This window comes from Cytobacillus luteolus (genome assembly GCF_017873715.1).
GTDB classification, from domain to species: Bacteria; Bacillota; Bacilli; order Bacillales; family Bacillaceae_L; genus Bacillus_BV; species Bacillus_BV luteola.
The window spans coordinates 1-57,671 of the sequence record NZ_JAGGKM010000003.1 but is presented as its reverse complement, the minus strand read 5'-3'; the positions used below and the strand labels follow the sequence as shown (position 1 = coordinate 57,671).

Sequence of the window (57,671 nt, the reverse complement as noted above, 5' to 3'; positions counted from 1 at the left end):
ACCTAACCATCTTGTTCCGAGAGGATTGTGCTTAGAACCACCAATAATGTCTTTTTTTCTGTAATACGGATCCTTAGCTTTAACAGTAATTGTGTATTCACCTTCAGGAGTCAAATCAGCAGTAACACCAGTTGCAATGGGATACACTTCCTGAATTGCACCGTAATTAACATACGCTAACTCATTTGTGTTTTTGTTGATAATAATGTAGGGGTCTCCAATAAGAGGATTTTGTCCTAATGGCCAAATAGGGGACAAGGTAACAGCTATGACCAGAGATAAAAACAGTTTCATATTAGATAATCCACCCTTTTTTAAGCATATACCCGTAGTTTCCACTAAAAAATCCAGAAATACTCTTTTTTGTACAAAAAAAGAAATGACACTAATAGCCATTCCTGTTTGTTATAGTACTTTTTCTAAAAATTCTTTAGCTCTTTGGCTTTTTGGGGCAGTAAAAAATTCAGCTGGCGGTGAGTCCTCAACTAGCATCCCGTCATCAAGGAATAATACTCGATCAGCTACCTCACGGGCGAACCCCATTTCATGTGTTACAATTGCCATTGTCATGCCAGTATTTGCAAGAGACTTCATTACTTCTAATACCTCTTTAACCATTTCAGGATCTAAAGCAGATGTTGGTTCATCGAATAACATAACCTCTGGTGCCATGGCCAATGCTCTAGCAATTGCAACACGTTGCTTTTGACCTCCCGATAATTTTGCCGGGTATTCCGAAGCTTTTTCAAGTAGGCCTACCTGTGATAAAAGGTGTTTAGCCACTGTTTCTGCCTCATTTTTAGATTGATTTTTTACAGTCATTGGAGCATACATTATATTTTCAATAACTGTTTTATGAGGAAATAAGTGAAAATGTTGAAAAACCATCCCTACATTTTCCCGGACATTCATTATATCTACTTTTGGATTTGTAATTTCATGATTACCAATCCAAACCTGCCCCTTTGTCGGTGTTTCAAGCAAATTTAAGCAACGTAGAAACGTTGATTTCCCAGAACCAGAGGGACCAACAATAGCAATTACCTCTCCCTTTGAGACTGTTGTAGAAATTCCCTTAAGAACCTCTAATTTACCAAATGATTTATAAAGCTGGTTTACCGTAATATGTTTTTCTATGTTGGTCTTATTCACTTCTTCGTAACCTCCGTTCCAGAGCCTTCCCAAATAATGTTAAAATCATGACTAAAATATAATAAATCAATCCTGCGAACAAAAGTGGTTCAAACGCAGTATACGTATTTGCACTTACCACCTGTGCTCTTCGCATAATATCTAATAGTCCAATGGTTGAAACAATCGCCGATTCTTTTGTTAGCGTAATAAATTCATTCATCAAAGCCGGTAATATATTTTTCATCGCCTGTGGCATGATAATATCCTTCATCATCGGCTTATACGGAATTGCTAGTGCTGCAGCTGCTTCTTGTTGACCTTTATCTACAGCTTGAATACCCGCTCTAATAATTTCAGATATATACGCCCCTGAATTTAACCCGAATGCTAGTATCCCTGCTAAAAACATCGGAATATCATAACCAGTTAATTGAGGAATAGCAAAATAAATCAACATAAGCTGGAGTATTAATGGAGTTCCTCGAAATACAGATGTATAGGCTTCTGCAAACCATTTTAAAACACTAAGATTACTAATTTTAAATAATGATAGAATTGCTCCAATAAAAAAACCAAGTAATGCTGATACAAATACAAATAATAACGTGACACCTATTCCCTCTAGTATAAAAGGAATAGAAGGCACGATTCGGAGAAAATCCAAATCCATGCCTACACCTCTTTTCTATCTTCTATTATTCTGTTTCCAACCATTTTTTTTCTAATTTCTCAAGCTCACCGTTTTCTTGCATCTCTTTAATTACCTTATTGAAGGACTCTGTGATTTCACTGCCTTTTGGAAAAGCAATTGCCATTCCTGGAGTGCTTTCATTAGGGTCATTAAAGCCTGCTAAATCTAACTCTTTAATATAACCTTCAGCAACTGTTTTATCTAAATACACAGCATCTACACGCTTAGATTTTAGTTCTTGAATTAAGTCTGGAACCTTATTTAGGGTTTTTACTTCCAGTTCCATTTGTTCAGCAATTTTATTTGCTCCCTCTTCTTGGATCGTTCCTAATTGAACGCCAATCTTTTTCCCATCTAGATCTTCGATAGAGTTAATACCTGAATCTTTCAAACTAACAAACATCTCTCCAGAACGGTGGTACTCAATTGAAAAATCTACACTTTCCTTACGTTTTTCAGTTGCAGACATACCAGAAGCAACAAAATCAATACGTTTTGTTTGAAGTGCTCCAATTAAACCATCAAAACTCATATCCTTAATCTCTATTTCATAGCCAAGTTCGTTTGCAATATGCTTAGCTAAATCAATATCAAAACCAACAATTTCACCATTTGTATCTAGTGTTTCAAACGGTGGAAAATCAGCAGATGTTCCCATAACTAACACTTTCTTGCCTTCTCCATCTCCTGACGTGCTAGCACCAGAACCACACGCTGCCAATAAACCTACAATCAAACTAGTAATTAATAATAGTATTGCATTCTTCTTTTTCATCTTTTTATTCCTCCCCATTACATCTTTTAATAAATTAATTAATAATTATTCACTGTAATGAATTTTAACACATATTAATAATTATGCAATATAATAAATAAATATTATTTATTCTGATTATTTAAAGTGCTATAAATGGGTGATTATATGAATTTAAACCAATTTATAAACAACACATTATACACAACAATGAATAGTTATGCTTAATAACTCAAAAAAAAGAAGCCAGTTACTTGGCTTCTTAAACTTCTTCACAATATTTTTCAAATGCATCTTGTAGCTTATTAATAACAGCCATTGGCTCGTGACCTTCAATTTCATGACGTTCAATCATTGTAAGAATCTTGCCGTCTTTTAGTAATGCAAATGATGGAGATGAAGGTGGATACCCTTCAAAATAAGTTCTTGCTTTTTCAGTAGCAGCTTTGTCTTGACCAGCAAAAACTGTCACTAATTGATCAGGTCGTTTGTCATAATGAACCGAATGTGCTGCAGCAGGACGAGCGATTCCTCCTGCACAACCGCATACAGAGTTTACCATAACAAGTGTTGTTCCTTTACGGTTAAATACTTCTTCCACTTCTTCTGGAGTTTTTAGTTCGTCATAACCTGCAGCAACGATTTCTTTACGTGCTTGTACGACGATATCATTCATAAAAAGATTAAAATCCATACTCATCTATACAATCTCTCCTTATTTAAGTATCCTTTACTACACTATCATAACAATAATCTTTCGTATGTGACAAATTTTACTTCCTACATAAAGGTTACTTTGTTTTTCTTTCATAAAAATTTAATATCTCTCTAACACCTTTAGTTACCGTTTGTTTACCTGACAACACATCTTGTTCAAGGATAGGAAGCTTCGCCTTAATAGTGGGGTCTGAGAAGAAGCTAGATATTAAATGGTCCTTTATCATTGCATCGATCCATTCTCTAGATTGGTTTTGTCTTCTCTTTTCAAAAGTTCCACTATTTTTTGTTTCAGCTTCAAACTGTAGAATAGTTTTCCACAAACTATCCATGCCTTCACCATATAATGCTGAAGCAGTGTAGGCTTTTGTAAGCCACCCAACAGTAGCTGGCCTTAAGTAATGGAGAATTCGATTATACTCTGCTTGTGTGGCGATAGCCTTTTGTTTATTGTCTCCATCTGCTTTATTAATAAGCAGTGCATCAGCTAGCTCCATTACACCTTTTTTCATCCCTTGTAGCTCGTCTCCTGCACCTGTTAAAACCAATAAGAGAAAAAAGTCTACCATACTTCGAACAACCACTTCACTTTGTCCAACACCTATTGTCTCCACCAAAATCACATCATAGCCTGCTGCTTCACAAAGGAGGATAGTTTCTCTTGTCTTTCGATTCACACCACCTAAGGTGCCACCAGAGGGAGAAGGACGTACAAATGCCCTTCGATCTCTAGAAAGCTCTTCCATTCGAGTTTTATCGCCCAAGATACTACCACCTGTTACACTACTACTAGGATCCACCGCCAAAACTGCTACCCGATGACCCTTTTCACACAAGTATTTCCCAAAAGCCTCGATAAAAGTACTTTTACCTGCACCCGGAACACCTGTAATACCAATACGGATTGATTTCCCTACATGAGGAAGAAGCTCATTTATTACATCTTGGGCTTTTTCTAAATGTTTTGTAGCATTGCTTTCGACAAGTGTAATCGCTTGGGCCAAAATCGTCCTATCATTTTTTAATACACCTGAAACATATTCGTCGACGGTACGATCATGTTTTTTTACAAACTTCCGGGAATGAGAAGGCACACCGTCATTGCTGTCCCCTTCTATGCCCTTCATTACATTTGTCGTAAACGAAATATCATCCTGTTTGTCCTTCGGCACCCATTCAGGTCGATTACGATCATTTTTCATGTAATTCCACTTCCTCATAACCGAGGCGCTTGATTATTTCTTCGATAACCTTCTGAGCGGCAACTGGAATGACTGTTCCTGGTCCAAAAATGGCAGCAGCACCTTGCTCACGCAAATAGTGATAATCTTGAGCTGGTATGACTCCTCCTACTACTACAAGGATATCTTCTCTTCCTAGTCTTTTCAGCTCTTCGATTAATTGTGGTAACAATGTTTTATGCCCTGCAGCTAAGGAACTCATCCCCACAACATGAACATCATTTTCCACTGCTTGTAGAGCAGTTTCTTCAGGTGTCTGGAACAATGGTCCAATATCTACATCAAAGCCTAAATCAGCAAACGCTGTAGCAATTACCTTCGCTCCACGATCATGTCCATCCTGTCCCATTTTTGCAATCATGATTCTCGGACGACGCCCTTCTAACTCCAAAAATTCGTCAGCCATTGCTTTCACTTTTAGGATTTCGTCTTCATTTGAGAATTCTGCACTATACACACCAGAAATAGAACGAATAACAGCCTTATGGCGTTTGGCCACTTTCTCAATCGCATCAGAAATTTCACCTAAACTTGCCCTAGCACGAGCAGCATTAACAGCAAGCTCTAGTAGATTACCCTTTCCTGTCTCTGTTGCTTCTGTTAAGGCATTAAGTGTTTCTTGGACTTTTTCTTCGTCTCTTTCTGCTCGTAATTTTTCAAGGTTCTCAATTTGTTTTAAACGAACAGCTGTATTATCTATGTCTAAAATATCAAGTGGGTCTTCTTTCTCTAGTCGATACTTATTTACACCAATAATTGACTCTTTTCCTGAGTCTATTTTTGCTTGACGACGTGCGGATGCTTCTTCAATTCTCATTTTAGGTAAACCTGTTTCAATAGCCTTCGCCATTCCTCCAAGTCCTTCAATTTCTTCAATATGTGTCCATGCACGTTCAACCAGTTCATTTGTTAATGTCTCGACATAATATGAACCACCCCAAGGGTCAATAACATTTGTAATGCCAGTCTCATCTTGTAAATATAACTGAGTATTTCGGGCAATTCGAGCAGAGAAATCTGTTGGTAACGCAATCGCTTCATCTAGCGCATTTGTATGTAAGGACTGCGTATGTCCCAACGCTGCTGCTAATGCCTCAATACACGTTCGAGTAACGTTATTATATGGGTCCTGCTCTGTTAAACTCCATCCAGATGTTTGTGAATGTGTTCGAAGTGCTAACGATTTAGGATTCTTTGGATTAAATAGCTTCATCATTTTTGCCCAAATCAACCTGGCTGCTCTCATCTTCGCTACTTCCATAAAATAATTCATTCCTATTGCCCAAAAGAAGGATAGGCGTGGTGCAAATGAATCAATATCTATGCCTGCAGCAATACCGGTTCTTACATATTCAAGACCATCCGCTAACGTATATGCAAGCTCTAAATCTGCAGGTGCTCCTGCTTCTTGCATATGATATCCTGAAATACTTATGCTATTAAACTTCGGCATGTTTTTTGAAGTGTATTCAAAAATATCAGCGATAATTTTCATAGATGTTTCTGGTGGATAAATATACGTGTTTCGAACCATGTACTCTTTTAAAATATCATTTTGAATAGTACCAGTGAGTTTTTCTTGGCTAACTCCTTGTTCCTCAGCAGTAACTATATAAAATGCCATGATTGGAAGTACAGCACCGTTCATTGTCATTGAAACCGACATTTGATCAAGTGGTATTTCATCAAATAGCACCTTCATATCTAGAATTGAATCTATAGCAACACCTGCTTTACCTACATCACCTATTACTCGAGGATGGTCAGAATCATACCCACGGTGGGTTGCTAAATCAAAGGCTACAGACAACCCTTTTTGCCCCATTGCTAAATTACGGCGGTAAAACGCATTACTTTCTTCAGCAGTTGAGAATCCAGCATACTGCCTTACAGTCCAAGGTCTATTAACATACATAGTTGGGTATGGTCCTCTTAAAAAAGGAGGTAAACCTGGCTGCATGTAATCAAGATGTTCAAAATCCTTTGTATCTTCATTTGTGTATAACGGCTTTAAAGCAATTTGCTCATTTGTTTCAAACGAAAGGTCTTCGAAGGTATAATTAATTTCTTCCTCCACTTTCTTCTTCCATTCTGCCTCACTTACTTTTTGATCCTGTTTATACCATTTTACTGAAGAGAAATCGGGTCTTTTACTCATCTACCGCTACCCCCATTTCTAGCTGTAATTTTTTCAACACTTCATAACAATTTGATTTCATATGAATAAACCCGGAAATGCCTGCATGTAAAAAGGATGTCTCTGTTTCTTTATCTTGCATCCCTGCAACATAGATTTTCGCATTCGGATGAATTGATTTAATTTGATTTGACAATGGCTCGGCAAACTCTTTGTAAAGTTCATCTGTTCCACATATAACAACTGTGGATAAGTCCATCGATTCATATCCTTTAACTGCAGCTTCTACAGATGTAAAACCTTCATTTTTATGGACCTCAAAGCCTCCCGCTTCAAAAAATCCAGTAATAAAATCAGCTCTAGGCTTATGCATGGCTAGGGTACCTAAGTTTAGAAGGCCAATCTTAGGGAAGCTTCCTGTTGCCTCTTTATGTCTTCTAGCCGCATTTCGCAGCTCTTCAAAAGACTCTGCTAGTCTATGAGAGTGAATAGGTTTAACTTGTATATTGTTAGTAGACTCAAACTGTCCAACTAACTCTTTCAATGCAACTCCTTGAGTTACTAAATCCATGGTAGTACTAAGGAGTACCTCTTCATCCTTTACACGATCAATGTAATCTTTTGCTACACCATCTAGTTCCGTTTTAGGAATAATCTTACTCTTTGGTCCTTCTAAATCAATACTTTTCAATTCTTTTTCAGAAAGGTTGGCATAGAAATTTGTCCCTACAATTTTTTCTTTGCGGAGTTTTACATTTTCTACTCTTTTACCTGCTACCTTTTCGATGCTGTCTTGAATAAATCCAGATTGTAGCGCGTTAAGGATTCCACCTTGTTCCTCTACTTGTTGGAACAATGCCCAAGTATTTTCAGCTAAGTCATTTGTTAATGACTCAACATACCAAGACCCACCAGCCGGGTCAACCACTTTATTTAAGTGTGCTTCTTCTTGAAGAATTAGCTGAGTATTACGCGCAATTCTTCGTGAAAAGTTATCTGCCTTTTTAGTAGGTTCATCAAAAGTAGAAACATGCAAACTATTTACTCCACCAATTACTGCAGCAAATGCCTCAGTTGTTGATCGAAGCATATTAACATAAGGATCATAGACTGTTTTCGTATAAGCAGAAGTTCGTGCGTGAATGTGCATTTGCCCCGCAACTTTGTCTCCACCATAGACCTCAATAATTCTTGTCCATAACATTCTTGCAGCTCTTAGCTTCGAGATTTCCATAAACATATTAGATCCCACAGAATAGGAGAAAGTCATCGAATTAGCAATGTCATTAATAGAAAGTCCTCGATCCAACCCTTCTTGGATATACTCAACTGCTGTTGCAATCGTGTATGCAAGCTCTTGAACCGCATTGGCACCACCATTATGATATGGGTTTCCATTTACAAGTACCGTTCGAAGCTGTGGAGTATGAACTTTCGACCACTTTACAGTGCTAGACATTAAGTCATATAGTTTTTCTAGAGGTATTGTAAGTTTTCCATCCTTCACTAGGGTTCCAATAGGGTCCATTCCGATTGTTCCGCTTAGATCTTTGAGAGGAACCTGAGTTTCATTACTGTATGTAGCTATCAATGAAAGAAATGGGAAAGATAGAATACCTGCATCTACAAAAAGAGGTAACTTCTCTAGCTCAATGCCATCAAGTAATACCCTTACATCATCAAGTGTATTAATCGGAGATTCTAGATTATCAAGGACCAAGTTAAGCATAGTTAGTCCACGTTCTATCTCATGTTTTATGATACGATTTGCTTCCTCAAAACTTGATACATTAAGTTCTTGACTAACTTCCCAAGATTTCACAGAATATCCTGTGGGATTGATTCCACGTTTATAGGACGTAAACCCAGGAAACTCATTTATGTGGTCAAGATTTTTTGTATCTTCTTTTGTGTATAAAGGCTTTAAAGCGATACCTTCATATGTATTCGTTAAAAGCTTTTCTAAAGGTTTTCCTTTTAAGGATTTTTCGGCCTCTTCTTTCCAAACTTTACTGTCTGCAGCTGGAAACTTCTGATTTTTCAAAGATTCAATGCTTTCCAAATGACTGCCTCCTTTAAACGTAATCGCTTACAAAATAGTTGGTTATACTTTAATAATACTAGTATATCATTTTTAAACTAGCATTTGATGATGGGTTGTTTAAAAATTCCGTATTTAACTCCATTAGCATTTTATCCCATAATTGTATACTATAGATGTGTAGCCTAACTGTTTGTATAAGGAATGTTGATATGAATAAAATCTTTAATCTATTTGGTGGAAGAACAATTAAAACAGGTGTTGCTGTATTTATAACTGCATGGATTTGTTTGCAATTAAATCTTCCTGCTATCTTTGCAGTCATTACGGCTATCGTTACGATTGAGCCAACCGCTTCAGACTCAATGAAAAAAGGAATTGTTAGATTGCCTGCAGCTGCAATTGGTGCAGCTTTTTCAATGTCACTCACGCATTATTTGGGACACGGAGCAATTGTATATGCACTATCTGCTGTGTTAACAATTGCAGCCTGCTATAAATTGAAATTGTTTGATGGAATCCTTGTTGCGACCCTAACAGCAGTAATGATGATTCCGACTACTGGGGACCATCATTTAATGGCTTTTGTTTCCAGACTCGGTACAACCACCATAGGACTAGTTGTCTCAACAGTTGTGAATTTATTTATTTTACCACCTAATTATTCGAAGTCGATAACTACAAACTTATCGGGATTACTCCAAAAATGCTCAGTTATTTTGAATGGTCCTATAAAAGAAAATGTTATAGGAGAGAAAAACTATAACCGGGATACCGTTAAGCAGTTAGAGCACGTGTCGCGAAAATTAGAAACGACGACTAAGCTTACCGAATATATAAGAGAAGAATGGAAATACCATCGTCATACAAAAAAACAAATTCGAGAATATCATTATGAGCTAAAAAAACTATATGTTCTTCAACAAATGGTTTATCACTTGAAAAACCTTTCTTATACTAAGTTTGCAGATTTAAGGTGGAATAAAACTGAAAAGCAAACGGTTATAGAACTGATTGAATCTGTTTCAACTATTTTAAGTGATCCCGGGCATAGTATATCGGATGATCACCTTATTCTTGTCGACCAGGTTAACCAGCAATTCTTGGAGTGGAAGAACAGGCAAAATAAAGAAACAACTAAAAAGTATCACCATCATTTTTCAGCAGAAACCATTGTTGTGTATGAAATTCTATCAATACATGACTTAATAGAAGAACTTGAAGGTATCTGTAAACAAGAGAGCAAAAGAGGAATTGTACAATGCTAGATAGATTCTTTTTTGTAAGGATTTTTACTGTGTATATACTTGAAGAGTGAATTGGAGCGGAAGGCACTTGACTCCTGCTCAGAAGTAGAGGAAAGGTCGAGACCCCACAGGCGCATGCGCCGAGGAGGCTCGACTTCCTCCCCGATGGGAATTCGCCCTTGAAAAAGCCGGCAGTTTGGCTTTTTCATAATTCCCCGCGGAAAGCAAGTGCCTGCAGCGCAAAGGAACGGTCTAAATTCAAAAGTAAAAATCAAAAAGATCCATTAGGCTACTAACCTAATAGATCTTTTTTTTAGTATACAGATGTATTTTCTTTTGATGTTTTTTCAATGATTTCTTTCACACGTGCTAAGAACTGACCACAAATTAGCCCATCTAACACACGGTGATCTAATGACATACAAAGGTTAACCATGTCACGTACCGCGATCATTCCGTTGTTCATTACTACAGGGCGTTTCACAATCGATTCAACCTGAAGAATGGCTGCTTGTGGGTAATTAATAATCCCCATCGATTGAACCGAGCCAAATGAGCCTGTGTTATTAACAGTAAATGTACCACCCTGCATTTCATCAGATTTTAACTTACCAGTACGAACCTTTGTAGCTAAATCTGTAATTTCTCGGGCAATACCTTTGATTGTTTTTTCATCAGCATGCTTGATAACTGGTACAAATAATGCATCATCAGTCGCAACTGCAATTGAGATATTAATATCTTTTTTCTGAATGATTTTATCTCCAGCCCACATCGAGTTGATTTGTGGGAATTCTTTAAGAGCTTGTGCTACAGCTTTTACGAAGAACGCAAAGAATGTAATGTTAAAGCCTTCTTTTTGCTTGAATTCATTTTTAATTGTATTACGATAGTCAACTAGGTTTGTTGCATCTACGTCAATCATTGTCCAAGCATGTGGAGCTTCATGCTTACTACGAAGCATGTTCGTTGCAATTGCTTTACGAATTCCTGTTACTGGAATTTCAATATCACCAGCATGGACTGGAATAGCAGGTGCCGGTGCAGCTTGCTTCGGTGCAGCCTGACTAACTGCTGTTGTTTCTTCTACTTGTACTGGTGAAGGAGCAGCTTTTGCTACTGGTTCTTCCTTCGTACTTTCTGTAGGAATATTACCTGACTCAATAATCTGTAGTAAATCTTTACGAGTAATTCGTCCACCAGCACCCGTTCCGTTTACCGCTTCCAAATTAATATTGTGTTCCTGAGAAAGTCTTAATACTGCTGGAGAGTAGCGACGTTTATTAGGTTTATCTGTATCATCTGTTTGGACAACAGGTGTTTCTGATGTGTCCGCTTTTGCAGTATCTTCTTTAGAAACTGGTGCAGCATCTCCACCTTCAACCTCGATCATTAAAATCACTTCACCAACTGCTAGTGTTTCGCCTTCTTCAGCAATTAATTCTTTAATTGTTCCTGTAAATGATGAAGGAACCTCTGCATTAACTTTATCGGTCATGACCTCAGCTAGAGGGTCATATTTATTTACTTTATCACCAACAGATACTAACCACTTACTAATTGTTCCTTCAGTTACACTCTCACCTAACTGAGGCATTGTAATTTTTTCAACTGCCACGGTTTTTACCTCCTCGTTCTATGTAGGCACTTACTACTCGAAAAGCACCTTTTAAAAAACGTTTAGAGACTGACGACTGTTTGGTCAGTCTCTATATTATTAAAATTCTGCAAGTTCACGCATTGCTTTTTCTACTTTATCAGGGTTTACCATGAAGTATTTTTCCATCGTCGGAGCATATGGCATTGCCGGAACGTCTGGACCAGCTAAGCGCTTAATTGGTGCATCTAATTCGAATAGGCAGTTTTCCGCTATGATAGCCGAAACTTCGCCCATAATGCTACCTTCTTTATTATCCTCAGTTACTAGAAGTACTTTTCCTGTCTTAGAAGCTGCTTCAATGATAGCTTCTTTGTCTAAAGGATAAATAGTACGCAGGTCAAGAATATGTGCTGAGATTCCATCTTTCGCTAATCTTTCAGCAGCTTGTAATGCGAAATGAACACATAAACCATATGTAATTACAGTAATATCTTCACCTTCACGTTTTACATCAGCTTTTCCAATTGGTAATACATAGTCATCTGTAGGTACTTCACCTTTAATTAAGCGGTACGCTCGTTTATGTTCAAAAAATAGTACTGGATCTTCGTCACGAATCGCTGCTTTTAGTAAGCCTTTTACATCATAAGGTGTCGAAGGCATTACGATTTTTAACCCTGGTTGATTTGCAAATACTGCTTCAACTGATTGTGAGTGATATAATGCACCGTGTACACCACCGCCATAAGGAGCACGAATTGTAATTGGACAGCTCCAATCATTGTTAGAACGGTATCTAATTCTAGCTGCCTCTGAGATAATTTGGTTAACTGCCGGCATGATAAAATCAGCAAATTGCATTTCTGCAATTGGTCTCATACCGTACATCGCTGCTCCAATTCCAACACCAGCAATTGCTGATTCTGCTAATGGAGTGTCTAATACGCGGTCTTCACCAAATTGTTCATAAAGTCCTTGTGTCGCTTTAAATACTCCACCTTTTCTTCCAACGTCTTCACCTAATACGAAAACCTTAGGATCTCTTTCCATTTCTTCACGCATTGCCATTGTAACTGCATCAATATATGAAATAACAGGCATCAAATTTTCCCCCTTACTTTACTCAGCATACACATGCTTAAGAGCAGATTCTGGTTCCGCATATGGAGCATTCTCAGCATAATCAGTTGCTTCGTTTACAAGCTTCATAATACGGTCGTTCATTGTAGTTTCAATTTCTTCTGTTAGAACGCCAACTTCTTTTAGATATGCTGCGAAAAGAATGATTGGGTCCTTTTTCTTTGCTTCCGCTACTTCTTCTTGTTCACGATAGCTACGATCGTCATCATCACTGGAGTGAGGTGTTAATCGATAAGAAATTGTCTCAACAAGAGTTGGACCTTCACCACGTCGGCCACGTTCTGCAGCTTCTTTAACTACCTTGTATACTTCTAATGGGTCATTTCCATCAACCGTATAACCTGGCATTCCATATCCAATTGCACGATCTGATACGTTTTCACATGCTAATTGTTTTTCAATAGGAACCGAAATTGCGTATTTATTATTTTCACACATGAAGATTACCGGCAGCTTATGAACCCCAGCAAAGTTTGCACCTTCATGGAAGTCACCTTGGTTAGAAGAACCTTCACCAAATGTAACGAATGTTACTAGATCCTTGTTTTCCATTTTCCCTGCTAAGGCAATACCTACAGCATGTGGAACTTGAGTTGTAACCGGTGAAGAACCAGTAACAATTCTGTTTTTCTTTTGACCAAAGTGTCCAGGCATTTGACGTCCACCAGAGTTTGGATCTTCTGCTTTAGCAAAACCAGACAGCATTAGTTCTGTAGCAGTCATTCCAAAAGTTAATACAACTCCCATATCACGGTAGTACGGAAGAACATAATCTTTTTCACGGTCTAATGCAAAAGCTGCTCCAACTTGAGCTGCCTCTTGACCCTGACACGAGATAACAAATGGAATTTTACCCGCACGGTTTAATAGCCACATACGCTCATCAATTCTACGTGATAGTAGCATAGTTTCATACATTTCAAGAACTTTTTCATCAGTTAAACCTAATGCTTGATGACGATTTTCTGTCATAATTAATAACCTCCTATATAAAAGCTTAAATTCTTTCCATTATGAATGGATTGCCTTGCCATAAACAGCTAATGCTGCTTCACCAATTGCCTCAGATAATGTTGGGTGAGGGTGAATGGTATGTGAAATCTCCCAAGGAGTTGCATCAAGTACTCTTGCTAGTCCTGCCTCTGAAATCATATCTGTAACATGTGGACCAATCATATGTACACCTAATAGGTCATCAGTGTCTTCATCAACCACAAGTTTTACAAATCCATCACTTTCACCGTAAACAAGTGCTTTCCCAATCGCTCTAAATGAAAACTTACCTGTTTTTACATTAAAGCCTTTTTCTTTTGCTTCATCTTCTGTATATCCAACACTTGCAACCTCTGGGCTACTATATACACACTTAGAAATAAGGGTATAATCGATAGGCATTGGGTTTTCGTTAGCAATATGCTCAACTGCTACAATTCCTTCATGAGATGCAACGTGAGCTAATTGCAAGCCACCGATTACATCTCCTATAGCATAAATATGGGATTCTTTTGTTTGATAAACTTCATTTGTTACGATATTTCCTCTATCAAGTTGAATCTCCGTATTTTCTAGTCCTATACCTTCAACATTTGCTTGACGCCCTACTGAAACAAGTAGTTTTTCAGCAGTAAATGTCTTTTGTTCACCCTTGTGCTCAGCTTTGATTGTTACTCCTTCTCCCTTTTCAAGTGTTTCAGGAAGTACTTTCGCACCAGTAACAATTTTTACACCTTTTTTCTTCATTAGACGCTGTAGCTCTTTTGATACTTCTTTATCTTCAGTTGGTAAAATTCGATCTGCATATTCTAACACTGTTACTTCTAAGCCAAAATCTACAAGCATCGAAGCCCATTCAATTCCAATTACTCCGCCACCAACGATTATGATTGATTTAGGTAATTCTTTCATTGCTAGTGCTTCGTCAGATGTCATTACATACTCACTGTCAGCTTCTAGACCAGGTAATGTACGCGGTCTTGATCCAGTTGCAATAATGACATTTTTAGGAATTAACATTTCGTTTTCTTCGCCATTGTTCATTTCAACTGAAATTGTTCCGGGCATCGGTGAGAAAATAGAAGGCCCTAAAATACGCCCTAATCCTTCATACACACTGATTTTCCCTTGCTTCATTAAATGCTGAACACCTTTATAAAGCTGATCAGTGATTTTCTCTTTTCTAGCTTGAACCTTTGAAAAATCTAGAGTTACATCACTTGTTAATACGCCAAATTCTTCGCTCTTTTTCGTAGTTGCATATACCTCTGCACTTCTAAGTAATGCTTTACTTGGTATACATCCAGCGTGAAGGCATGTACCTCCAAGCTTTCCTTTTTCAACAACTGCTACCTTCAATCCAAGCTGTGAGGCACGAATTGCAGCAACATATCCGCCAGTGCCTCCACCTAGAATAACTAAATCATATTCCGTTGCCATGTTCCTTACATCTCCCGTCTATTTTTACTGTGTCACTTTTGTTTGCTTTACTTCCCCTGGATAATCCTTTGCATCCTCTTCACCTCTAAGGACACGTAATGCCCCTTCAGTTAGTGCCTGAAGTTCATTTTCACCTGGTTCCACAATGACATCAGCAATCCAATTTACTTGATCAGCAATCTCCTTAACAAATTCCTTACCATAAGCAAGGCCACCAGTAAGAATAATTGCATCAACCTTTCCAGCTAATACAGCACTTGCTGCACCAATTTCTTTAGCAACCTGGTAAGCCATTGCATTATACACATTCTTGGCTTTTTCATCACCAGCTTTAATCATTTGTTCAACCTTTACTGCATCATTTGTGCCAAGATAACCTACAAGACCACCTTGACCTACAAGTTTTTTCATGATTTCTTCTCTGTAGTAATGGCCTGAGTAACATAAAGCAACCAAATCACCTGCTGGTACAGTTCCAGCACGCTCCGGGCTAAACGGCCCATCACCATGTAATCCGTTATTTACTTCAATTACTCTTCCTTGCTTATGAACACCAACGGTAATACCGCCACCCATATGAGTTACAATCAAATTTAGTTCTGTATACTTTTTACCAAGTTCCTTTGACACTCTTCTAGCAACTGCTTTTTGATTCAATGCGTGAAAAATACTTTTTCTTTCAATCAGAGAAAATCCGGAGATACGAGCAATCGGGGCTAGTTCATCTACTACTACCGGGTCTACAATAAATGAAGGGATATTTAAATTTGAAGCAATCTCATACGCTAGAATTCCACCTAAATTTGATGCGTGTTGGCCGGAGTATCCTATTTTAAGATCATGAAGCATTTCATTATTAACCTTATACGTGCCACCTTCGATAGGACGTAAAAGCCCACCTCTTCCACAAACTGCATTTAGTTTAGAGATGTTGATGCCTTCGTTATCTAGGGCTTCTAGTATTGTATTTTTTCTAAATTCATATTGATCAATAATATTTGCATATGAATTAATAACTTCACTATCATGACGAATCGTCTTCTCAAATACTGAGCGCTCATTATCAAACACGCCAATTTTCGTTGATGTTGATCCTGGGTTGATTACGAGAATTCGATATTCTTTTTCCTGCAACGTTGAAACCTCCAAAATGTTAAGTAATAGGTTATTACTTTAACACCACTAATTTGTAATAGTGGTAAAGAGAAGACAGTCTCTTTACCACTACCTTAATTATCTACGGCTAATAATACTGTGCCCGTTTTGTAAGAATTGGCTACGAGAATTTCTCATTCTCTCAATACGTTCTTCAGCCAGTCTGTCTGCTGCTAGGTAAGTTGGTATACCATCACGCTTAGCAATATCAATTACCTTTTCAATATTGTTATAAATCGTTTCTACTTTTTTCATTGCACGGTCACGATTGTAACCATATAATTCGTCTGCTACGTTGATAACACCACCAGCGTTAATAACATAATCAGGAGCATAAACGATTCCCATTTCATGAATAATATCTCCATGACGCGTTTCTTTTAATTGGTTATTTGCTGCACCAGCGATTACTTTTGCTTTAATTAATGGAATTGTTTCATCATTAATAGTTGCACCTAATGCACATGGAGCATAGATGTCACAGTCTACACTGTAGATTTCATTTGGATCAACTGCTTTTGCACCAAATTCCTCAACAGCACGTTGAACAGCTTCTTTGTTAATGTCAGTAACGATTAACTGAGCACCTTCTTCATGTAGATGTTTACATAGGTTATACGCAACGTTCCCTACACCTTGTATTGCAATAACTTTACCTTCAAGTGAATCAGAACCAAACGCTTCTTTCGCTGCTGCTTTCATACCACGGTAAACACCGTAAGCAGTAACAGGTGAAGGATTTCCTGAAGAGCCGAATGCTGGCGAAATACCAGTTACATAATCAGTTTCTTCATGAATTAAGTCCATATCTGCAACAGTGGTACCTACGTCCTCAGCAGTGATATAACGACCATTTAGCCCTTGAATATAACGACCAAATGCACGGAATAATTCTTCATTTTTATCTTTACGTGGATCTCCAATGATAACTGTTTTTCCACCACCAAGATTTAAACCAGCTGCTGCATTTTTGTATGTCATACCTTTCGCAAGGCGAAGTGCATCCTCAATTGCTGCTGCTTCTGACTCATATGTCCACATACGTGTTCCACCTAATGCTGGACCTAGTGTTGTATCATGGATAGCTATGATAGCTTTTAATCCAGATTGCTTATCTTGACAAAATACTAATTGCTCGTAATCATAAGTCTCCATATACTTGAAAATTTCCATTGTAAAATCCCCCTAAGATAAAAATTATATAGTTTTAAGCAGAACAAACTGCTAGAGCTAATGAATATAGTTTACTTTCAGCAGAATCGGCTCTTGAAGTTAATACAATTGGAGCTTTTGCTCCTGCGATTACTGCGCCAACCTTTGCATTTGCAAAATAGATCAATGATTTATATAGTGCATTCCCAACATCAATGGTTGGAACTAATAAAATATCTGCATTTCCAGCTACTTCAGATTGTATTCCTTTATGCTTTGCTGCCAATACAGAGACTGCATTATCAAGTGCGAGTGGACCATCAATATCACAATTTTTGATTTGTCCTCTTTTATTCATCTGTGTTAATGCTGCAGCATCTATGGTAGCCTGCATCGTAGGATTTACAACCTCAACCGCTGCAATCGGAGCTACTTTCGGTCTTTCAATCCCGATTGAACGAGCAATTTTCACCGCATTATCAACAATCTGGACTTTTTGGTTTAAATCTGGCTCGATATTCATTGCAGCATCAGTAACAATAATGAATCGATCGTAGCCTGCAACTTCAAATACAGCTGTATGAGATAAAACACTACCAGTCCGTAATCCATATTCTTTATTTAGAACTGCTTTTAAAATAGTAGCAGTTGAAATATGACCTTTCATTAAAACATCTGCATCTTTTGTATGAACAGCTCTTACAGCAAGTTCGGCAGATTTCGTATCGGAAATGGAATGTACAATTCTTATTTTGTCTGAATTTAAATATTCAGGATTCCTTTCCTTAATAAGTTTGGTGATTTTTTCTATATCACCGTAAAGCAAAAAGCTAGCTAGATTTCTGTTCACTGCTTCAGTTACTGCCTCTATGACTTCTGAATCCTCTGCCGCTGCAACCGCAACTGTCTTTCCAGTAAATTGGGTTGCTTTTTCAAACAATATGTCTAATTCCATTTAGTGTTTCAACCCTTTCTAGATATAATAGTGCGGCATCCAATAATACATAATGCAAGAAGTGTGCCAACTCAAAACTATTGAAAACGCTTTATTTTTATTTACATAGTTTTGCAGTTTTTTGCAATCGTGCAATTTATTGCATGCTATTATTTGCAATGTTGTATTTTTCAAGCTTATAGTATAGGCTCCTTAGCGATATACCGAGTACTTTTGCCGCTTTCGTTTTATTGCCATCATATCTATGTAAAATTTCAGTAATGACTCGCCCTTCATACTCTTCAACCAATGTTGATAATTTTTGTTCTTTTATTGAGACCTCAATCATTTCATTTTCTTCTGCTACTTCTTCGTTTTGAAGTGGCTGAATGTGCTTTGCTTGAATAAAAGTCTCGTGAAAGGCCATAAAAATAATAGCTCGTCCTAAAACATTTTCAAGTTCTCGAACATTTCCAGGCCAATTATAGGACTTCAAATGCTCAACTGCATCCTCTGTTAGACCTTCCACATTTCTTCCATAATCTTGATTAATTTTATGGATTAGATGCATAGATAAGGCTGGAATTTCTTCCTTTCTCATTCTTAGAGGAGGAATGTGGATTGGCATACGATTTAATCTATAGTATAAGTCTTCACGAAAAGTACCCTTTCCAATTCCCTTTTCTAGATTGACATTGGTAGCAGCAATTACGCGAACATTAATTGAGATTGTTTTAGTACCACCAACCCTTGTAATCTCATGTTCTTGCAATACACGAAGCAATTTGGCTTGCGTATTGGCTGATAATTCGCCAATCTCATCTAGAAAAATGCTACCATTATGTGCCTCTTCAAAGAGCCCCCTCTTTCCTCCGCGTTTAGCTCCCGAGAATGCCCCTTCCTCATATCCAAACAATTCACTTTCTAACAATGATTCAGATAAAGCAGCACAATTTACACGTACAAACTTGTTGTACTTCCGGTCACTTGCATTATGAATAGCATGAGCAAATAACTCCTTTCCTGTACCTGATTCTCCTCTAAGAAGAACAGTAGCAGGCGTTTTTGCTCCTAACTTTGCTTGCTCTATTGCAAATTGCATTTCTTCAGATGCACCAACGATATCATCGAATGAGTACTTCGCTTCAAGTGTTCTAATAATTTGCCGAGCCCTATTCAATTCATTGGTAAGCGATTTAATCTCTGACATATCATGGATTACACCGACACTTCCCTTAAGCTTGCTATCCACTATAATCGGGGCTACATTTACAATTACATCTTTTTTACTCGGGCCGACCTTCATTCTTACCCCACGTACTGGCCTTCTGGTCTGAAGTACTTGCATATGCATACTTTCACCCTCAGAAATATCGGTATTTGCAGGCTTACCAATCACTTCATCTTGTTCTAATCCAGTAATTCTAGTATAGGCTGGGTTAATTAAAATTCCTCGTCCTTCCTCATCGACAACTGTTATTGCCTCGTCCGAAGACTGAATTATAGCTTCAAGCATGGTTTGAATTTCTTTAAGGTTTGTTATTTCTTCAGCTAAATTAACAACCTCTGTAATATCCTTGAACACTGCAAAAGCACCCATTAGAAGTCCATTTTCATTAACCATCGGAATTCTAGTTGATATTACTTTACGTCCATTCTCAAGAACCATTTCTTGATTAAGTTCCGTTTCCCTTGTATGTAACACTCGTGGTAGTTTACTTGCGGAAATGACATCATAAATATGTTTCCCAAGTGCGTCCACTTTATTTAATTCAGTCATTCTTTCTGCACTACGGTTAAACAATATGATATAGCCTTTTTCATCGATTACGATCATTCCATCATGAGTGGAATTAAAGATAAGATCATGCTTATAGGTTTCCTCTTTAAAATTCGTAATTAAGGCTTCTTTTTCTTCCATTAACCTTGCTGTAATATGAGCAACCGAACCAGGTATAATCACTGTTCGTTTACTTCGTTTTTCTCTAATTTCATTAAATACCTTTTCGTCACCTGTCGTGTCTACAACGATATCAATGTTGCCCGAGATATAATCACGCCAATTCTGACCTGTTAAGACACCAAGCTGTTTTGCAAGGGCAATACCCGGTGCATCTTGGTTAATATCAACCATTGCTACAACTTCCATCATTTCCGTTTCATGAAGGATCGTTAATAAAGCACTGCCACCTTTACCGGCACCTACAATCAAAACTTTTTGCATGAAAACACCTCACTTAACTATCGGAAAATATAGAAATTTGCAAAATATTACATACACTCAAGTATGACTCATGCAAAAAATTGCAACAACCTTATCATACCGTTTTTCTCTTATCTTGACAAATAGTTTTATTCGATTATGATTTGTAAAGGAAGTCATTTTTGAAAGGTTGTTTATTATGCAACGAATACTTGCTTTAATCATTGTTCTAATACCTGGAGCCCTTGCAGCATTAGGCATAAAATATATGCGAGATGTGTTTTTTGGAATTTTAAATCCTCCAATACCTTTTTTATGGTTACAATTTTTAATTGGTTTGCTGCTGTTTTTGATCGGCTTAGGATTTGTGGCAGGATTTATTTTCTATCGAGATCGAAAGCGAAACAAAGTACAAACTCGTTTTCAAAAAAAATAAGCAAAGTGCGCTGTGCACTTTGCTTATTACTTTTTATAGTGTCTTGGAAGGGTTCAAGGGGTTATTCGCTAGAATCCACTCGCTTTCCGCGGGCAGTCCGGGAGCCTCCTCGGCGCTCTGCGCCTGTGGGGTCTCCCGTTGACACGCTACTCCCGCAGGAGTCTCGTGGATTCTAGCGAATAACCTTAACACTGAATATAGTTTATCTAAGCACAGATATAGCTTTCTTAGGATCATCTGTTATAATTCCCTCGCATCCAAAGCTTGCAAACTTTTTCATCAATTCGATTTTATTAATAGTGAAAGGCCTTACGGCAATACCTAGGTCATGAGATAATTTCACTGTTTCCTCTTTTACAACAGGATGGTAAGGATGGATAGCTCCTGCTCCTAATGTAGCTGCGTATTCCCAAGGTTTATAAATCCCCTCCATATAAATAAGTGCTGTTTCAATTTCAGGAGCAAGCTGATGAAACTTAACCATACTGTAATGATTGAAAGATGAAATGATTACACGGTTAGATAAATTATATTTATAAATTAGTTCCAACACCTTTTCCTCAATGCCTTCATACTCCACTAATCCATTTTTTAATTCTACATTAAGAATCATATTATTATCAGTTGCCCAACTAAAAACCTCTTCTAATGAGGGAATTCTACAAACACCTAGTTTTTTAGAGAATTTATAGCTTGCATCAAATTTCTGTAATTGCTTATACGTATATTCTTTGACCCACCCTTTCCCATTTGTTGTCCTGTTTACTGTTTCATCATGAATGACAACAACGACACCGTCTTTACTTAATTGCACATCCAACTCAATCCCCTCTGCTCCGACTCTCAAAGCTTCCTTGAAGGCTTCCATCGTATTTTCAGGATGTGTAGAAGAAGCACCTCTATGGGCAAAAATCTTTGTCATAAGAATAACCTCCGTTTTTTTGATATACTTACTACATAGTAAATGTAGGAGGCTACCAAAATGCGACCATTACAAATATCCGCAGAAACAGCTCAGAGATTAGCAAAGGCATTAAATGTTCCACTTGAACAAATCATGCACATGCCACAGCATATTCTTATTCAGAAAATGATGGAGCTTGATAAAAAGGATGAGGCTTCAAAAAATAATGAATAAAAGAAAAAGCCCAATTAATCTTTTTTTGATTAATTGGGCTTTATTTTATTTAAAAATATAATTTCAATTAAAGTCTATTCGTCCTTACCCTCTCAAGAAGCCTTATGCTCTAAACGAAGCTTATCGGCTACCATTGCGATGAATTCGGAATTTGTAGGCTTTGCCTTTGTCATGCTCACTGTATAACCAAATAAAGAAGAAATCGAATCGATATTACCACGACTCCATGCTACTTCAATTGCATGACGAATTGCACGTTCAACACGGCTAGCTGTGGTATTGTATTTCTTCGCAATGTCAGGGTATAGAACTTTAGTAATAGAACCTAATAGTTCAATGTCATTATAAACCATTGAGATCGCTTCACGTAAATATAGGTAACCTTTAATATGAGCTGGTACTCCTATTTCATGAATAATGCTTGTTATGTTCGCATCCAAGTTTCTTGGCTTAGATTCAGCTGTAGACTGAATAGATGAAGTTCTGTAAGTTGAACCTGAACGTCTAACAATTGGTGCTGCATTTCCACTCACTTGTCGAATATGACTAGCAAGATTCTCCATATCAAACGGTTTTAGGATGAAATAAGATGCACCTAAATCAACCGCTTTTTTGGTAACATCCTCTTGACCAAAAGCAGTTAGCATAATGACATTTGGTTGTTTATCCTTTTTAATGTCACGTAATTTCTCTAATACCGCTAATCCGTCCAAATGAGGCATAATTATATCTAGAACCAGAACGTCTGGATCATTATCTTTTAGGATGTTTAAACATTCTTGACCATTATATGCTACACCAAGAATTTCCATATCATCTTGGCTAGAAATGTACTCCTCTAATAAACTTACAAGCTCGCGGTTGTCATCAACCACACACACCTTAATTTTTTTCACAATTCTTCCTCCTCGATTTCCTAAGTCCGAAATATTTTGTGTTATATATTTATTCTAAAGGAAGAATTCGACAATGCAATATAAAATCCTCTATTTTTTTAAAAAATTAGTAAAAAATCTAGAAAATCTATTTTTTTCTCCTATTTCCTCTGTTTTTCGACTAAATACGCCATTTGACAATTGAATCATTGTGATTTTGTCGAATTATCTTTACTTACCTATATTTTTAACATAATTCCAAAGAAAAAGCGAGCAAATTTAGCTCGCTTTTTGTCCATCTTTTTCATAAATATTGATCCCAGCCTCATTTAGCATCCATTCAATATGCACACCATAACCTGATGTTGGGTCATTAACAAAAACATGGGTTACTGCCCCGATGACTTTTCCATCCTGAATGATTGGACTTCCGCTCATTCCTTGAACAATCCCACCAGTTTTCGAAAGAAGTTTTTCATCTGTGATTTTGATAACCATCCCTTTAGTCGCAGGGAATTTTTGAGGTACTGTACTCATTATTTCAATGTCAAATTCTTCAACCTTATCGTTATCAACCACTGTCAAAATTTTTGCAGGGCCTTCTTTAATCTGATGTGATAAAGCGATTGGCATTGGTTTGTCCATAACTCCATTTTTAATTTCCTTTGAAAGAACACCAAAGATTCCAAATGGACTATTACGTGTAATTGTACCGATTACATCTTTTCCACCCGAAAAGCGCGCTAGTTTCTCTCCAGGATCTCCGTTACTACCTTTTTGAATAGATGTAACTGTGGAACGAACAATTTGTCCGTCTTGGACAACAATTGGTTTTTTGGTGTCCATATCAGAAATCACATGTCCTAATGCTCCGTATTTTTTTGATTCTGGGTGATAAAATGTCATTGTCCCTATTCCAGCCGCTGAGTCTCTAATATATAAACCGATACGATAGGCATGGTCATTCTTATCTTTAAGAGGTACTAATTTGGTTTCGAATTTTTCATTTTCTCTAGAAATGACTAAATTTAGGGGATTTCCTGTTTTACCTGCATCTTGTACAAACGGTGTAACATCACTCATTTTTTCAATTTTTGTACCGTTTATTTCTGTAATAATGTCTCCTACTTGAATACCTGCAATTTCTCCAGGAGATTTCTTACCATCTTGCGTTTCAATCTGGTGATGTCCAACCACAAGGACACCAACAGTATTCAGTTTTACTCCGATTGATTGACCACCTGGTATAACCTTAAAATCGGATAATACATTAACATCAACTTTTTTAATGGGAAGACCTGCTAATTCTAAAAGCATTTGTCCTCTTCCACTATCATGCGTATTTAGCGTAAGTGAGTCTGATTCCTTGTTTAGTGTCATCGAATCGCTATCGCTATTTAATGTGGCTGATACTGGTACTGAAAGATCGAATTTGCTATTCTGCCCTTCAAAAACCGTTAATTCTTTTGGTATTGCTATATATTCCTTTAAGGGCGTGCAAAATCCTAAAGCGACTAGTGAAACAAGGAGAAATGTACCTATAAGTTTTCTCATTCTGTCTCTATTCAATCCACTTCACTCTCCTCGCTCCTAAATCCCACACCAAAATTTCTTTGGCTACATTCTTTAATTTGACCCTAGAACGGAACAATTATAACCGAAATGAGGTTAAAAAAAGCTACCCTTTTTGGATAGCATTTCAATTTTGTTTTATTTTCGTTGCAAAACCAAGGAGTTCCTTGGCATGTTCCTTTGTCAAATCTGTAATTTCTACTCCTGAAATCATACGACCAATTTCTTTTATTTTTTCTTCCTCATTTAATGGTGTAACTGAGGTTTTTGTTCTCCCATCTTCTGATTGTTTTGCAATAAATAGATGGGTATCAGCCATTGCAGCAACTTGTGGAAGATGTGAGATACACAACACCTGTGAGTCAATAGAAACACGATGTATCTTCTCGGCGATTGATTGTGCAACCCTTCCACTTACACCTGTATCAACCTCATCAAAAATAATCGAGGTGATTCCTTGATGCTTAGAAAAAATACTCTTCATCGCTAGCATAATTCTCGATAATTCTCCACCAGAAGCAACCTTCGCCAAGGGCTTCATCGGTTCACCAGGGTTTGTTGAAATATAAAATTCTATCTCATCATTCCCATTTAAGGTGTACTTTACATTTTCCCCATCTAAGAGTGGGTCCTCATAGGAACCTTTTACCTGTTTGAAGTAAATATCAAAAACAGTTTTTTCCATGTATAGTTCACGAAGTTCTCGATGGATGGCCTGGATTAATTCAACTGCAAACTTCTTACGAATGGATGTAAGATTTTTAGCTTCTAGACTTAGATCATCGGTTACGGAGGTTAGATCTTTTTTAATGTTATCTACGTGATGATCTCTATTTTGGATTTTCTCGATTTCTTCCTCTATTTTTGCAGCATACTCTATAATATCTCCAACCGTCTGTCCATATTTTTTCTTTAAATGACCAATTTCATTCAATCTACTTTCAATTAAATCTAATTTATTTGGATCAAATTCCAAAGCATCTAACTGTTGACGGATTTTATATAGTGTTTCTTCAAGTAGGTAGTAACTATTGGAGATAGTTTCATGTATTTCTTTTAATGAATCATTAATTTCAGAAATATCTTCTGTGTGACCCATAGCATGTCCCAACCAGTCTAGGCCTTTTTGATCCCCGCTTAGTGCTTCGTAGCTTTTATTGAGCCCTTCAAAAATAGACTCAAAATTAGAGATATTCTTCCTCTCTTGAAGAAGTTGAATGTCTTCATCGATTACTAAATTCGCCTTCTCTATTTCTTTATGCTGAAACAGTAAAAGGTCTAAGCGATGAGCCATTTCCTGCTCATTCTCACTTAATTCCTTTAGTTTTCGTTTAAGTTCGGTATATTGCTTATAGATGTCTCTATATTCTGTTAAAGCCTCATCAACCACTTCTCCCCCGTACTGATCAAGCAAAGAAAGGTGTAGTTCCGAATTCATAAGCTCTTGATGCTCATGCTGTCCGTGAATATCCATTAATGTTCTGCCAACTTCACGAAGAATGGAAATAGTCACTAACTTTCCGTTGATTCTACAGACACTTTTTCCATTACTCAAAATATCTCTTCGTAAAACAACCATACCTTCTGTGGCATCAATGCCAAATTCTTTAACTTTATCATAACAAGGATGAACATCTTCTAATAAAAAAAGCCCTTCAATCTCTGCTTTATTCTCACCGTACCTAACAAATTCTGCAGATCCACGACCACCAACGAGTAGATGAATGGCATCGATGATAATGGACTTACCAGCACCAGTTTCTCCTGATAAAACTGTTAAGCCTTTTTCAAATGAAATAGAGAGTGATTCTATAATTGCGAAATTTTTTATTGATAATTCAGCTAACATATAATCTCACCTTAGACTTTATTTTTAAATCGTTTACAGCATGTCTAAGAAGCGTTTTGAAATAATTTCAGTATCTTCTGGCGTTCTACAGATAATAAGGATTGTATCATCTCCGCAAATTGTTCCTAAAATGTCATCCCAGTCTAGATTATCAATTAGGGCACCAATTGCATTTGCATTACCAGGCATTGTTTTCATAACCAACATATGACCAGCACTGTCTATTCTAATGAATGCATCCATAAGTGACCTTTTAAGCTTCTGTAGCGGATTAAACCGTTGGTCTGCTGGTAGGCTATACTTGTATCTTCCGTCCAACATAGGTATTTTAACAAGGTGAAGTTCCTTTATATCTCTTGATACGGTTGCTTGGGTTACATTAAAGCCACCATTTTTTAAGATATCCACTAGTTCGTCCTGTGTTTCGATATCATTGTTTGCAATGATTTCTCTAATCTTAATATGTCTTTGACCTTTATTCATTTTCTCACCTCACCATTATTCAAAAATGTTGTATGTTTATACCTGTTATGTTATATGAAATTTGAAAAAAAGTACATTTTTTTCGGTATTTTTTCCTATTTTTGTCGAAGTATGTTGTCTAAATAGGGATAGTAAAACTTGCCTGTTGATTTCCGCTGAAGGACCTCGCTTTCCGAGGGCGGTCCGTGAGCCTCCTCGGCGATTTGCGCCTGTGGGGTCTCACTTTGACGCGCTACTCCCGCAGGAGTCTCGTACCTTCAGGGGAAATCAACATAGTATTAAAGTTACCTAAAGTATTAAATAGAAAAAAAAGAGAATAACGATAAACGTCATTCTCCTGTTGTTTCTTTATTTGCTTTTAATGTTGCATGGGCTTCGGCAACTATGGTTTCTACTGATTTTTTTAGTTGTTTTTCTCCAGTTTCCTTGTGTCCAGTCCAGTGTAGATGTAGAAGGAATTCGATGTTACCATCGCCACCGGTTATTGGTGAGAAGGACGCATTTTTACAATCATAGCCCTGTCCAATTGAGAAATCGATGATCGTTGAGAGTACTTGTTCGTGTACTTTTGCATCTCGTACGATTCCTTTTTTTCCGACTTGCTCTCTGCCTGCTTCGAATTGGGGTTTTACGAGAGCAACTACATCACTGTCAGCTACTAAAAGTGTTTTTAAAACTGGTAAAATTAGTTTCAAGGAAATAAAGGAAACATCAATTGAAGCAAATTGTGGCATTCCTTTACTTAAGTCGGCCGGTGTGACATATCGAAAGTTTGTCCTTTCCATTACAACCACACGCTCATCCTGACGAAGTTTCCAAGCCAACTGATTATATCCTACATCTACTGCATAAGACATTAATGCACCATTTTGGAGGGCGCAATCCGTAAAACCTCCCGTAGATGAACCAATATCCAATAGGATTTTGTTTGAAATATCGAGAGAAAACTCCTTCAAGGCCTTTTCAAGCTTTAACCCTCCCCTACTAACATAGGGAATGACATTTCCTTTTACCGTAAGCTGGATATCTATTTCTACTTTTTCTCCTGGCTTATCTAACCTAACCTCGTTTGAATAAACAAGCCCTGCCATAATGGTACGTTTTGCTTTTTCACGCGTTTCAATTAATCCACGCTCAACCAGAAGTACATCAAGTCGTTCTTTTTTAGTACCCATTCTTTTTTCAAGCCCTCTTTTGTTTTATAGGTGTTATTTTACGGATTCGATTGATAACTTCTTCAGTCGTTAATCCAATCTCTTCTAACAGAGCATTCACGCTACCATGTTCAATAAATTTATCGGGAATACCCATTCTATCTATTACAGACTGATAGTGATGATCGTGGGCAAATTCTAATACCGCACTACCAAACCCACCTTGTAATACTGCTTCTTCAAGTGTTAAAACTGGAATGTTCTGAGCAAAGATCTCATGAAGCATAGTCTCATCCATTGGTTTGATGAATCTTGCATTTATCACTTTTACTGAAAAGTCTTCCTTTTCAAGTTGTTCAGCAGCCTCTAGCGCCATCGGAATGGTTGTACCAAAGGTAAGAATAATTGCATCTTCACCCTCTTTTACTACTTCCCATGAGCCGATTGGAATTGTTTTTAGCTCATCGTCCATTTTAACACCTAGTCCATTACCTCTTGCATAACGAAGTGCAATAGGACCATCATCATACTTTAATGCTGTATAAACTAAATGTTGACCCTCATTTTCGTCCTTTGGCATCATAAGAACCATATTAGGAATATGACGCATAAACGCAATATCAAACACACCTTGATGTGTTTCTCCATCTGCACCTACCAGCCCGGAACGGTCTATTCCGATAAAAACATTTAAGTTTTGCCTACAAATATCGTGAACAACTTGATCGTATGCACGTTGTAAGAATGTTGAATATATCGCTAAAAAAGGCTTCATATTTTGGGTTGCTAGTCCAGCTGCCATTGTGGTTGCATGTTGTTCGGCAATCCCTACGTCAAACATTCGGTCCGGGAATTCCTGAGCAAATTTTTCGAGCTTTGAACCAACAGGCATTGCAGGAGTTACAGCAACTATTCGTTCGTCCTCTCTAGCTACCTTTCTGACTGTTTCACTTACTAAAGCACTCCATGCTGGAGCTGTAGTAGTTGATTTAACGAAGTCCCCTGTCTCAATTTTATAAGGACCCGTACCGTGCCAAGTCCCAATCGTATCAGATTCAGCAGGGTGATAGCCTTTACCCTTCTTTGTTATAACATGTAAAAGCACTGGACCTTTTGTCTTTTTAGCATATTGAAGGTTACTAAATAAGTCTTCAAAGTTATGTCCATCAACTGGTCCTAAGTAAGTAAAGCCGAGTTCTTCAAAGAATACACCTGAAACTAGTAGATACTTGAGGCTATCCTTCACACGTTCAGCTGTTGTCGCAAGCTTTCCACCAACCGCTGGTATTTTTTTAAGTAGCATCTCTAGTTCATCTTTAACCCAATGGTATTTCCCTGCAGTACGTAAGCGACCTAATACTGAATGTAGTGCACCAACATTCGGTGCAATTGACATTTCATTATCATTTAAGATAACAATCATATCTTTCTTTTCATGTCCAATATGATTTAATGCTTCTAGTGCCATCCCGCCTGTTAATGCACCATCGCCGATAATTGGAATAACAAATTCCTTGGATTTCTTCAGATCTCTTGCAACCGCCATTCCCATTGCTGCAGATAAAGAAGTTGAACTATGGCCTGTTTCCCAAACATCATGCTCACTTTCAATACGCTTTGGAAACCCACATAATCCTTTATATTGTCTTAATGTATCAAATTCACAGGCTCTACCTGTAAGAATCTTATGAACATACGATTGATGACCAACATCCCAAAGAAACTTGTCTTTTGGACTCTCAAACTCCTTATGTAGTGCAATTGTTAATTCAACTACACCTAAATTAGGACCTATATGCCCTCCAGTAGCTGAAAGCTTCTCAATTAAAAATTGACGGATCTCAGAGCTAAGCTTTTCTAGCTGCTCATTGTTCATACTTTTTAGGAATTGAGGGCTTTTTATTGATGAAAGATCCAAATAGACCACTCACTTTCATTTAATTTCATTGTAATTTCCAATTAATTGAATCGATTTTAGTTCATTTTAATATAACTTTTTCTAATTGTAAAAATAGCCGTTAACACCTGCGTGATAACGGCAATTCTAAGTATATTGACATCAATCTGTTTTCACTATTTAAATAAAGATAATAGTTGCCGTATACTAATAGAATTTACCACTATGAGTATACCATAAACATTTTCTTGCCTCAATTTAATCCTTAATGATTACGTGTAGCAATCAAATCGCAAATCTTTAAAAGCTTATCTGTATTTTCTAACTCTATGCTAGCTAATATGTTTTTTGCTTCATCAATATGAAATGTTAACTTATCCTTCGCGCCTTCCATTGTAAGTAGAGATGGATAGGTACTTTTTTCATTAAGCTGATCACTGCCAACACGTTTACCTATATTCTCCTCAGTACCTTCAATATCAAGAATGTCATCTCTAATTTGAAAAGCTAGCCCAATGTGATAAGCAAAGCTTTCTAATTTTTGAATTTGGTCATTTCTTGCCTTTGAAAGAATAGCACCAGCAATTACACTAAACGCTAGCATCTTCCCTGTTTTATGGATATGGATATACTCTAACTCTTCTAAGCTTAAGTTCTTCCCTTCTCCCTCCATATCAGCAATTTGACCGCCTACCATCCCTTCAGGCCCTGCTGCCTTTGCTAGGTTAGTAATAAGGTCTAGCTTCATTTGTGGTGTAACCTCTGAATGATCCATATCTGATATCAGTTGAAAACTGTATGTAAGCAGTCCATCTCCCGCTAATATTGCATTTGCTTCTCCAAATACCTTATGATTTGTCGGTTTTCCCCTTCTTAAATCATCATCGTCCATACTTGGTAAATCATCATGGATAAGAGAATAGGTATGAATCATTTCAATTGCACAGGCAACAGGTAAGCCAATTTCGAAACAATTTTTGAAACTATCAAGGGTAGCAAATAATAATAATGGTCTTATTCTCTTACCCCCAGCTTTTAGTGAATACATCATCGCTTCTTTTAATACTTCTGGTGAATGCAAGCGTTCAATCATAACAGGAAGACTTGCTTCAATCATCTCTTTATTTTGAGCAAGGAACTTTTCAAAATCTGATGTGGTCACTCTATTCATCCCCCTGAATAGTGAAGGGCTCTAGCTTTCCATCTTCGCGTAAAATTTGATCCATTTGTTTCTCAACGTTTTGAAGCTTATCATGACACAGCTTTGATAATTTCATTCCTTCTTGAAAGTAACTAATCGCTTTTTCAAGAGGAACATCGCCTTCTTCTAATCGTTCTACAATCTCTTCTAACTTTTCCATGGCATCTTCAAATGTCATTTGTTTTTCTTCAGTCATGTAATGTCCTCTCCTCTACACCAACAACTTTACAATCAATTTTACCATCCTGTAACTGTACGCTTAAAGACTCCCCAGCTTTTACACCCTTCACACTCTTCACCAGTGCTTCCTGCTGATCATATACCAGACTGTAGCCTCGTTCCATTATCTTCAAAGGACTTAATGCCTCTAATTTTGAAAGGGTAGAAGAAAACATAAATTGTTTTTGATTTACAATTTGTTTCACTTCTTTTTGCAATATTTTCTTAACCTGCAAGAAACGTTCATTTGCCTTTTTGATTTGCTCCTCAGGGTGATTATGTTCAAGTCGAACGGATAACCGTTCAAATTTCTCCTGGTTTCTTTCTAAGTTTCTCGTTCCCGCTCTTTCTAATCGTTCGTATAGGCGGTCAAGCTGTTGTTCCTTTTGTACATAAAGATTTTTTGGATGCCTGAAAGCATAGGAATTTTGTAATTTATTAAACCGTTCTTGTTCATAGCCAATTGTGGACTTAAGTGCTCTAATTAAACGTGTTTTCCTTGATAAAAGCTTATCCGCTAAATCTACCATATGTGGTACTGCAAGCTCAGCAGCTGCAGTCGGGGTTGGTGCACGTAAATCCGCCACAAAATCTGCTATTGTAAAATCAGTCTCGTGTCCGACAGCTGATATTACTGGAACTTCGGATTTAAAAATTTCCCTGGCAACGACTTCTTCATTAAATGCCCACAGTTCTTCTATAGATCCTCCACCTCTACCAACGATTAAAACGTCTAAGTAACCTAAGTTATTTGCTGTAGAAATGGCATTAGCAATAGAAGAAGGAGCGTTTTGTCCTTGAACTAAAGCAGGGAGGATAATCACTTTCCCGATTGGATAACGCCTCTTTATGGTAGTTAAAATATCTCGTATAGCTGCACCTGTTGGCGAAGTAATGACTCCAATATATGTTGGGAATTTTGGGATTGGTTTTTTATAATCTGAATGAAATAGACCTTCTTGTTCTAGCTGTTTTTTTAGCTGTTCGAAGGCTAAGTATAAATTACCAATCCCATCAGGTTGCATCTCTTTTACATAAATTTGATAATTTCCATTACTTTCAAAAACAGAAATTTCTCCCCTAATTAGCACCTTCATGCCATCCTCAGGTGTGAATTTCATGTTACGGTTTTGGCCAGAAAACATGACTGCTTGTATTCTGGCATTTTGGTCCTTTATCGTAAAATACATATGCCCACGACTGTGGGCCTTAAAGTTCGAAATTTCCCCCTTCACTAATACATCCTGAAGGTGTGGATCAACATCAAATTTACGTTTTATGTATTTGGTTAAAGCTGTAACGGTTAGGTACCTAACTTCACTCATAAAAAAACCCCTTGAGAGCCTATATATTACTCATTTGCTCTGAACTTGTTTTTGCTGATAAAATTGTATTGTAAAGTAGCATTGTAATTGTCATTGGACCAACCCCACCTGGGACAGGTGTAATGTACCCGGCAACATGACTTGCATCTTCAAATAACACATCGCCAACAAGTTTTCCTGTATCGAGACGATTAACGCCTACATCAATTACCACTGCACCTTCTTTTATATATTCACCATCGATAAAGTGGGCTTTACCTACTGCTACAATAAGAATATCCGCTTGTTTTGTGATTTCTTTGAGATTCGTTGTTCTTGAATGACAATAAGTAACAGTAGCATTTTCCTTTAAGAAAAGTTGTCCTACTGGCTTACCAACTATATTACTTCTACCAATAACGACCACATGTTTTCCAGCAATCGGTATTTGTTTTGATTTAACCATTTCTACAATTCCAAATGGTGTACAAGGTAGAAACGCGTCTTGACCTGTCATCATTCTGCCTACATTTATTGGGTGAAATCCATCTACATCTTTATTAGGTGAAATATGCTCGATAACAGCCAATTCATTAATGTGTTTTGGTAAAGGTAATTGTACAAGAATTCCGTGCACTTCTGGATCATTGTTCAGCTTTGTTATTTCGTTTAGTAAATTCGTTTCAGTCATGGTTTCTGGAAATTCGAGTAATGTGGAATGTATTCCTGTGTCATTACAAGCTTTTTGTTTTGCTGTAACATATGATCTAGATGCGGGGTTATCTCCTACTAAAATTACAGTTAATCCTGGTATGATTCCTGTTTCTTTTAAACGTAGTACGTCTTCTGAAATTCTACCTCTTATTTCTGCTGCAACCTCTTTACCACTAATAATTTGAGCTGTCATCTGAATCTCTCCCTATATGTATTGTATTTTTTATATAAAAACTTACAAAGACAGATGAAACTAGACTAACTAAACAAATCTTTATATTGCACTCTTAATAAAGTCCGTTGATTTCCGGTCCAGGCACTTGCTTTCCGCGGGGAGGAAGTCGAGCCTCCTCAACCTTCGGTCTGCGGGGTCTCGACCTTTCCTCTACTTCCCGCAGGAGTCAAGTGCCTTCCCCTCCAATCAACTTAGAGCCTGAAATTTAAACAACAAACCATACGAAAGAGCATTTATAATGTTTCTTTTACTTTTGATAAGATACTATTAATAAAGCGACTTGAACTGTCATCCCCAAATGTTTTTGCTAGTTCGATTGCTTCGTCCATGCTTACGTTTACTGGTATTTCCTCGATATATTTCATTTCAAAAATGGCCATGCGGAGTAAGGAACGATCTACATTAGCTACGCGCTCTAGTGTCCATTTCTCCAAGTTAGCACGTAGTATGGTATCTATCTCTTCTTTGTTTTCAACTACCCCTAAAACAAGCTGCTCTAGAAAAGGATCGCTTTCTTCCCCTTCCATTAACACATTTGTGATAACTTCTCTTGGGTCATTGTCACTTAAATCTATTTGAAATAGAGCCTGTAGTGCTCTTTCTCTTGCTGTACGTCGTTTCATTTACTCTTTTCTCCTTTATGTACGAAGTTTGTCGACTATTCCACTTTAGATAATAGCATATTTTTCTTTTATAATAAAATAGGGGTCAACGCAAAATGCGCAGACCCCCATAGGTTAATAAATTTTGTTTACATTTCTTGTTCGTATTGCTGCTCTTGCTTTTGGTTTTCAAACAATACACCAACAACATGAATATTAACTTCGTCGATTTCTAGTGCCGTCATATTTAACAGTGCTTGACGAATATTATCTTGAACCTTTTGAGCAACGTTAGGAATAGAAATCCCAAACTTCATTGCACAGAAAACATCAATTGTAATACCGTTATCTGTTAAATCTACTTTTACACCTTTACCGTGATTCTTCTTACCAAGTCTTTCAGCTACACCAGATGCAAAATTTCCTCTCATCTGTGCTACGCCATCTACTTCAGAAGCTGCAATTCCTGCGATAACTTCAATCACTTCTGGTGCAATTTCAACTTTACCTAAGCTATTGTTACCTTGATTCATTTCTAACACGTTATTCTCTGACATAACTAGCACCTCCAGTAATAGTTTATGACTTCATTACCTCATATAATTCAAGAAACTTTGTATTAAAGTGACCATCTACAAACTTTTCATGATTTAGTAGCTTTAAATGAAACGGGATTGTCGTGTGAACACCAGGACCTTCAATGACAAATTCACTTAATGCACGCTTCATTCTAGCAATTGCTTCTTCTCTAGTTGCACCGTATGTAATTAATTTTGCAACCATCGAATCGTAAAATGGTGGAATCACATAGCCTGGATATACTGCTGAATCAACACGAACTCCTAATCCACCAGGAGGTAAGTACATTTCAATTTTTCCAGGTGAAGGCATGAAATTCTTTTCAGGATTCTCTGCATTTATCCTACACTCAATCGACCAACCAGTAAAGGTTACATCTTCTTGCGTAATAGATAACTTTTCATTAGAAGCCACTTTAATTTGTTCCTTAATTAGGTCAACGCCCGTAACCATCTCTGTTACAGGGTGTTCTACTTGAATACGAGTGTTCATCTCCATGAAGTAGAATTTATTTGCATTGTGATCGTAAATAAACTCAACTGTTCCAGCACCAGAATAATTAACTGCTGCTGCTGCCTTAACAGCAGCTTCTCCCATTTTTTCTCTTGTCGTAGCATCAAGAGCTGGAGATGGAGTTTCCTCAACCAACTTTTGTAATCGGCGTTGAATGGAGCAATCACGTTCACCTAAGTGTATCACATTTCCGAAATTATCTGCTAATACTTGTATTTCAACATGACGGAAATCCTGTATGTACTTTTCAATATATACACCTGGATTTCCAAATGCAGTGGCTGCTTCTTGTTGAGTTATATTGATTCCTTTTACTAACTCTTCCTCTGTTTTAGCAACGCGGATCCCTTTTCCACCGCCACCTGCAGTTGCCTTAATGATGACAGGATAACCCATCTCGTTAGCCAAAGCAATTGCTTCATCTGTATCCTTAATAATCCCTTGTGAACCTGGAACAATCGGTACACCCGCTTGCTTCATCGTTTCACGAGCTACGTCTTTTGTCCCCATTTTTGAAATAGCTTCAGGACTAGGCCCAACAAATGTAATATTACATTCACGACAAAGCTCCGCAAAGTCTGCATTTTCAGCCAAAAATCCATAACCCGGATGAATAGCTTCACTTTCAGTAAGCTTTGCTACACTAATGATATTCGTAACATTTAGATAGCTATCTTTTGAGGCAGTAGGCCCGATACAATAGGCTTCATCTGCAAGTTGGACATGAAGGGCTTCACGATCTGCTTCAGAAAAAACAGCAACTGTTTCTATACCTAATTCTTTGCACGCTCGAATAATCCTAACGGCAATTTCTCCTCTGTTTGCAATTAACAATTTTTTAATCATAGCAGTCTCCCTTTATTCAGGTTTAACTAGGAATAGTGGTTGTCCGTACTCTACTAATTGTCCATTTTTCACTAAAATCTCAACTATTTCTCCATTAACTTCCGCTTCAATTTCATTGAAAAGTTTCATAGCTTCCACAATACAAACAACTTTATTCGTATTTACGCGGTCTCCAACCTTAACATAGTTTTCGGTATCAGGTGATGGAGCTGCATAAAAAGTTCCTACCATTGGTGAAGTTATTTTATGTAAGTTTTCTGTTGATGCTGCTTCTACCGATTTTGGAGCCTCTGCTTGTACAGCTACAGGTGCTGCCACAGCAGTAGGTGCTTGTTGAACAGTTTCCTGAACAGCTGCTGGAGCTTGTTGTACTTCTTGATTTACATGTTTCATTACTGACCCAGTATTGTCGTTATGTTTTTTCATTTTAATTTTTGAGCCATCATGTTCGAAAGTAAACTCATCAATAGAAGATTGGTCTACAAGTTTAATTAGTTCGCGTATTTCTTGAATTTTAAGCATCCATTACACTCCTTAGTTCATATCGATCCATCTTACTTTAAGAATACCATATTTTAAAATTAAATGTTAGTATTAGTACCACCTACTAATATGATACGATACTATCTTCAATGAATTCAATAGCAATATGTTAGTCTAGTTGAATTTACCTAAAATTTATTAAGTAATTTGGAAACGCTTTCCTATTTCAATCATATTTCAACATTTTTTGTAAAAAAAAGAAGGATTGTTTACAAATTAGTCGAAATTATCCATCAATAATTAATTTGTATTGTGGAGGAGTGTTTCATGTTTTCTCTTGAAAAAATGAAAATAGAGGATTTAATTCGTAAAAATGGGCTAGTTGTTAAAGCAACCTTCGTATCTGTTATTCTAGCTGCCATTGTTGATATTGCATTAGGAAAAGAACTTGCTCTCATTTTATCTATTATTATTGGAGGATTTATCGGAGTTTCAGTAGTTGCTTTTCTGCATTACACAAATCGTTTTATAACAGCCATTCCGTACATCGCCATTTTGTTTGTAGCAACTGTCATCTTTACAATTATGCAAAGTAGTATCTCGCCAACAGCTTATTTTCTCGTTTATTTTATTTTAGCTACGTCTGCCATTTACATGAAGCGCTCTACTCTCTTTCTTGGAGCTGGTTTGGGGTTACTAATATTAACTGTTTTTACCTATTTGCATCATTCTGAACTAGTGTTAGAAACAAAAAATTATGGAACCATCTATCTCCTATTTTTACTAGTAACAATTCTACTATCCTTTCAATTAAAAATGGCTGACCAGTTGTCTAAAAATATCTTGTTAGCTCAGTCAAAGACTGAGGAAATGCTTGTTAATGACTTAGAAAGAAGGAAGCAACTAGAGGATCATACTGCGATTATCTCTACAACCATTAAACAAGTGAGTAATCAAAGTAAGGAAAGTTACTTTGCATCTGAGAAAATGGACACTGCTATTTCTGAAATCGCATCAGGCGTACAAAATCAAACAAGCACAATTTATGACATTACAAACTCATTAGAGCACGCTAATCAATTGGTTGTTCAAATGGTAAACTCTGCTTCTGAACTAAAAAATAAAGCTGAATATACATCAAACATTTCTTCAGATGGAACTAAAGTTACAAAAAGCTTACTAGATGCAATTACCTCATTCAACACACTATTACTAGAAATGAATCGCAAAATTGGGAGTTTGGCAACTAAAATTCAAGAGACGTCGCATTTTACAGTGTCTATTCAGGAAATTGCCTCACAAACAAATTTACTAGCTTTAAATGCCTCAATTGAAGCAGCACGTGCTGGGGAAAGTGGAAAAGGATTTGCGGTTGTTGCAAGTGAGGTTCGTAAACTTGCAGAGCTAACTGCAAAAACAGCATCCCAAATCTCGGATAATTTATCGAATGTCATTTCTGAGACAAAGGAAACACAAGAAAACATGGAAATGACTTCTAAGAATATGAGTGAAAATTTAAATTTGGTAAAACAAACAGATCTAGCTTTCTCACAAATTAGTAGCTCCATCGATGAATTAAAAGACGATATCCTTGGATTTGACGGATTAAGTAGCTCTATCGAAAAAACAACAAATTCTATTGGTATAGCAGTAAATGAATTTAGTAGTATTATTCAAGAGGCAAATGCTACCTTAGAAGAAATAGCTTCAACAATTACAGAACAGACAAAACAACATTATGATTTATCAGAGTCTGCTTCCAAGACAGATAAATCTGTACAGCAATTATTACAGTTGTATAAAGATTAACGAAGAAAACCGGCAATAATGTTTGCCGGTTTCTTTACGTTTTATTATTCAGCAGGCTCGAAAGTTACAGCTACATCTTGTAGCTCACCTAACTCACTTGCAACTAGTAATAAAATATCGTTTGCAGCTGCATTGTTATGCTCTTTTGCCTTAACTGTAATTCTTACTTTACCACCGTCAGCTCTTACTAGAGCGTCAGCATAACCTTTGCTTTTAATTAGTGTTTCAATTGTTGACTCTTTAATTGCGATTTCTGTTAACTCTTGCATTTTTTCCATAGCCATGTTTTTCTCTTCAGCAGAAACTTCACTTGAAGCTACAACAGCTGTTAGTTGCTCTCTTAACTCAGCTCTCTTATCCTCAATATCCATACGAAGTTGTGCAAATAGCTCATCACTAGAGATTGTTGAAATAGCAGTTCCATCTTCAGCTTCTTCAATTGTTACTTCCATACCTTCTTCGCCTTCAGCTGTTGTTGTTACATCTGTATTTTCTGCAGTTTCATTCACACCTTCTTGTTCAAATGCAAAATCCTCTGGTGCACCTTCTGGAGACGTAATGTAATAGACTGATAGAACCACCACTAAACTTAACATTGTTAATAACCAAACTGTTTGCTTTTTTAATAACATTTATGATTCCCCCTTAGACTTTTTAGGTAAAACTGCCACTCTATGACTAGGTACATCTAGTGCTCTCGTAACAGCCTCTACCACCATTTTTTTTATTTGAATGTTGTCAACCCCTTTGGCGACAACAAGTACACCCCTAATGGCTGGCTTTTCAATTTTAATAACAATTGGTGTTTCTTCTTCACCTTGCCTAATAATGACAACTTGCTCATCCTTCGACAGATCCTCTACCTTACGTTTTCCACCCTCACGATCGGTTTCATCCGTCGATTGGCTGTTAGTAATAGTATTGGTTTGTAAAACCTTCGTTTCCGTGGCATCAACATTAACGACCACAGATACATCACTCACACCTACAATTGTTTCCAATGCTTCTTTTAGCTGGTTCTCATAGCGAACCTCGTATTCAGAAATAGCCGCTTGCTCTAAATCTTTTTTCTGTCCAAATGTTGGCTCATCTACGCTTTCTTGTTTTGTTACTGGCATAGAAGATTGGGGTTGATTATTGCTGTTCAATAAATTACTAACTAGCATAAACCCAATACCCAGTGCTAAAACGAGTAGCAAATAATGATACTTAGGTGGCTTTTTTGTTGGAGGATCGGACTGATCTTCTTTTGATTGATTAAACATCTTTTTAATTGTTTCTAAAAATCCTTGTTCCTTCCCCATTTGCTATTTCTTCCCCCCTTCCACAGATACGACTATTTGTTCTGGATTAGATCCCCAAATACTAGCTAGATAACTAGCAATTTCTTTTACAATTGGTTGATTGGTTTCAATTTGTGTCTGTTTGGAGGTGTCAATAATAACTGGCTTTACAACCGCAACCGCATTTGGATCTTTGTCTAGCTTTGAGAGAACTACCTCGATTGAGCTCAAATCATCGGGTGAGGTAATCTCTATGCTTTCTTCTTTTGGAAAAAGAAGTACCTTTTCAACAGTCAAACCATATTCCTGCACCATCTCCTCTTCCACTTCAGTTTTCATTTGGACAGCCATTTCTTCTAAAATATATGCACGGTTTGAGGCTTGTATTTCTTTTTTCTTAATTTCTATTAAATTTTCTATATTTTTTTCATTATTTTGCGGTGAAACCCTTAAACTAGCGAAGGTTTGTTCGAAATCCTGAGTCAAAAGCTGGAAAAGTGGTGTTAAGATAATCACGATAAGCAATAAACCAACTACCATCTTTACATATTTTTGCATACTAGAATTTGGTAGAAGCATTTCAACGACGGTTGCTAGTAGGATAAAAAGAATAATATTTGTAATCCAATCTGCTAAAAATTCCACTCTTCCACCTCCTTCACTATCGGACCATCATTGTCAGGTTCCCAGCAGCAATAATCACTGTCATACTTAAGAAAAACATGAGAGATACAATTGCAAGTGCAGCAAAAATATAGATGACACTTTTACTAATAATATCTAGACACGCAATAACCGGTCCCCCACCTAATGGTTGTAACAAAGCGGCAGCAATTTTATAGATTAAGGCTAAAGACAATATCTTAATTGCCGGAAAGGCAGCTAATAACAAGAGAATCGCTACTCCCACGATACCTACTGTATTTTTTAATAGGACGGATGCACTGATAATTGTGTCAGTAGCATCTGTAAACATTCGTCCAATGACAGGTACAAAGTTTCCAGTAATAAATTTGGCTGTTCGAATGGTAATTCCATCCGATACAGCTGCAGATGCCCCTTGTACGGAAATAACACCTAAGAAGATTGTCAAAAACGTTCCTAATAAACCTATACTAATATTTCGTATTAACTGTGCGAGCTGGGTCACCTTGTAATGATCACTCAATGTACTCACAATACTTAGTAATGCTGATAAAAAGAGAAGAGGCAACACGACATATTGAATTAGTAATCCACTCGTGTTCATTAAGAAAATAATAATTGGATGAAAGAAGGCTGCTGATATAAGTCCACCTGATGAGGCCATTAATGCAAGCAATAGTGGCACTAACGCGAGAATAAAATTCGTCATTGTTGAGATGGCTTCTTCAGCATAAGAAATGGCTACTCTAAAACTATTTAATGCAATGATTATTAGCACCATATACACTAATGCATATGCGACTTTGCTTACTGTACTTTTCTCAAATGAATTTTGTAATGTTTGGAGAAACATGCTGAAAATGGTAAGCATAATCAATGTACTTAAGAGTTTTCCATTCGCTAACAATTCATAGAATAGATATTTAAGAAATCCAATGAGCCATTCTTTAATTGAGAATTTCTTTTCTCCACTTATGAAGTCGACTAAACTTCCTTTTTGACTCTCTGGTAGAAAACCACCATATACGGTAGTGATTTCTTCCCAATATCGTTTAATTTCTTCAATTCCAAGCTTTTCTAATTGTTTATCTACTAGATCCTGCTGTGGGGGAGAAGCTTGTACATTGTCTGGAATAAAAAATAGTAAGAATACTAACATAGGTAGAATGACTGTAAGAGCTCGCTTCAACGTATCACCCCCAGATTTTAAAGAAGCAGTGGTGCCTAATCACGTTTATCTAGGTATTAGACCAATGATTGTTTCGATGATGACAGTAAGGATTGGTATTGCCATTGCCAATATTAATATTTTTCCACCTAATTCAATTTTAGAAGCGATCGCACCTTGGCCCGCATCTTTCGTAATTTGCGCTCCAAACTCGGCGATGTAGGCAATACCGATGATTTTTAAAATTGTCTCAACATATACCATGTTGACATTTGCATTTAATGCTATTTTTTCTAGCATTCTTATAATCTCGTATACTTGATCAATTAAAAATAAAAAAATGACGCAACCAACAAATACAACGAGCATAAAAGCAAAAGTGGGCTTTTGTTCTTTAACGATTAATGCTAGGAAAGTTGCTATTAATCCTAGTCCTACGATTTGAAGAATTTCAATGACAGAGCCCCCCTTTATCCCTGAAAGAGAAACACAGCTTTTATCTTTTTAAATAAATCATCAACAATTGTTGCTACCATGAAGAGAATATATATAAAGCCCAGTAGAGTAACCCATTGAGCATACTCTTTCTTTCCCATCTGATCCAAAATTGTGTGGAGAAATGCAACTACAATTCCAACACCCGCTATCTGAAAAATGATATTTACATCGACTCCCATTTGCTCTTCTCCCCCTAATACCTACATCAATAAAATCACTAGCAAAAGCCCTGTTAAAAAGCCTAAACTTTTGACCATCTTTTCATAACGTGCCTGCTTTTCTCTAGCTTCACTTTCTTCCCTCTCTAAATGTGTAAGAGCTAGAATGATATGCTTTTGTTGTGCATTTCGGTCATGCTGACCAAGTGTTTCACCAAACTGTTTCAAAACCTCTTGTTCACCTTGCTTCAAAGCGGTGAACTTCCAAACTTCCTCCAAGCTTTTATCCCATGCCTGCTTCACACTTGTCTCACCATCAATTAGTTTTTTGGCAAACCCCTCAAAAAACCAAGTTAATGGTTTAGGCATCTGCTTAGCCAGATGAATCGCTGCTTCATGCAAAGGAACATGTCCATACATAATTTCAGCCTCCAATGCTTGAAGTGCAGCTTTTAGCTGTCTAAGTTGACGTGGCCGCTCACTTAAATGTCTTGCTGCTTCAAATCCCGTCCAAGTAGCTGCAACTAAAATAATGATTGCACCGAGTAATTTCATTCTATGTCACTCTCACTTCATTCAATATATGACCCGCTTCATTTAAAATATTTTTTACAGTTCCAGGTCCTTGTGATCGTGTCAATTCTATGAACCGCTCGAATACACCAATTTCTAATAGGGGTCTTAGAGATGGTCGCTTGTAAAGATCACTTAGTTGATGCCCATGAACTGTTACCACCATGCTAACCCCTGCGTTTACAGCTTCTAATATGGCTTCACTATCTTCAACTCGTCCAATTTCATCAACAACGATGACATCTGGACTCATAGAACGAATCATCATCATCATTCCCTCAGCTTTCGGACATGAATCTAATACATCGATTCGATTACCCAATTGATGCTGCGGAATTCCCTTTACACAGCCTGCGATCTCTGACCGCTCATCGACTATACCAACTTTTTTTGAACTGATACCAAATTGTGGTTCACCACAGCTTATTGCTCGGGCAATATCACGAAGCAATGTCGTCTTTCCAGTCTGAGGTGGTCCGATAATCATCGTGTTTTTCCAATCGTCATTGTATAAATAGGGGAGGAGCGAATTTGCAATCCCAATTTTTTGTTTTGCAATTCGTATATTAAAGGAGGTCACATCACGGATTACCTTTACCCGTGCGTTTTCAGTTATGACCTTCCCAGCTAGTCCAACCCTATGGCCACCTTGAATGGTGACATAGCCACGCTTTAATTCCTCTTCAAGAGTATAAATTGAATAGTGGCTTAGCTTATTTAGAAGTTGCATTCCATCTTCAGGTGTGATGATATACTTATGAAAATGGGGGTTGCCACTAATGATGACTTCAAGTGGCCTTGAAACCCTAACGCGTACCTCCTCAATTCTTTCCTGTTCGGAAAGAGAGTAAGACATGAGCTGTGACGAAATTGATTTTGGCAACACACTTAGGACTTCTTCCATTCCTTCCACTCCTTTAAAAATCCTATTGTTACTTCAATTTATGCAGGCTTGGCCACATTATTACACTTTCTTAACCTTAGAGAGCTAGTTTCACTTATTTATAGATTCCAAATAGAATGAGAGCTACACCTAGTCCAACAAAGAAAAGCTTAGAAAAAGAGAGATCATCAGCCACAGAAAGTAAGCCAATTGTCATTGTTGTAACCAAGACGACTGGTCCCACAATGGCAAGAAGTGCATTAATCGCAAGTGCCTTTTTGGGATCATTAAAAATTAACATTAGAATTGCAGCCGTAATCTCAAGTGTCCCTGACAATATTCGGAGTCCAGCCATTGATAAAACACTCGTTTCTATTAACGATATCCACCTTTTCATAACGTCCTCCACTTTCTTTAAGAGGTTGTTCAAACACATTTTGAACAAGCACTCATCCATCAAATTTTTCGTTTTGTACAACCTATGCAGAAAGAGAGGATTTAAGACGAGAAAATTTTAAGGATAGTAAAAAGACCTACTGGTGGGGTAGGTCTAAACAGATTACTCATTATTCAGATTTTAGTTGTATATTGTTGGTTATTCGCTAAAATCCACTCGCTTTCCGCGGGCGGTCCGGGAGCCTCCTCGTCGCTACGCTCCTGCGGGGTCTCCCTTTGACGCGCATCTCCCGCAGGAGTCTCGTGGATTTTAGCGAATAACCCCCACTTGAACAATGGTATAGGTGTAACTAAGTTATTTTTCGAATTTTACTTGTTACTAATCTTTTGAGTTTGATATTTTATCTTCTCCTATGGATTCTTAATACTTCATATTAAGTAATATAGTGGATTGGAGCGGAAGGCACTTGACTCCTGCGGGAAGTAGAGGAAAGGTCGAGACCCCGCAGACGGAACGTTGAGGAGGCTCGACTTCCTCCCCGCGGAAAGCAAGTGCCTGCAGCGGAAAGGAACGGTCAAAGTTCAAAGTGAAAAACAAAAAACCCATCAACTAGGATGGGTTCATTTAAAAGTTATTTAATTAAGCACGTGACACGTAAGAGCTGTCTGTTGTGTTGACAATTAGTACATCGCCTTCGTTGATGAAGAATGGTACGTTTACAGTTAAGCCAGTTTCCATGATTGCTGGTTTAGATCCACCAGAAGCAGTGTCACCTTTGATACCAGGCTCAGTTTCAGCAACTTTAAGTTCAACTGTGTTCGGAAGTTCCACTCCAAGAGTTTCAATTCCGAATGTCATAATATAAACTTCCATGTTTTCTTTTAAGAATTTCAACTCATACTCGATTTGGTTTGCCGGTAATTCAATTTGATCATATGTATCTGTATCCATGAATACATGTTGATCTCCGTTTGCATATAAGTACTGCATTTTACGGTTTTCGATTTGAGCTTTTGCTACTTTTTCACCAGCACGGAAAGTTTTCTCTTGTACAGAACCTGTTCTTAAATTACGTAACTTCGAACGCACGAATGCTGCGCCTTTACCAGGTTTTACGTGTTGAAAATCCATTACTCTCCAGATTCCACCATCCACTTCAATTGTTAAACCTGTACGAAAATCATTTACTGAAATCATGCAAAAAATCCTCCTAATGATTATGAATCCAAGAAAATCTATTTCTTAATTCATTTTATAAAATAATTAATTCTTTTGTAGAATAGGTAAGCGATTCATTGCCATTCGGTGTAATAACTGTATCATCCTCAATTCTTACGCCACCAAGACCTGCAACATAGATTCCTGGTTCAACTGTTACAACCATGCCTGGCTCTAATACGGCAGAATCTGCTTTCACAGATAGTGAAGGCTGCTCATGTACTTCCATTCCTAAACCATGACCAGTTGAATGTCCAAAATACTCTCCGTAGCCATGTTCTGTGATGTAATCACGAGTTAATGCATCAGCTTCTTTTCCTGTCATTCCTGGCTTAATACCAGCCATACCACGAAGTTGAGCTTCTAAGACAATATTATAGATTTTCTTAAGCTCTTCACTTGGTTCTCCTACAGCTAGTGTTCTCGTAATATCTGAACAATAACCTTTGTAATAAGCCCCAAAGTCTAACGTTACAAAATCACCTTTTTCGATGATTTTGTCACTAGCAACACCGTGTGGCAATGCAGAACGATAGCCTGAAGCAACAATAATATCAAAAGAAGAAGAAATCGCTCCATTTTTTCTCATAAAGAATTCAAGTTCATTTGATACATCTAGCTCAGTGATTCCCGCTCGAATATATTTAAGAATGTGAGAATAAGCCGCATCTGCAATCTCTGCTGCTTCCTTTAATATCTTAATCTCTGATTCAGACTTAATCAAGCGCAACTTTTCAATAGCACCAGAAACAGGAACAAATTCTGCATTTACTTCCTTTTCATACGCTTTATATGTAGCAAATGTTAAATCATCTTGTTCAAAGCCAAGCTTTTTAAGACCCATTTCAGCAGCCTGTTTTGCAACCTCTTCAATAATTGGGCCTTTATGCTGTACAATTTCAAAATGCTCAATTTGTTTATTTGCTTGTTCTACATATCTGAAATCTGTGATAAACACAGCTTTCGTTTCAGATACTAGTGCTACACCAGCGGTTCCTGTAAATTCTGTCATATAACGTCTGTTATAAGCATTTGTAATAAGTAATCCATCTACACTATGATTCTTAAAGCTTTCACGTAGTTTCTCTAATTTTAACATACTCCACTTTCCCCCCTAATTTTTCAAGCATCGCTAAAATTGCAACATTATAACCATATAGTCCTAACCCTACAATTTGGCCAACCGTGACGGGTGCAATAACCGATGTATGTCGAAACTCTTCACGGGCATGCACATTTGAAATATGAACTTCAATTGTCGGAATTGTAATACTTGCAATTGCATCGCGAATTGCATAGCTATAATGTGTAAAAGCGCCTGGGTTAATAATAACCCCATCATATGTATCGCCAGCCTCATGAATTTTGTCAATAATGACTCCTTCATGGTTTGATTGAACACAAACTAGGTTAATGCCAATCTGACTGGCAAAAAGTCTTAAATCCTTTTCTAAATCATCCAAAGTTGCATGACCATAAATATGAGGTTCACGTTTTCCTAAACGATTTAAATTAGGACCATTAATTAGAAGTATGCGCTTCATTATTATAAACTCCTTGTTAAAAAAAGAATGTTCAGTCAAAGAACATTCTAACATAAAACACTATTTATACCTAGCTATTTGACGTTACACTCTGTCCTTGTTTTTGGATATCGTTTACCTCAAATGAAATTGAATAACCTACAAAAACACCATATAAAAGGTATAGGCACACTGTTGTAATATTTGTGTTTCTGCCAAGTTCCCATACACTTTTTAGGTCTGGAAAAATAGGATTTAAAAGAAAGAATACAAATCCCCATAACGCTATACCAAATATCATACTCACCCAAATTTTTTCAAACCTTCTTAAAACAGCATAATATAAAAGAGCAACACCTATCGATAGTAAACCAATGATAAAGATTCCCATAAACTGTCCATAAAGGCCGTTTTTCCAATCACCCAGTGCCCACGGCTGTAATACTAAATTAGGACTTATCTTAGTGAAATTAAAAATATAGAGAAGGTAACCTAAAAGACTCCAAAAGATTCCTCCACACAAGCCGATAACCATTACTTTTGCCATAATTGACATTGGTTCTTCTTTTTTGTTTTGCTCAAGAGCCGGATCCTTTTTCTTTGCTTCTACCATTTCTTTAAGCACCTCCATTTGCTAGTATGTCCAGGTGTTGAACGTAATATGAAGTGTAATCAATTTATGTCTATAATAGGAAAATCATGGTTATACTAAATACATATAGTTCTCACTAGTTGTTTCATCTTTTTTCCTGTAAAATATAAAGTAAGTTAAAAATAAAAAAGAATGAAATATTTTACTAATAATCGGCAACTAAAGTTGTCTTACTTAATAAACTAAAAAAAAGCTGTTAGGAGGTGTTTCTCTTGAATCGTCGCCGTAATATTTTTGTTCTAGTTCTCATTAGTCTTAGTGTATTTGGCCTCTTATCTACACTACTATTTGAGCCGGGGCAATTATTAAAACAACTAGCTATTTATGCTTTTTTTGGTGTTGTTATCTTCCTTATTTATAAATGGTTTGTTAGACGGCGAATTGGTGGAAAAGAACACTCTGCATATTTAAGAGCAGCCAAACAATCCGCAAAGCGTTTTAATGACCAAGGAAGTAGAAAAAGTAATGTACTTGGTTCAATAAACAAAAAGGCGAGTTTAACAAGTGTAAAAAAGCCGAATCAACCGTCAACACCAAAGAAGAAATCGACCCCAACACACCTAACTGTTATTGAAGGAAAAAAAGGCAAAAAGAAGAATCGAGCTTTCTTTTAGAAAACTTGATTCTTCTTTTTTTTTCTATTTTTAATATGTCCATTTTTTCAAAAAGTCTGCTGCTCTTTGTTCCCCGACTTTAATGATTGATTGTTTTTTCTCTTCAGTAAGGTCAAATTCTGTAGTTAGATCTCCTTCTAAAGGTATGAAGATGATATTTTTCTCATGTCTTCTTGATACGTAGCGTGCATCATGGGCATCTTTCATTGTTTCAAATAGAGCCGTAAACAACTGGATTGCGTTATTTATTTGGTTTGCAGGCTTCTCTGTATAGCTCGTACTCAATTTTATTCCCAATAATGGTCTTGCCTTCTTTTCTTCTTCAAAAAGCCAAATTGGAAAATTACTTAACACAGCTCCATCTACAATAATGTTTTTGTTCTCTTTTATGGATAGTTTTATTGGGTCAAAAAAATAGGGCAAGCTACAGCTCATACGCACAGCTTTAGCAACTGAAAAGGTCCTTGGGTTAATACCGTACGGCTTCAAACCATCTGGTAAAACAAGGATCTTACCGTTCGTAAGGTCAGAAGCAACTAGACGAAGTGATTGATGGGGAAGATCAGCAAATGTTTTCACTCCCTTTTTTTCAAGCTTCTCTTCAATCCATTTTTCTAATACAAATCCTTTATAAAGCCCTAGCTTCCAATATAATAAAAGCCAATTAGAAAAAGGGAAGGGAATAACTGTTTTTCGCTTATCCAGGAATTCCTTCATATTTATCTCATCCATCAATTCAATGATCTCCGAACTTGTATATCCCGCTGCAATAAATGCTGCCAAAAGTGAGCCTGCACTCGTTCCTGCTAAGCGCTTAAACTTAAACCCCTTTTCCTCGATTGCTTTAAATGCACCAATTAACGCAAATCCTTTTATCCCACCTCCCGAAAACACACCATCGATATACAATAAGAAATCCCCCTCGTACTTTTGATATATATGTATCAAAACGAGGGGTGAATTAGACCAAAAAAAAGAGAATAGTGTTATCAGGATTGAACCTGAAACACTATTCTTCATTTCGTTTTTGGACATCTCGTAACTCAGTAATTCTAGAATTATCTTCTTCAAAATACTGAACTAAATCTCCAATTCGATCAATCGCATTCCAACTCAAATGATGTTCAATTCCTTCTACATCATTGTAAATTTTATCATCATCAACACCAATTAATTTCATAAACTGTTCTAATAAATCATGCCTAAAGACCAATCTCTTTCCAATCTTTTTACCCTTTGTAGTTAATACTAGCCCTCTATATTTTTCATATATTAAATATTCATCTTTATCCAGTTTCTGAACCATTTTCGTTACTGAGGAGGGATGGACTGACAGAGCTTCGGCAATATCAGAAACTCTTGCATAGCCTTTATCTTCAATTAACATATATATTTGTTCAATGTAATCTTCCATACTTGGTGTTGGCATTTTGTCTCCTCCATAACTTAGCCGGAAAGCTTCTTGTATTAAAAGTTTACAATAGAACCTATAGGCTGACAAGCAATTAAGGAAACGTTTACCACGACTTACGTAAAATATTGAATTTCAGCACTTGGAAAAAATTCATGGATGTAACGTCTAATTGTTGTTTCAATATCCTCTGCGTCTTCGGTTTTATAGACATATTTTCCAATTCCGTAGCGTCCCCATTTGTACTTTCGGTCTTCCTCATTCATCTCAAGCTTGGTCTTAGGATATCTTTGCTGTATAACTTTTTTTGCTGGCTTAGTAAAACGATGCTGGATAAGTTCAAAGGATAAGTTTGAAAGGTCTATCCCTTGAAGAGATGCATGCAATCTTTCAAAAAGTTCGAAGTAACCTTCCTGCCAATTCTCATGCATATAAATAGGCGCAACAATAAAGCCTAAAGGATAATTCGCATTTGCAACTTTCCTTGCTGCCTCAAGCCTTTCATCAAAAGATGATGTTCCTGGCTCAAAGTTCTTTATCACATAACGAGAATTTACACTAAAGCGAAACCTCGTATTACCATTATGCTTCGCATCTAAAAGATGGTCTACATGATGGTATTTAGTAACAAATCGAAGTCTACCCAAATCAGTATCACCTATAAACTCAATCGTCTTTTTAAGTGAATGAGTTAAATGATCCAAACCTACAATATCCGAGGTACAAGCTGCTTCAAAACGTGTGATTTCTGGTTCTCTTTCTTTTATATATTTAGTTGCTTGTTCAAAAATATCTTCAAGGTTCACATAAGTACGAATGTATGGTTTACTCCCAAGCGTGGTTTGTAAGTAACAATAATGACAGTGGCCCATGCAGCCTGTCGCCAATGGAATCGCATACTCTGCTGAAGGTTTTGATGTATCAAACTTTAAAGTTCTTCGTATACCTACCACGAGTGTGGATTTGGCAATTCTGTATTTTTGGTTTTCATTGTCACCTGGTAAATCGCGGACTTGATTATGCGATGTTGTTTCCCTAATTTCAATTCCCATCTTTTCAAATTTTTCTTTTAGCTCGACTCCAAGTGGATAATCTAGGGCCTTAGGCTCTATGTAAACGAGCTGTGGGATAAATGGTTCCATGGTTTCACCTCTTTTTATGGTTAGTATGACCGGATTAGAATGGATAAAATGCGCCAATGGTTTCCATAAAAGGTTGTGGGATATTTGGATAAACTATCGGTAACATTCTAATTCAAAGGAGGTAAATGTACATGAATCCTAATGAAGGGAAACGCTATCAAAGAAAAATTGGGAAGGTTAAGGCATATCAAGATTTAAATGATGAAATTTCGAAAAATAAGGAGTTGCAAACTATGCAGCCTACTCCAGAGCCGAAGGATTTTGAGGAGATTGAGTATTAACTCGTGATTTGGTGATAGACCGAAATCTATCGCGAGTTGACCGATAAGCTATAAGTAAGACCGATTTCATTTGGGTATAGACCGATAAATCCTCTTGCTTGACCGATAAACTTCATAATAACAGGGTTGGCTAATCTAATTAGGGTGGATTAGTTAGTGCTATTTAAATAAAAACAACAAAAAAAGACCCAAAGCAGGGTCTTTTTTTACTATTTTACAATCCACATTTAAGTTGTGCGCCGCATCCAGTACACGTATTGCAGCCTCCAAGGTCTTCAACCGTACCTTGACGACAAACTGGACATGTATTTCCAACTTCTGAACCGATGGTTACATCTGTTGAACGTAATGCATTAATTGTATCTACTAATACAACATGACTCTTTTTCTTTTCAGTTGTCTCTGTAACAACTTCTTCTTCAAAAGTGTTTTCTTCCGCTTTAAGAGTTAATACTTGTGAGTCACGGCTACCGTCAACATAAACAGTTCCACCTTTTGCTCCACCTTTGTATAAACGCTCATATACTCCTTCAACCTGCTCAACAGTGTACCCTCTTGGAGCATTTACTGTTTTACTAATTGAGCTGTCAATCCAACGCTGGATAACACATTGAACATCAGCGTGTGCTTCTGGTGCAAGCTCCATTGCAGAAATAAACCATTTTGGAAGGTTATTTGGATCTGCCTCAGGATTTTTGTCTAAATACTCTTGAACGATATCTGCTTTTACTTCAATAAACTTGCCTAAACGCCCACTTCTAAAATATGAGAAGGAGAAGTATGGTTCTAAGCCGGTACTGACTCCAACCATTGTCCCTGTGGAACCTGTGGGAGCAACAGTTAACAGGTGTGAATTACGAATTCCGTACTCTTTAATACCATTCTTAATATCTTCTGGCATTTTTTCCATAAAGCCAGTTTGAGTGAATGCATTTCTTAAACGATTAGTGCCTTCTTCGTTATCGCCAACTAAGAATGGGAAGCTTCCCTTTTCTTTCGCAAGTTCAATTGAAGCGCGATAAGCAGTTGTTGCGATTGTCTCGAACACTTCATCAACAAGCTTATTGCCTTCTTCTGAACCATACTCAGTTTCGCAATAGATAAGTAAATCGTGTAATCCCATTACCCCAAGACCAACACGGCGCTCGCTTAATGCTTGTTTTTTATTCGCTTCTAGGAAGTATGGAGTAGCATCGATAACGTTATCTTGCATTCTAACTCCAACTTCAACTGTTTTCTTAAGCTTTTCAAAGTTAACTGTTTTTGTTTCTTTATCAGCCATTTCAGCTAGGTTAACAGCTGCAAGGTTACATACTGAATATGGTGCAAGAGGTTGCTCTCCACACGGATTTGTCGCAACTACTTGTTGTCCATAAGCTTTCGCATTTGTCATTTCATTTGCATTATCAATGAAGAAAATTCCTGGCTCTGCTGAATACGTTGCACAAATGTTAACTAGGTTCCAAAGCTCTTTCGCTCTGATCTTACGGTACACTCGTACTTTGTGTCCTAGTTTCTCCCATTCTCTTACATCACCAATTTTATGCCATTCCTCATTGTAAACTTTCATCTCAGCTTCATCATAGCTTTCTACATCTGGGAATTTAAGTTCATAATAAGCATCTTCCTCAACAGCCTCCATGAACTCCTTAGTTAAACATATAGAGATGTTTGCGCCAGTAAGGAACTCTGGATTATGAACTGAATAATTCCCGCCTGTTTTAAGTTTTATTTCTGCATCTTTTATAATTTTATCACTAAATCCGCCATAACCAGGAATAGATTTGTAGTTAACAATTCCTTGATACATATCTCTTTCTTGTTGTGAAAGCGGAGTGAATTTTAATTTTTCTTGAGCGTATTTTTTAATCGTTTCATCGTTTGTATTTTCAATTAAGTAGCGTAAAATTCTTGGATTTTGCATCTTAGAAATGATGAATTCTATAATATCAGGGTGTGAGGAATTCAACATTATCATTTGGGCTCCGCGTCTACTCCCACCTTGCTCAACAAGGTGAGTAAGCTTCGCAATATCATCCAACCAAGATACAGACCCAGATGATTTACCGTTTACTCCACGAGCCAGTGCATTTCGTGGTCTTAACGTGGAACCATTTGTTCCTACTCCGCCACCGCGGCTCATAATCTCCATCACTTGTTTTCTATGCTCTGAAATTCCTTCACGAGAATCTTGTACATATGGCATTACATAACAGTTAAAGAATGTAACTTCTGTACCAGCACCTGCCCCGTATAATACACGGCCAGCTGGGATGAAGTTTAAGTTCACTAGCTCTGCGTAGAACTTCTCAAACCATTCTTGTCGCTTTTCTTCCGTTTTTTCTACTGATGCAAGACCTGTTGCATTTCGCTTAGCAATTTGCTCGTAGTAGATTTCTAAAGGCTTCTCAATTACGTCAAGAGATCTCTTAATTATTCCAGTTTCGACTTCCTCTTGGCTGTCTAATACACCACGGTATTCCTCTTCAACTAGTACTCTAGCAGCTTTCTGCTCCCAATCAATATCCACGATATATCCAAGACCACGCGCTGGGAACTTTGGATCTTCCTTAATCGTTAATACGACAAAATCACCAGCAGTTAATGTGATTTTTTCAGTATCCTTGAAAGTATAACGATCAAGCATAACAAGACGTGATACTCCTTTATGTGTAAGTATCATATCTTCTGTAATTGGGTGTACTTGAGGAAAAAGCCTGATATCTTGATTAAGCCTTTCTACATTCACCATATTCTTTTTTTCTAGCACAACAGCCATTCTCACATCTCCCTTGTCACTCAGTTTATAGCTTGTCCATACGAGGGCATCTAATATTTCTATCAACCCTCGTTTGTTGTCTTATTTAGCAGTAACCATAACTTAACATATTCCTCCAATCCAAATCAATATAAAAATCTATATATAGTATATAATTATTTTTCGACAATACTACATATTGATTTTTGGTCAACTATAATCTTTTTTGTCAAACCTTAAATAGTTTAAAAAAGATAGATAGCAAGAGATAAACTAAGATTATTCTCGTTTATTGACCAAAAACGAAAAAATTTGTCGGTTGCAAAATCCTTATCTAAAATGAGCCCTTACAAATAAACACTTTTAAAAAATCAATTAAAAAAAGCGACTAAAAAAAAGTCGCTTGTCATTTTATCTTTTAAAATTCCAATCAGGATTTGCATATCTCTTCTTTACAATCTCTTCTACATATAGTATTTCTTCATCTGAAAGAGTATAGGGCTCAAGTTCAATGTTCAGGCCCTTCTCAAAACCTTCCTTAAAAGCTTTCTTTGCCTCATCAATCGTAACCGGCTCCGCTCTTAGTGCATTTATGGCAACAGCCTTATTTTTAAAATTACGTTGGAGCCTTTCTTTTACACGGTCATTAGGATACTTAAAGACATCAAAGAGCTTATCCTCATCTATATCTAGTAAGATAGAGCCATGTTGAAGAATAACACCTTTTTGGCGTGTCTGAGCACTTCCGGCTACTTTTCGTCCTTCAACAACTAACTCATACCAAGAAGGTGCATCAAAGCATACAGCAGACCTAGGATCTTTTAAACCTGCTTTTTCTTCATCCGTTTTAGGTACCGCAAAATAAGCATCCAGTCCTAATAATCGAAAACCTTGTAATACACCTTCTGAAATCACTCTATATGCCTCAGTAACCGTATGGGGCATTTCAGGGTGATCTTCTGAAACAATAACACTATATGTAAGTTCCTGATCATGTAAAACCCCTCTACCACCTGTAGGGCGTCGCACGAAACCTAAACCATATTTCTTAACAGCATCAAAGTCTATTTCCTTATCTACCTTCTGAAAATAACCTATTGATAAGGTAGGTGGATTCCAGCCATAAAAACGAATCGTCGGTGGAATTTTATGTTCACTATGCCAATCAAGCAAGGCTTCATCTAATGCCATATTAAATTCAGGAGAACAATCACCTGAGTCTATAAATCTCCATGTTTCAATCGTCATATTTTATCCCTCATTAACACAAATTTCATTTTGCTTTTTAAGTCTAACAAAATTAACACTGATTTCAAAGTAAAAACAAACAGAATTCCTTTGATTATTCATGTTATCACTTATATAATAGAGTATGTCGATGAAAAGAGGAAAAAAGAAGGAGTCGATTTTGTTGGAAATGGTTTATATTACACTTGGAGCACTAGGAGCATTTATAACTTACGCTATCATCATGTTTTTGTATCAAAGAAAAATTCTAAAAACATTAACTGAAGAAGAATTCCGTGCTGGCTACCGTAAAGCACAGTTGATAGATGTACGCGAACAAAATGAATTTGAAAATGGACACATTCTAGGTGCTCGTAACATTCCATTGTCTCAATTAAAAATGCGCCTTAAAGAAATACGCCAGGACAAGCCTGTTTACCTGTATTGTCAAAATGGCATGAGAACAGGCAGAGCAGCTCAAATGTTAAAAAGAAAAGGATACCAAGATCTTAACCAACTAAAAGGCGGTTTCAAAACTTGGTCTGGTAAAATCAAAACGAAAAATAGTTAAGAATTCTAGCCTATCCACTAAAATGGATAGGCTATTTTTATGTAAAAAAATAGGTTAAACGGAAATCCGTCTAACCTACCAAATCTTATGACAAAGCAGCCTAGTGTTTCATATAATAATTAGGAAAATGTCTTATCAATAGCGCTTTCGGTATCCATTACCGAAGAATCGACATAACGTTTCGTAACATTTACGTCAGAATGTCCTGCCAATTCTGCTACTGTTGCTAGACTAACACCATTTTGTACTAGATCAAAGCAAAATGTATGACGCAATTTATGTGGGTTTACATTATAGTTTTTCAACATATACTGTACACCTCTAGTTGAAATACGTTTATTTACACTTGATATAAATAATGCATCTTGAGATGTTTCAATACTCTCGATATACTTCGTTAAATGATGCTGTAAGTCTTTTGATAAAGGTATTGTTCTTTTTAACTCCCCAGTCGAAGTACGAATGAACAGTTTTCCTTTACCACTTTCTGAGTCAACTTGGATATCTGAACGATTTAACGCACACAATTCAGAAATTCTAATACCTGTATGCAGCAAAGTATACACAATGGCTATATTACGTAAATCACCGTCAAGTTCTACTTCCTTTAATAGAGCTTTTCTCTCACTTAATTCCAAAATTTCTGGAGTAGAATCATCCTTTTCCTTTTCAACACGGCTTACTCCCCTTATAATTTCATATCTATCTAGGTATTTTGCGTAAACACTAATTGTTGAAAAAGCTTTTTCTATAGTTGCGGGGCTTCTATCTAATGATTCAAGATACTGCATATAGTCTTGAACATCCTTTTTGGATAGATTAGTTATATCCTTGTCACACTCTAACATCCAGTCAAAAAACTTCACCATCGCACCATTATATGTTTTTACAGTGCTCTCAGACTTTCCATTTGATAATAACCATTCCCCAAAAGGTGTTAGAAGACTACTTAATTCAGTATGTTGTACCATTCTAGATCGCCCCCTTATTGTACTTATATTAACATCGTATCACATGAGTTCGCAGAAGTAAATTTCTATATCAAAAAAAAGAAGGGTAAATTACTCCCTTCTCTGGTAAATCTTATGTTTTTTTAAGCGGGTGATGAGAATCGAACTCACGACATCAGCTTGGAAGGCTGAGGTTTTACCATTAAACTACACCCGCATGAAGATGAATATAAGAATTGGAGGCGACACCCGGATTTGAACCGGGGATAAAGGTTTTGCAGACCTCTGCCTTACCACTTGGCTATGCCGCCATTAGTTACAGTCTATAATATGGTCTTAACCTACTAATTGTTACAATAAATTTGGCAGGGGCAGTAGGAATCGAACCCACACTGGAGGTTTTGGAGACCTCAGTTCTACCTTTAAACTATGCCCCTAAGATAAAACATGTGAATAATTATTGAGAATAAATGGTGGAGGGGGACGGATTCGAACCGCCGAACCCTGAGGGAGCGGATTTACAGTCCGCCGCGTTTAGCCACTTCGCTACCCCTCCATAATGTAATTAAAGTTAAAATGGCGGAGGAAGAGGGATTCGAACCCCCGCGGGCTTTAACACCCCTGTCGGTTTTCAAGACCGATCCCTTCAGCCGGACTTGGGTATTCCTCCATTTTAGGCTAAAAATATTATATGGTAGCGGCGGAGGGAGTCGAACCCACGACCTCACGGGTATGAACCGTACGCTCTAGCCAGCTGAGCTACACCGCCATATTAAAGAAAATTAAAAATAGATACCAAAAGTATTAAGTTTTTTGTGTCCCGATTTCAGGAAGCATAATCAAGCAGCAGCTCAATCGGTACAACTCGATGTATTTTCAACGAAGCTTCGCTCGTCGCTCTAGCCAGCTGAGCTACACCGCCATAATATATATTCAATTAATTTAATTTGGCGCGCCCGAAAGGAGTCGAACCCATAACCTTCTGATCCGTAGTCAGACGCTCTATCCAATTGAGCTACGGGCGCTTATAAATTTAACACTAGAATTCTATTGTACTATAAAAAGAAACAATTTCAACTAGAAATTTGTTCCTTCAAAACTAGATAACGTAACTAAGACATTTTGTAAGTTTTTTTGTGGTTAAGTCCTCGAACGATTAGTATCAGTCAGCTCCACACGTCACCGCGCTTCCACCTCTGACCTATCAACCTGATCATCTTTCAGGGTTCTT

Annotated in this window: 57 protein-coding genes, 7 tRNA genes and 1 rRNA gene (1 of these 65 running past the window's edge); 7 read left to right on the top strand and 58 right to left on the bottom strand. The window is 37.2% G+C overall.

The features are described from left to right. The 8 genes from J2Z26_RS08650 to J2Z26_RS08615 form a co-directional block, all read right to left on the bottom strand. A protein-coding gene (locus J2Z26_RS08650) for a L,D-transpeptidase (protein WP_193539657.1) crosses the window boundary here: on the bottom strand, positions 1-294 show its 5' portion. Its footprint begins 216 nt before the window's first position; 294 of the gene's 510 nt are visible here — the first part of the coding sequence; it begins with the start codon at positions 292-294; its stop codon lies beyond the left edge, outside the window. Between the two features lie 111 nt (positions 295-405). Then, complete coding sequence (locus J2Z26_RS08645) at positions 406-1,125, bottom strand: amino acid ABC transporter ATP-binding protein (protein ID WP_193539760.1); 720 nt, start codon at positions 1,123-1,125, stop codon at positions 406-408. A 19-nt stretch (positions 1,126-1,144) separates the two neighbouring features. Then, complete coding sequence (locus tag J2Z26_RS08640) at positions 1,145-1,804, bottom strand: amino acid ABC transporter permease (protein WP_193539658.1); 660 nt, start codon at positions 1,802-1,804, stop codon at positions 1,145-1,147. Between the two features lie 25 nt (positions 1,805-1,829). Beyond that, positions 1,830-2,600, bottom strand: a complete 771-nt coding sequence (locus J2Z26_RS08635; RefSeq protein WP_193539659.1) for a basic amino acid ABC transporter substrate-binding protein — start codon at positions 2,598-2,600, stop codon at positions 1,830-1,832. A gap of 241 nt (positions 2,601-2,841) precedes the next feature. Further along, positions 2,842-3,279, bottom strand: a complete 438-nt coding sequence (locus J2Z26_RS08630) for a BrxA/BrxB family bacilliredoxin (protein ID WP_193539660.1) — start codon at positions 3,277-3,279, stop codon at positions 2,842-2,844. Positions 3,280-3,370: 91 nt separating this feature from the next. Beyond that, on the bottom strand, positions 3,371-4,498 hold the full coding sequence (meaB, locus tag J2Z26_RS08625) for a methylmalonyl Co-A mutase-associated GTPase MeaB (protein WP_193539661.1): 1,128 nt from the start codon (positions 4,496-4,498) through the stop codon (positions 3,371-3,373). Then, positions 4,488-6,695, bottom strand: a complete 2,208-nt coding sequence (gene scpA, locus J2Z26_RS08620) for a methylmalonyl-CoA mutase (protein WP_193539662.1) — start codon at positions 6,693-6,695, stop codon at positions 4,488-4,490. Before scpA ends, meaB begins: the two co-directional genes overlap by 11 nt. Beyond that, complete coding sequence (locus J2Z26_RS08615; protein ID WP_227413853.1) at positions 6,688-8,736, bottom strand: methylmalonyl-CoA mutase family protein; 2,049 nt, start codon at positions 8,734-8,736, stop codon at positions 6,688-6,690. The genes scpA and J2Z26_RS08615 overlap by 8 nt, the downstream gene beginning before the upstream one ends. Before the next feature lie 191 nt (positions 8,737-8,927). Between J2Z26_RS08615 and J2Z26_RS08610 the strand changes: the two genes are divergently transcribed. Beyond that, entirely contained in the window at positions 8,928-9,983 is a 1,056-nt protein-coding gene (locus tag J2Z26_RS08610; protein WP_193539663.1) for an FUSC family protein, read from the top strand. Between the two features lie 292 nt (positions 9,984-10,275). Here J2Z26_RS08610 and J2Z26_RS08605 read toward each other — a convergent pair whose 3' ends face one another. The 8 genes from J2Z26_RS08605 to J2Z26_RS08570 form a co-directional block, all read right to left on the bottom strand. Continuing rightward, complete coding sequence (locus J2Z26_RS08605) at positions 10,276-11,580, bottom strand: dihydrolipoamide acetyltransferase family protein (RefSeq protein ID WP_193539664.1); 1,305 nt, start codon at positions 11,578-11,580, stop codon at positions 10,276-10,278. A 99-nt stretch (positions 11,581-11,679) separates the two neighbouring features. Beyond that, positions 11,680-12,663, bottom strand: a complete 984-nt coding sequence (locus tag J2Z26_RS08600; RefSeq protein ID WP_193539665.1) for an alpha-ketoacid dehydrogenase subunit beta — start codon at positions 12,661-12,663, stop codon at positions 11,680-11,682. A gap of 18 nt (positions 12,664-12,681) precedes the next feature. Beyond that, positions 12,682-13,674, bottom strand: a complete 993-nt coding sequence (locus J2Z26_RS08595; RefSeq protein ID WP_193539666.1) for a thiamine pyrophosphate-dependent dehydrogenase E1 component subunit alpha — start codon at positions 13,672-13,674, stop codon at positions 12,682-12,684. A 39-nt stretch (positions 13,675-13,713) separates the two neighbouring features. Further along, positions 13,714-15,135, bottom strand: coding sequence for a dihydrolipoyl dehydrogenase (lpdA, locus tag J2Z26_RS08590; RefSeq protein ID WP_193539667.1), 1,422 nt, complete (start codon positions 15,133-15,135; stop codon positions 13,714-13,716). Positions 15,136-15,159: 24 nt separating this feature from the next. Further along, positions 15,160-16,269 (bottom strand): butyrate kinase, encoded by a 1,110-nt coding sequence (gene buk / locus J2Z26_RS08585; protein WP_193539668.1) that lies wholly within the window; start codon positions 16,267-16,269, stop codon positions 15,160-15,162. Between the two features lie 99 nt (positions 16,270-16,368). After that, entirely contained in the window at positions 16,369-17,463 is a 1,095-nt protein-coding gene (bcd, locus tag J2Z26_RS08580) for a branched-chain amino acid dehydrogenase (RefSeq protein ID WP_193539669.1), read from the bottom strand. Between the two features lie 34 nt (positions 17,464-17,497). Then, the gene (gene yqiS, locus J2Z26_RS08575; RefSeq protein ID WP_193539670.1) at positions 17,498-18,397 is read right to left on the bottom strand and encodes a phosphate butyryltransferase; all 900 of its coding nucleotides are present in this window, start codon (positions 18,395-18,397) and stop codon (positions 17,498-17,500) included. A gap of 136 nt (positions 18,398-18,533) precedes the next feature. Further along, the gene (locus tag J2Z26_RS08570) at positions 18,534-20,600 is read right to left on the bottom strand and encodes a sigma-54 interaction domain-containing protein (RefSeq protein ID WP_193539671.1); all 2,067 of its coding nucleotides are present in this window, start codon (positions 20,598-20,600) and stop codon (positions 18,534-18,536) included. Positions 20,601-20,778: 178 nt separating this feature from the next. Here J2Z26_RS08570 and J2Z26_RS08565 point away from each other — a divergent pair, with 178 nt between their 5' ends. Beyond that, positions 20,779-21,015, top strand: a complete 237-nt coding sequence (locus J2Z26_RS08565) for a DUF2627 domain-containing protein (protein WP_193539672.1) — start codon at positions 20,779-20,781, stop codon at positions 21,013-21,015. Between the two features lie 202 nt (positions 21,016-21,217). Here the strand turns inward: J2Z26_RS08565 and J2Z26_RS08560 are convergent, their stop codons facing one another. Next, positions 21,218-21,937: a glycerophosphodiester phosphodiesterase gene (locus J2Z26_RS08560; protein WP_193539673.1), complete on the bottom strand. Its 720-nt coding sequence runs from the start codon at positions 21,935-21,937 to the stop codon at positions 21,218-21,220. Between the two features lie 60 nt (positions 21,938-21,997). Here J2Z26_RS08560 and J2Z26_RS08555 point away from each other — a divergent pair, with 60 nt between their 5' ends. Then, positions 21,998-22,153, top strand: a complete 156-nt coding sequence (locus J2Z26_RS08555; RefSeq protein WP_193539674.1) for a YycC family protein — start codon at positions 21,998-22,000, stop codon at positions 22,151-22,153. A 92-nt stretch (positions 22,154-22,245) separates the two neighbouring features. On the opposite strand, the gene spo0A is transcribed toward J2Z26_RS08555, so the two are convergent. The 14 genes from spo0A to accB form a co-directional block, all read right to left on the bottom strand. Further along, on the bottom strand, positions 22,246-23,049 hold the full coding sequence (spo0A, locus tag J2Z26_RS08550; RefSeq protein WP_193539675.1) for a sporulation transcription factor Spo0A: 804 nt from the start codon (positions 23,047-23,049) through the stop codon (positions 22,246-22,248). A 258-nt stretch (positions 23,050-23,307) separates the two neighbouring features. After that, positions 23,308-24,597 (bottom strand): SpoIVB peptidase, encoded by a 1,290-nt coding sequence (gene spoIVB, locus J2Z26_RS08545; RefSeq protein WP_193539676.1) that lies wholly within the window; start codon positions 24,595-24,597, stop codon positions 23,308-23,310. Between the two features lie 130 nt (positions 24,598-24,727). Then, positions 24,728-26,449: a DNA repair protein RecN gene (gene recN, locus J2Z26_RS08540; RefSeq protein WP_193539677.1), complete on the bottom strand. Its 1,722-nt coding sequence runs from the start codon at positions 26,447-26,449 to the stop codon at positions 24,728-24,730. A 33-nt stretch (positions 26,450-26,482) separates the two neighbouring features. Then, the gene (ahrC, locus tag J2Z26_RS08535) at positions 26,483-26,932 is read right to left on the bottom strand and encodes a transcriptional regulator AhrC/ArgR (RefSeq protein WP_193539678.1); all 450 of its coding nucleotides are present in this window, start codon (positions 26,930-26,932) and stop codon (positions 26,483-26,485) included. A gap of 329 nt (positions 26,933-27,261) precedes the next feature. Next, positions 27,262-28,107, bottom strand: coding sequence for a TlyA family RNA methyltransferase (locus J2Z26_RS08530; RefSeq protein ID WP_193539679.1), 846 nt, complete (start codon positions 28,105-28,107; stop codon positions 27,262-27,264). 7 nt (positions 28,108-28,114) lie between these two features. Continuing rightward, a complete protein-coding gene (gene dxs / locus J2Z26_RS08525) occupies positions 28,115-30,004 on the bottom strand; it encodes a 1-deoxy-D-xylulose-5-phosphate synthase (protein WP_193539680.1) in 1,890 nt (629 codons plus the stop codon). Between the two features lie 244 nt (positions 30,005-30,248). Beyond that, entirely contained in the window at positions 30,249-31,145 is an 897-nt protein-coding gene (locus J2Z26_RS08520; RefSeq protein ID WP_406565570.1) for a polyprenyl synthetase family protein, read from the bottom strand. A 1-nt stretch (position 31,146) separates the two neighbouring features. Then, positions 31,147-31,380 (bottom strand): exodeoxyribonuclease VII small subunit, encoded by a 234-nt coding sequence (locus J2Z26_RS08515; protein WP_193469466.1) that lies wholly within the window; start codon positions 31,378-31,380, stop codon positions 31,147-31,149. Next, positions 31,373-32,728 carry an exodeoxyribonuclease VII large subunit gene (xseA, locus tag J2Z26_RS08510; protein ID WP_193539682.1) on the bottom strand — a complete coding sequence of 452 codons (1,356 nt, stop codon included), beginning with the start codon at positions 32,726-32,728 and terminating at the stop codon, positions 31,373-31,375. Before xseA ends, J2Z26_RS08515 begins: the two co-directional genes overlap by 8 nt. Before the next feature lie 19 nt (positions 32,729-32,747). After that, a complete protein-coding gene (folD, locus tag J2Z26_RS08505; protein ID WP_193539683.1) occupies positions 32,748-33,614 on the bottom strand; it encodes a bifunctional methylenetetrahydrofolate dehydrogenase/methenyltetrahydrofolate cyclohydrolase FolD in 867 nt (288 codons plus the stop codon). Between the two features lie 275 nt (positions 33,615-33,889). Then, positions 33,890-34,279 carry a transcription antitermination factor NusB gene (gene nusB, locus J2Z26_RS08500; RefSeq protein ID WP_193539684.1) on the bottom strand — a complete coding sequence of 130 codons (390 nt, stop codon included), beginning with the start codon at positions 34,277-34,279 and terminating at the stop codon, positions 33,890-33,892. Positions 34,280-34,407: 128 nt separating this feature from the next. Further along, positions 34,408-34,815: an Asp23/Gls24 family envelope stress response protein gene (locus J2Z26_RS08495; RefSeq protein ID WP_193539685.1), complete on the bottom strand. Its 408-nt coding sequence runs from the start codon at positions 34,813-34,815 to the stop codon at positions 34,408-34,410. A 22-nt stretch (positions 34,816-34,837) separates the two neighbouring features. Then, complete coding sequence (gene accC / locus J2Z26_RS08490) at positions 34,838-36,196, bottom strand: acetyl-CoA carboxylase biotin carboxylase subunit (RefSeq protein ID WP_193539686.1); 1,359 nt, start codon at positions 36,194-36,196, stop codon at positions 34,838-34,840. A gap of 12 nt (positions 36,197-36,208) precedes the next feature. Beyond that, entirely contained in the window at positions 36,209-36,718 is a 510-nt protein-coding gene (accB, locus tag J2Z26_RS08485) for an acetyl-CoA carboxylase biotin carboxyl carrier protein (protein ID WP_193539687.1), read from the bottom strand. A gap of 288 nt (positions 36,719-37,006) precedes the next feature. Here accB and J2Z26_RS08480 point away from each other — a divergent pair, with 288 nt between their 5' ends. Continuing rightward, entirely contained in the window at positions 37,007-38,488 is a 1,482-nt protein-coding gene (locus J2Z26_RS08480) for a methyl-accepting chemotaxis protein (protein WP_193539688.1), read from the top strand. A 44-nt stretch (positions 38,489-38,532) separates the two neighbouring features. Here J2Z26_RS08480 and J2Z26_RS08475 read toward each other — a convergent pair whose 3' ends face one another. From J2Z26_RS08475 to J2Z26_RS08415, 13 genes are all read right to left on the bottom strand, one after another. After that, positions 38,533-39,120 carry a SpoIIIAH-like family protein gene (locus J2Z26_RS08475; RefSeq protein ID WP_193539689.1) on the bottom strand — a complete coding sequence of 196 codons (588 nt, stop codon included), beginning with the start codon at positions 39,118-39,120 and terminating at the stop codon, positions 38,533-38,535. Then, on the bottom strand, positions 39,121-39,792 hold the full coding sequence (gene spoIIIAG / locus J2Z26_RS08470; RefSeq protein ID WP_193539690.1) for a stage III sporulation protein AG: 672 nt from the start codon (positions 39,790-39,792) through the stop codon (positions 39,121-39,123). A gap of 3 nt (positions 39,793-39,795) precedes the next feature. Beyond that, positions 39,796-40,416, bottom strand: coding sequence for a stage III sporulation protein AF (gene spoIIIAF / locus J2Z26_RS08465; protein WP_193539691.1), 621 nt, complete (start codon positions 40,414-40,416; stop codon positions 39,796-39,798). Between the two features lie 16 nt (positions 40,417-40,432). Then, positions 40,433-41,605, bottom strand: a complete 1,173-nt coding sequence (gene spoIIIAE / locus J2Z26_RS08460; protein WP_193539692.1) for a stage III sporulation protein AE — start codon at positions 41,603-41,605, stop codon at positions 40,433-40,435. Between the two features lie 45 nt (positions 41,606-41,650). Continuing rightward, positions 41,651-42,040: a stage III sporulation protein AD gene (gene spoIIIAD / locus J2Z26_RS08455; RefSeq protein ID WP_193473424.1), complete on the bottom strand. Its 390-nt coding sequence runs from the start codon at positions 42,038-42,040 to the stop codon at positions 41,651-41,653. A 14-nt stretch (positions 42,041-42,054) separates the two neighbouring features. Further along, the gene (gene spoIIIAC / locus J2Z26_RS08450; RefSeq protein ID WP_191154846.1) at positions 42,055-42,261 is read right to left on the bottom strand and encodes a stage III sporulation protein AC; all 207 of its coding nucleotides are present in this window, start codon (positions 42,259-42,261) and stop codon (positions 42,055-42,057) included. A gap of 21 nt (positions 42,262-42,282) precedes the next feature. Further along, positions 42,283-42,795: a stage III sporulation protein SpoIIIAB gene (gene spoIIIAB / locus J2Z26_RS08445; protein WP_193539693.1), complete on the bottom strand. Its 513-nt coding sequence runs from the start codon at positions 42,793-42,795 to the stop codon at positions 42,283-42,285. 1 nt (position 42,796) lies between these two features. Further along, positions 42,797-43,717: a stage III sporulation protein AA gene (gene spoIIIAA, locus J2Z26_RS08440; RefSeq protein ID WP_193539694.1), complete on the bottom strand. Its 921-nt coding sequence runs from the start codon at positions 43,715-43,717 to the stop codon at positions 42,797-42,799. A 94-nt stretch (positions 43,718-43,811) separates the two neighbouring features. Next, positions 43,812-44,093 (bottom strand): YqhV family protein, encoded by a 282-nt coding sequence (locus tag J2Z26_RS08435; RefSeq protein ID WP_193539695.1) that lies wholly within the window; start codon positions 44,091-44,093, stop codon positions 43,812-43,814. Between the two features lie 639 nt (positions 44,094-44,732). Beyond that, a complete protein-coding gene (efp, locus tag J2Z26_RS08430) occupies positions 44,733-45,290 on the bottom strand; it encodes an elongation factor P (protein ID WP_193469489.1) in 558 nt (185 codons plus the stop codon). A gap of 55 nt (positions 45,291-45,345) precedes the next feature. After that, a complete protein-coding gene (locus tag J2Z26_RS08425) occupies positions 45,346-46,410 on the bottom strand; it encodes a M24 family metallopeptidase (protein WP_193539696.1) in 1,065 nt (354 codons plus the stop codon). After that, the gene (gene aroQ / locus J2Z26_RS08420) at positions 46,385-46,855 is read right to left on the bottom strand and encodes a type II 3-dehydroquinate dehydratase (RefSeq protein ID WP_193539697.1); all 471 of its coding nucleotides are present in this window, start codon (positions 46,853-46,855) and stop codon (positions 46,385-46,387) included. Before aroQ ends, J2Z26_RS08425 begins: the two co-directional genes overlap by 26 nt. Positions 46,856-46,925: 70 nt before the next feature. Next, entirely contained in the window at positions 46,926-47,447 is a 522-nt protein-coding gene (locus J2Z26_RS08415) for a YqhR family membrane protein (protein WP_193539698.1), read from the bottom strand. Positions 47,448-47,698: 251 nt separating this feature from the next. Between J2Z26_RS08415 and J2Z26_RS08410 the strand changes: the two genes are divergently transcribed. Next, positions 47,699-48,100 (top strand): SA1362 family protein, encoded by a 402-nt coding sequence (locus J2Z26_RS08410; RefSeq protein WP_193539699.1) that lies wholly within the window; start codon positions 47,699-47,701, stop codon positions 48,098-48,100. 30 nt (positions 48,101-48,130) lie between these two features. Here J2Z26_RS08410 and J2Z26_RS08405 read toward each other — a convergent pair whose 3' ends face one another. From J2Z26_RS08405 to splB, 3 genes are all read right to left on the bottom strand, one after another. Next, positions 48,131-49,009: a patatin-like phospholipase family protein gene (locus J2Z26_RS08405; protein ID WP_193539700.1), complete on the bottom strand. Its 879-nt coding sequence runs from the start codon at positions 49,007-49,009 to the stop codon at positions 48,131-48,133. A 100-nt stretch (positions 49,010-49,109) separates the two neighbouring features. Next, a complete protein-coding gene (gene mntR, locus J2Z26_RS08400) occupies positions 49,110-49,529 on the bottom strand; it encodes a transcriptional regulator MntR (RefSeq protein WP_193539701.1) in 420 nt (139 codons plus the stop codon). 98 nt (positions 49,530-49,627) lie between these two features. After that, positions 49,628-50,653, bottom strand: coding sequence for a spore photoproduct lyase (gene splB / locus J2Z26_RS08395; protein WP_193539702.1), 1,026 nt, complete (start codon positions 50,651-50,653; stop codon positions 49,628-49,630). A gap of 131 nt (positions 50,654-50,784) precedes the next feature. Between splB and J2Z26_RS08390 the strand changes: the two genes are divergently transcribed. Further along, on the top strand, positions 50,785-50,934 hold the full coding sequence (locus J2Z26_RS08390; protein ID WP_193539703.1) for a hypothetical protein: 150 nt from the start codon (positions 50,785-50,787) through the stop codon (positions 50,932-50,934). Positions 50,935-51,148: 214 nt separating this feature from the next. Here J2Z26_RS08390 and J2Z26_RS08385 read toward each other — a convergent pair whose 3' ends face one another. Together J2Z26_RS08385 and J2Z26_RS08380 are read right to left on the bottom strand one after the other, a co-directional pair. Further along, positions 51,149-53,713, bottom strand: coding sequence for a vitamin B12-dependent ribonucleotide reductase (locus tag J2Z26_RS08385; RefSeq protein WP_193539704.1), 2,565 nt, complete (start codon positions 53,711-53,713; stop codon positions 51,149-51,151). Between the two features lie 390 nt (positions 53,714-54,103). Continuing rightward, on the bottom strand, positions 54,104-54,940 hold the full coding sequence (locus J2Z26_RS08380) for a lipoate--protein ligase family protein (protein WP_193539705.1): 837 nt from the start codon (positions 54,938-54,940) through the stop codon (positions 54,104-54,106). Positions 54,941-55,109: 169 nt separating this feature from the next. On the opposite strand from J2Z26_RS08380, the gene J2Z26_RS08375 reads away from it, so the two are divergent. After that, positions 55,110-55,490, top strand: coding sequence for a rhodanese-like domain-containing protein (locus J2Z26_RS08375; RefSeq protein ID WP_193539762.1), 381 nt, complete (start codon positions 55,110-55,112; stop codon positions 55,488-55,490). Positions 55,491-55,609: 119 nt separating this feature from the next. On the opposite strand, the gene J2Z26_RS08370 is transcribed toward J2Z26_RS08375, so the two are convergent. The 9 genes from J2Z26_RS08370 to J2Z26_RS08330 form a co-directional block, all read right to left on the bottom strand. Next, complete coding sequence (locus J2Z26_RS08370; protein ID WP_193539706.1) at positions 55,610-56,461, bottom strand: tyrosine-type recombinase/integrase; 852 nt, start codon at positions 56,459-56,461, stop codon at positions 55,610-55,612. Positions 56,462-56,586: 125 nt separating this feature from the next. Then, a tRNA-Gly gene (locus J2Z26_RS08365) sits at positions 56,587-56,657 on the bottom strand. Positions 56,658-56,677: 20 nt separating this feature from the next. After that, positions 56,678-56,751: transfer RNA gene (locus tag J2Z26_RS08360), tRNA-Cys, on the bottom strand. 52 nt (positions 56,752-56,803) lie between these two features. Further along, positions 56,804-56,877, bottom strand: a tRNA-Trp gene (locus J2Z26_RS08355). A gap of 34 nt (positions 56,878-56,911) precedes the next feature. Beyond that, positions 56,912-56,996: transfer RNA gene (locus tag J2Z26_RS08350), tRNA-Tyr, on the bottom strand. A 21-nt stretch (positions 56,997-57,017) separates the two neighbouring features. Continuing rightward, a tRNA-Ser gene (locus tag J2Z26_RS08345) sits at positions 57,018-57,110 on the bottom strand. A 22-nt stretch (positions 57,111-57,132) separates the two neighbouring features. Continuing rightward, positions 57,133-57,209, bottom strand: a tRNA-Met gene (locus J2Z26_RS08340). Positions 57,210-57,388: 179 nt separating this feature from the next. After that, positions 57,389-57,465 (bottom strand) — tRNA-Arg (locus tag J2Z26_RS08335). 111 nt (positions 57,466-57,576) lie between these two features. After that, positions 57,577-57,671: ribosomal RNA gene (locus J2Z26_RS08330) — 23S ribosomal RNA — on the bottom strand; the annotation flags it as partial.

What these genes read in the sequence shown, in the direction of transcription:
- J2Z26_RS08640 (WP_193539658.1), bottom strand. Translation starts at nt 1,804, where the DNA reads ATGGATTTGGATTTTCTCCGAATCGTGCCTTCTATTCCTTTTATACTA.
- J2Z26_RS08635 (WP_193539659.1), bottom strand. Translation starts at nt 2,600, where the DNA reads ATGAAAAAGAAGAATGCAATACTATTATTAATTACTAGTTTGATTGTA.
- J2Z26_RS08630 (WP_193539660.1), bottom strand. Translation starts at nt 3,279, where the DNA reads ATGAGTATGGATTTTAATCTTTTTATGAATGATATCGTCGTACAAGCA.
- meaB (WP_193539661.1), bottom strand. Translation starts at nt 4,498, where the DNA reads ATGAAAAATGATCGTAATCGACCTGAATGGGTGCCGAAGGACAAACAG.
- scpA (WP_193539662.1), bottom strand. Translation starts at nt 6,695, where the DNA reads ATGAGTAAAAGACCCGATTTCTCTTCAGTAAAATGGTATAAACAGGAT.
- J2Z26_RS08610 (WP_193539663.1), top strand. Translation starts at nt 8,928, where the DNA reads ATGAATAAAATCTTTAATCTATTTGGTGGAAGAACAATTAAAACAGGT.
- J2Z26_RS08600 (WP_193539665.1), bottom strand. Translation starts at nt 12,663, where the DNA reads ATGCCTGTTATTTCATATATTGATGCAGTTACAATGGCAATGCGTGAA.
- J2Z26_RS08595 (WP_193539666.1), bottom strand. Translation starts at nt 13,674, where the DNA reads ATGACAGAAAATCGTCATCAAGCATTAGGTTTAACTGATGAAAAAGTT.
- lpdA (WP_193539667.1), bottom strand. Translation starts at nt 15,135, where the DNA reads ATGGCAACGGAATATGATTTAGTTATTCTAGGTGGAGGCACTGGCGGA.
- bcd (WP_193539669.1), bottom strand. Translation starts at nt 17,463, where the DNA reads ATGGAAATTTTCAAGTATATGGAGACTTATGATTACGAGCAATTAGTA.
- yqiS (WP_193539670.1), bottom strand. Translation starts at nt 18,397, where the DNA reads ATGGAATTAGACATATTGTTTGAAAAAGCAACCCAATTTACTGGAAAG.
- J2Z26_RS08570 (WP_193539671.1), bottom strand. Translation starts at nt 20,600, where the DNA reads ATGCAAAAAGTTTTGATTGTAGGTGCCGGTAAAGGTGGCAGTGCTTTA.
- J2Z26_RS08565 (WP_193539672.1), top strand. Translation starts at nt 20,779, where the DNA reads ATGCAACGAATACTTGCTTTAATCATTGTTCTAATACCTGGAGCCCTT.
- J2Z26_RS08560 (WP_193539673.1), bottom strand. Translation starts at nt 21,937, where the DNA reads ATGACAAAGATTTTTGCCCATAGAGGTGCTTCTTCTACACATCCTGAA.
- J2Z26_RS08555 (WP_193539674.1), top strand. Translation starts at nt 21,998, where the DNA reads ATGCGACCATTACAAATATCCGCAGAAACAGCTCAGAGATTAGCAAAG.
- recN (WP_193539677.1), bottom strand. Translation starts at nt 26,449, where the DNA reads ATGTTAGCTGAATTATCAATAAAAAATTTCGCAATTATAGAATCACTC.
- ahrC (WP_193539678.1), bottom strand. Translation starts at nt 26,932, where the DNA reads ATGAATAAAGGTCAAAGACATATTAAGATTAGAGAAATCATTGCAAAC.
- J2Z26_RS08530 (WP_193539679.1), bottom strand. Translation starts at nt 28,107, where the DNA reads ATGGGTACTAAAAAAGAACGACTTGATGTACTTCTGGTTGAGCGTGGA.
- J2Z26_RS08515 (WP_193469466.1), bottom strand. Translation starts at nt 31,380, where the DNA reads ATGACTGAAGAAAAACAAATGACATTTGAAGATGCCATGGAAAAGTTA.
- xseA (WP_193539682.1), bottom strand. Translation starts at nt 32,728, where the DNA reads ATGAGTGAAGTTAGGTACCTAACCGTTACAGCTTTAACCAAATACATA.
- folD (WP_193539683.1), bottom strand. Translation starts at nt 33,614, where the DNA reads ATGACAGCTCAAATTATTAGTGGTAAAGAGGTTGCAGCAGAAATAAGA.
- nusB (WP_193539684.1), bottom strand. Translation starts at nt 34,279, where the DNA reads ATGAAACGACGTACAGCAAGAGAAAGAGCACTACAGGCTCTATTTCAA.
- J2Z26_RS08495 (WP_193539685.1), bottom strand. Translation starts at nt 34,815, where the DNA reads ATGTCAGAGAATAACGTGTTAGAAATGAATCAAGGTAACAATAGCTTA.
- accC (WP_193539686.1), bottom strand. Translation starts at nt 36,196, where the DNA reads ATGATTAAAAAATTGTTAATTGCAAACAGAGGAGAAATTGCCGTTAGG.
- accB (WP_193539687.1), bottom strand. Translation starts at nt 36,718, where the DNA reads ATGCTTAAAATTCAAGAAATACGCGAACTAATTAAACTTGTAGACCAA.
- J2Z26_RS08480 (WP_193539688.1), top strand. Translation starts at nt 37,007, where the DNA reads ATGTTTTCTCTTGAAAAAATGAAAATAGAGGATTTAATTCGTAAAAAT.
- J2Z26_RS08475 (WP_193539689.1), bottom strand. Translation starts at nt 39,120, where the DNA reads ATGTTATTAAAAAAGCAAACAGTTTGGTTATTAACAATGTTAAGTTTA.
- spoIIIAG (WP_193539690.1), bottom strand. Translation starts at nt 39,792, where the DNA reads ATGGGGAAGGAACAAGGATTTTTAGAAACAATTAAAAAGATGTTTAAT.
- spoIIIAC (WP_191154846.1), bottom strand. Translation starts at nt 42,261, where the DNA reads ATGGGAGTCGATGTAAATATCATTTTTCAGATAGCGGGTGTTGGAATT.
- spoIIIAB (WP_193539693.1), bottom strand. Translation starts at nt 42,795, where the DNA reads ATGAAATTACTCGGTGCAATCATTATTTTAGTTGCAGCTACTTGGACG.
- spoIIIAA (WP_193539694.1), bottom strand. Translation starts at nt 43,717, where the DNA reads ATGGAAGAAGTCCTAAGTGTGTTGCCAAAATCAATTTCGTCACAGCTC.
- J2Z26_RS08435 (WP_193539695.1), bottom strand. Translation starts at nt 44,093, where the DNA reads ATGAAAAGGTGGATATCGTTAATAGAAACGAGTGTTTTATCAATGGCT.
- efp (WP_193469489.1), bottom strand. Translation starts at nt 45,290, where the DNA reads ATGATTTCAGTAAATGATTTTCGTACAGGTTTAACAATTGAAGTGGAT.
- J2Z26_RS08425 (WP_193539696.1), bottom strand. Translation starts at nt 46,410, where the DNA reads ATGTTAAAATTAGAGAAACTACGTGAAAGCTTTAAGAATCATAGTGTA.
- aroQ (WP_193539697.1), bottom strand. Translation starts at nt 46,855, where the DNA reads ATGAAGCGCATACTTCTAATTAATGGTCCTAATTTAAATCGTTTAGGA.
- J2Z26_RS08415 (WP_193539698.1), bottom strand. Translation starts at nt 47,447, where the DNA reads ATGGTAGAAGCAAAGAAAAAGGATCCGGCTCTTGAGCAAAACAAAAAA.
- mntR (WP_193539701.1), bottom strand. Translation starts at nt 49,529, where the DNA reads ATGCCAACACCAAGTATGGAAGATTACATTGAACAAATATATATGTTA.
- splB (WP_193539702.1), bottom strand. Translation starts at nt 50,653, where the DNA reads ATGGAACCATTTATCCCACAGCTCGTTTACATAGAGCCTAAGGCCCTA.
- J2Z26_RS08390 (WP_193539703.1), top strand. Translation starts at nt 50,785, where the DNA reads ATGAATCCTAATGAAGGGAAACGCTATCAAAGAAAAATTGGGAAGGTT.
- J2Z26_RS08385 (WP_193539704.1), bottom strand. Translation starts at nt 53,713, where the DNA reads ATGGCTGTTGTGCTAGAAAAAAAGAATATGGTGAATGTAGAAAGGCTT.
- J2Z26_RS08380 (WP_193539705.1), bottom strand. Translation starts at nt 54,940, where the DNA reads ATGACGATTGAAACATGGAGATTTATAGACTCAGGTGATTGTTCTCCT.
- J2Z26_RS08375 (WP_193539762.1), top strand. Translation starts at nt 55,110, where the DNA reads ATGGTTTATATTACACTTGGAGCACTAGGAGCATTTATAACTTACGCT.
- J2Z26_RS08370 (WP_193539706.1), bottom strand. Translation starts at nt 56,461, where the DNA reads ATGGTACAACATACTGAATTAAGTAGTCTTCTAACACCTTTTGGGGAA.